The sequence below is a fragment of the Rubellimicrobium rubrum genome (assembly GCF_006152115.1).
In the GTDB taxonomy this organism is placed as follows: domain Bacteria; phylum Pseudomonadota; class Alphaproteobacteria; order Rhodobacterales; family Rhodobacteraceae; genus Rubellimicrobium; species Rubellimicrobium rubrum.
In genome coordinates this window covers 1-54989 of sequence record NZ_VDFU01000018.1, presented here as the reverse complement: position 1 = coordinate 54989, position 54989 = coordinate 1, and the positions used below count along the sequence as shown (strand labels likewise).

Below are 54989 nucleotides of genomic sequence, written 5' to 3'. Positions count from 1 at the left end.
GGCGGTTCTTCCAGACGTCCCAGGACGCGCCCAGAGTGACGGTCGCGCCGTTCTGGAATTCCAGGATCGCGTGGACGTCCGTCTGCGTCGTGACCTGGAGCACCTCGCCGTTGCGCGGGCCGTTCTGGATGGTCCGGGCCGGGAAGCCTGCCTTGGCCATGGCCGTCACCGACTTCACCGGCCCGATGAGCTGGACGAGGTTGGTGATGTAGTAGGGGCCCATGTCGAGGACCGGCCCGCCGCCCGGGGCATAGAAGAAGTCCGGGTTGGGGTGCCACTTCTCCATCCCGTGGCCCATGACGTGGGCCGTGCCGCCCAGCACCTTGCCCACGCGGCCTTCGTCGATGGCGGCGCGCGCCTGCTGGTGGGAGCCGCCGAGGAAGGTGTCCGGGGCCGAGCCCACGCGGAGGTTCTTGCTGGCCGCAAGCTCGCGCAGGCGCTCGCCCTCCTCAAGGGTGAGGACGATGGGCTTTTCCGAATAGGCGTGCTTGCCGGCCTCGAGAATCTGGCGGCTGACCTCGTAGTGGACGGCCGGAACGGTGAGGTTCACGATCACGTCGATGTCCGAGGCGGCGAGGAGTTCCTCGACCGTGTGGGCGCGGACGTTGAACTCAGCCGCGCGGCTGCGCGCGTTGTCCATGTTGATGTCCGCCACGGCCCGGAGGTCGAGGGCTTTGAAGGACGGGGCGAGCTTGAGATAGGCCGCGGAGATGTTGCCGCAGCCGATGATGCCGACGCCGAGCTTTGCCATGTTGTCAGTTCCTTACCAGGCTTGGACGGCTTCGAGCGAGCGGCGCGCGAAGCGGGCGTGGTCCGAGGGGTTGTCGTGCTCGATCACGAAATGGTCGATGCCCTGGGCGTCGAGTTCGGCCTTGATCGCGGGCCAGGTCTGGGTGCCGTGGCCCACATCGGCCCAGCCGTCCTCCTCGGCGTTCTCGCCCTGAGGCGCGATGTCCTTGACGTGGACGGCGCGGACGCGGCCCGAGAAGCGGCGCAGCGTCTCCACGGGGTCGAGGCCCGCGCGCGTGACCCAGCCCAGGTCGAGTTCGAGGTCGAGGCCAGACTCCACGATCAGGTCCATGGGCGTCGTGCCGCCCAGGTCGGCGAAGTCCCAGTCATGGTTGTGCCAGCCGACGGCAAAGCCTTCGTCGCGAATGGGCGCCAGGGCGGAGGCAAGGCGCTGCGCGATGCTGCGCCAGCTGTCGAGGTCGGTGCCGCGCAGGTCGGGCGCCATCCAGGGGATGAAGACCTTCTGGACGCCCAACGTGCGGGCGACCTCCAGCGTGCGGGCGGGGTCGCCTTCGACCATGTCTAGGCCGAAATGGCCGGAGGGCATCGACAGGCCGTTGCGGTCCAGGCCCGCCTTGAGCGCGTCGAGGTCGCCATACAGGCCGCCATAGCCCTCGACGGCCTTGTAGCCGGCCTGGGACAGCATCGCGAGCGTGTCGTCAATGGGCGGGAAGTTGCGCGAGCAGTAAAGCTGGTACGCGATCGTGGGCATGAGAGATCCTTCAGGAAGGGCGAGCCGTGGTCGCCGAATGGAGGTCGCGAAGGGTGAAGCGCGGCTGCTGCGCCGGGTCGTCCGGCGTGAAGGCCAGCCGCGAGGTCACGCCGGGGCCGAGATGGATGGCGTTGCGGTCCCACCGCCCGGGCACGCTGGCCTCGGCGGTGACGAAAAAGGCCATGGCACGCGCGGTCACGGCCAGGGTCCAGCGGTCCCCGTCGCGCGTGACCTGATGGTCGAGGCCGGGATTGGGCAGGTCGTAGGCCTTCCAAGGCAGAGGGGCGAAGATGTCCCCCGCGCGGGAGCCGTCCGACGCCTCCCAGCCGAAGGTCAGCACCTCCTGCTCGGCCAACGCGTCGGCGGGCACGAGGAACAGCCGCTCCGCGCTCTGGCCCAGGGTGCCGGTGGCACGGCCGATCTCGCGCGCGGCCCCGCTGAGGGCGGTGGCGTAAGCGGTCACGGTGATCTCGACCGGGTCAGGCCGGTCGCTGACGCCAACGAGCGCGATCCCCTCGGGCCCCGGCACGGCCGTCACCAGCACGGGCGCGAAGAAGCCGCGCGCCATGTGATGCAGCACCTTCCAGCCGCCGCCATGATCGAGCGACGACCAGGAGCAGACGGGCCAGGTGTCGTTGAGCTGCCAGTAGAGCGCGCCCTGGCAGTGGGGCTTCTTGGCCCGCCAGTCGGTCACGGCGGTCTTGATGGCGATGCCCTGCTGGACCTGCGACAGCCAGACGAAGTCCTCGAACCGCTCGGGCCAGCGGAAGTAGCGAAACAGCGTCGAGGCGATCCGCGGGTTCCCCCCGGGGCCCCCGTCCGGGGAGTTGTTGCGCTGGTGGGCCTCGAGCACCGGCGAGGCGATGTTCCAATCCTCGGGGCCCGCGAAGCGGCGGATCACCTCCATGGATGGGTAGGACTGGAACCCGAACTCGGAGCAGAAGCGCGGAGCGACATCGCGGTAGTGCTCGAAGGGCTTGCCTTCGTGCCAGACGCTCCAGAAATGCATGTCGCCCGAGCCGTCCTCGTGCCAGGCGTCGCGGAAGTTGAGATGCCCTGGCGAGGGTGAGGACGGCCACCAGTTGGCGGTGGGGTCGGTCTGCTTCAGCGCCGTCTCGATGGTGCGGTTCAGGCGGTCGTAGCTGACGAGGTAGCGGTCGCGGTCGTTCCTGGACTCGGGGAACCAGGTCAGCGCGCCGATCAGTTCGTTGTCGCCGCACCAGAGCGCGAGGCAGGCGTGGTGATGGATGCGAGCGACGTTCTCGCGCACCTCGGCGTCCACCTCGGCCAGGAAGTCGGGCGTGGAGGGGTACAGGTTGCAGGAGAACATGAAGTCCTGCCAGACCATCAGGCCCAGTTCGTCGCAGGCGTCGTAGAAGCTGTCCGGCTCGTAGCGGCCGCCGCCCCAGACGCGGATCATGTTCATGTGGACGTCGGCGGCGGACTGGAGGAGGTCGCGCGTGGCAGCCTCGGTGATCCGGCCACGGAGCGCGTCCGTGGGGATCCAGTTGGCCCCCTTGGCAAAGACGGGCCGGCCGTTGACGCGGAAGCCGAAGCTGAGCCCCGCTGCATCGGGCTCGGCCACCAGCTCCACCCGGCGCAGGCCGATGCGGCGGCGGACGACGTCGCCGCCGATCCGGACCTCCAGGTCGTGGAGGGTCTGGGGCCCCTGCCCCGCCGGCCACCAGAGCGAGGGGTTCTCCACGTCGAAGATCACGGCCACGCCGCCATCCTCGAGCACCCCTTCGGCGGTCTGTCCGGCGAAGGTGATGCGGAAGGGGCTGCCGTCGGCGTTCTCGGCCCAGGCGGTCACGGTCAGGGCGACGCGGCCCTCCTCGTGCTCCTGCGCAACGGCGACGCGTTCGATGCGGGGGGCGCCCGCCTCTTCGAGCCAGATGCCGCCGGCGATCCCGAACGGCACCAGCGCGATGTTCCAGTCCCAGCCCCAGTCGCAGGCGACCTTGCGGAGCATGTTGCCATGCGGGATCGGGTTGTTCTGATGGATGTAGGGCACCGGGAAAGGCTGCGCGGCAGCCCGGGCAGCGGCTTCGGCGGGGGCCGGGTGGAAGGTGATCGCGATCTCGTTCCGCCCCGGACGGGCGACGCCGCCCAGGTCCACGCGCCAGGTCCGGAAGGCATTGGCGGCGCGCAGCACCTCGGTCCCGTTCACCCGCACGGTCGCCACGGTGTCGAGCCCGTCGATGGCCAGCACGACCTCGGCCTCGGTCAGCTCGATCCAGCGGCGGATCGTCCATTCGCGGTCTGCGATCCAGCGGAGCCGAAGCTCGTTCCGGCCCCAGTAGGGCTCGGGGATCAGATGAGATTCGTGAAGGGCGGTGATGCCGTCGCCCGGCACGCGCATGGGGCAGGCATATTCGCCCGATGCGTCGGCCAGCGTCCAGGCCCCTGACAGGTCCTGGATCGCCGATTCTGGGATGGTCACAAACGTTCTTCCGTCTTGGCGTCGAACAGGGAGGCCTTGGCCGGGTCGAGCCCGATGGGCAAGCGATCGCCCGGCGCGAGCCGCGCCTGCCCGTCCATGCGGATGCGGAACGGCTTGCCCGCCAGGGTCGCCCAGACCAGCGTGTCGGCGCCCATGGGCTCCACGAGTTCCACCGCCACCTCGCCATGGATGGGTGCGGCGTTGATCATGGCGCCCGTGGCGACATGCTCGGGCCGGATGCCCAGGATGGCGGGCCGGTCGGCCACCTGCGGGGCGGCGAGCCGGTAGCCGTCCAGGGCGATGTCGAGATCGTTGGCGCGGAAGCGGCCCTTCTCGTAGTGGCCCTCGATGAAGTTCATCGCCGGGCTGCCGATGAAGTCGGCCACGTACTTGTTCTGCGGACGGTTGTAGATCTCGTCGGGGCTGCCCAGCTGCATGATCTGGCCGCCCTTCATGATCGCGATCCGGTCGGCCAGGGTCATGGCCTCGACCTGGTCGTGGGTCACGTAGATCATGGTGTTGGTGAGGTTGTGGTGCAGCCTCTTGATCTCGACCCGCAGGTCGGCACGGAGCTTGGCGTCGAGGTTGGACAGCGGCTCGTCGAACAGGAACACGTCCACGTCGCGCACCAGGGCGCGTCCGATGGCCACGCGCTGCCTTTGGCCGCCGGACAACTGGGCGGGCTTGCGGTCGAGAAGCGGCTCGATCTGCAGGATCTTGGCGGCGCGGGCGATCCGCTGGTCGATATCGGCCTTGGGAACGCGGGCGTTCTTGAGGCCGAAGCTCAGGTTCCCGCGCACCGTCATCTGCGGGTAAAGCGCGTAGGACTGGAACACCATGCCGATGCCGCGCTCGCTGGGCTCGAGCCAGGTGACGTTGCGGCCCTTGATGTGGATCTGGCCGTCGGTGGGCTCCAGGAGGCCGGCGATGCAGTTCAGCAGCGTGGACTTGCCGCAGCCCGAGGAGCCCAGGAGCACCAGGAACTCCCCGTCCCCGATGTCGAGGTTGAGGTTCTGGAGCACCTGGACGGCGCCGAACTGAAGGGACAGGTCCCGGATCGAGACCGATGAGTTGGGAGCGAGCATGATCAGCCTTTCACGGCGCCCGCGGCGATGCCGCGCACGAAGAGCTTGCCGGACGCGAAGTAGATGACGAGGGGAACAAGGCCGGTCAGCAGCGTCGCCGCCATGTTGACGTTGTATTCCTTCACGCCCTGCACCGAGTTGACGATGTTGTTGAGCTGCACCGTCATCGGGTAGCGCTCGTTGTTGCTGTAGATCACGCCGAACAGGAAGTCGTTCCAGATGCCGGTGACCTGCAGGATGACCGCGACCACGAAGATCGGCAGCGACATCGGCAGCATGATCCGGAAGAAGATGCCCCAGAAGCCCGCCCCGTCCACGCGGGCGGCCTTGAACAGCTCCTGCGGGACGCTCGTGAAGTAGTTGCGGAACAGGAGCGTCAGGATCGGCATCCCGAAGATCGTGTGGACCAGCACCAGCCCCCAGAGCGATCCGAAGAGCCCGATCTTTCCGAGCAGGATGGCGATCGGGTAGATCATCACCTGATAGGGGATGAAGGCGCCCAGGATCAGGATGGTGAAGAACACCTCGGATCCCTTGAATTTCCAGTTGGCCAGCGCGTAGCCGTTCACGCTCGCCACCGCGATGGAGATGAGCACCGAGGGCACGAGGATGAAGACCGAGTTCCAGAAGCCCCGGCTCAGGCCGTCGCAGTTGATGCCGGTGCAGGCCTCGGCCCAGGCCTTGACCCAGGGCTCGAAGGTGATCTCCATCGGCGGGGCGAAGATGTTGCCCGTCCGGATCTCGGGCATGCCCTTGAGCGAGGTCATCACCATGACCCAGAGGGGCAGCAGGTAATAGACCGACACCAGGATCAGCGTGCCATAGATGAAGATGTTGCTGCGGGAGAAGGCCCGGCGGGGCCGCGCGCCGCGCGGTCCTTCGAGCAGGCCCACGCCGCCCGTCCGTGTCTTGACCGCATCGATGGCGGCGATCGAGGCGAGATCCGCGGGATTAGACACGCTTCTTCCCTCCGTATTCGAGATAGGCCCAGGGGATCAGGATGATGATGACCGACAGGAGCATCATCGAGGAGGCCGCGAAGCCCTGGCCCAGGTTCTGGGCGCCGAACATCGAGTCCATCACGTATTTGGCGGGGACCTCGGACGAGCCGCCGGGCCCGCCGCCGGTCTGCGCCACCACGAGGTCGTAAAGCTTGATGATGCCCGAGGCGATCAGCACGAGGCAGGTCACGAAGACCGGCCGCATCATCGGTATGATGACGAACAGGTAGGTCTTCCAGGTGGGGATGCCCTCGACCCGCGAAGCTTTCCAAATGTCCTCGTCAATGCCGCGCAACCCCGCGAGCATGATGCACATCGACAGGCCGGTGCCGTGCCAGATGCCGGCGATCAGCAGCCCGAAGATGACGAGGTCGGGGTTGTAGAGCGGGTTGAACTCGAAGCTTTCCCAACCCAGCGAGCGGACGACGTTCTGGATGCCGTAGTCGGGGTTGAGCAGCCACTGCCAGACAAGGCCGGTCACGATGAAGGACAGCGCGAAGGGATAAAGGATGATCGTGCGGAACACGTCCTCGCCCCGGATCTTGCGGTCGAGGAGCGCGGCCAGGAGGAAGCCCAGCACCAGCGTCAGCACCATGGCGCAGATGCCGTAGATCGCGAGGTTTTGGATGGACACCAGCCATTTGGGCGTGGACCAGAGCCGTTCGTACTGGTCGAGGCCCACGAACTGGAGGCGGGGCAGCATCCCGGATCTGGTGAAGGAATAGACCACCGTCCACAGGGTGCAGCCGACGAAGATCACGAGCGCCGTCAGCACCATCGGGATTGCGGCGATCTTGGAAGCGAGGTTGCGGAACACCCGCAGGGGGCGACGCGCGGGCGCGCCGGTCGCGGGTCTGGGGACGGCGGTCTGGGCCTGGTCCGTCACGGCCATCTTGGGATCCTCCCGGTCGGTGGGGCCCGGCCCCAGGGACGTCCGGCCGGGGCGCGATGGCCCCGGCCGGCACGAGGTGCTCAGGTCACTCGGCGTTGGCGATGATCTCGGCGAAGCGCGCCTGCGCGTCGGTCGCGCTCATGTCGGTCGCCCAGAACTCGGTCATCAGGTCGTTGATCTGCTGCGACGTGTCCGGCGTGACCAGCATGTTGGTATCCGGCACGGTGTTGCCGGCGGCCAGGATCTCCAGACCTTTCTTCATGCAGTCGTTCGCGTCGGCGAGATCAACGTCGCCGCGCACGGGCAGCGAGCCCTTGGCGAGGTTGAAGCTGACCTGCACATCGGGCGAGACCAGGAGCGATGCCAGTTCCTTCTGCGCGGCCTCGACCTCGGGGTCGTCCTGCTTGGGGAAGTAGAAGGCGTCGCCGCCGGTCGAGATGATCTCGTTCACGCCAAGGCCGGGGAGGCAGGTGTAGTCCTGACCCGCGACCATGTTGGCCATGGCGAAGTCGCCCTGCGCCCAGTCGCCCATGATCTGGCCCGCGGCTTCGCCGGTGATCACGAGGTTGGTGGCCTGCTGCCATTCCTGCACGTTCGATCCGCGGGCGAGTTCGCGCGCCTGGGCCGCGGCTTCGAAGACGGCCGTGAACTCGGGGCCGTTGACGACCGATTCGTCATGGTCCTGGTAGACGGCGAGCCAGGGCTCCTTGCCGGCCAGCGCGATGGCCATCACCTGGAAGGCACCCGAGGACTGCCAGGGCTGGCCGCCCAACGCGAGCGGGATCTTGCCGGCGGCGCGGACCTCATCGGCGGTGTCCACGAACTCCTGCCAGGTGGTCGGCACGGTCAGGCCCAGGTCTGTATAGACCTTGTTGTTGAGCCACATCCACTGCCAGGAGTGGATGTTCACCGGGGCGCAGTAAACGCGGCCCTCGATGGTGCAGGCGTCCAGCAGCGACGGCGGGTTGACGAGATCTTTCCAGCCCTCGGCCTCGGCCACGTCGGTCAGATCGAGAAGAAGGCCGGCTTCCATCAGCTCTTCGGCCTGGCGGCCGTGGTTGAACTGGAAGGCGTCCATCGGGTCGCCGCCCAGGATGCGCGAGATCATGATCGGACGGGCGGTGTCGCCCCCGCCAGCGATGGCGTTGTCCACCCAAGTATGCGTGCCGGTGGCGTTGAGCGCTTCGGCGAACTTCGACACGGCGTTGGCTTCGCCGCCCGAGGTCCACCAATGGCTGACTTCGAGTTCGACGGCGCCCGCGGTGGTGCCGGCAACAGCGGCGCACAGGGCAGTCGCCCCCAGCAGGCTGGTGGTCAGTTTCACGTTTTTATCCTCCCGTGTGGAAAACGTCTCGTTTCCTATAACGATTTAGGAGTATGACGAATCAGACGCGGCTGACAAGCGGGATTCGCGCGCCGTGTGCTGGAGGAGAGAAAACGTGAGCGACATGGCGGCGGAGGACCCCCCTCCTCCCCAGGTGGAGGAGCGGCCCGAGAAGCCGACTCTCAAGACGATCGCGCGCCGCACCGGGCTGGCGGTCGCGACGGTGTCGCGTGCCCTGGCGGATGCCCCGGACCTGCGGACCGACACCAAGGCGCTGGTCCGCCGCGTCGCGGACGAGCTCGGCTATGTGCCCAACCGGGCGGGGCTGCGCCTTCGCACGGGGCGGACGCAGGTCATCAGCCTCGTCATGTCCACCGAGCACGACATGATGAACAACACGGCGCGGCTCATCTCCTCCTTGGCGGGAACGCTGCGCGAGACGCCCTTCCACCTGAACGTCAGCTACTTCTTCCCCGGAGAGGATGCGCTCCGGTCCATCCAGCACATCGTGGAGATGGGCCTCGCCGATGCGGTGATCTTCAACCAGACCCAGCCCGCCGACCCGCGCGTGGCCTGGCTCATGGCCCAGCGGTTCCCTTTCGCGACCCATGGGCGGACGCACTGGGCGGGCCAGCATGCCTGGGCGGATTTCGACAACAGGGCCTTCGGGGCCATCGCCGTCCACAAGCTGGCGCGGGCGGGGCGGCGGCGCATCGTGGTGATCGCCCCGCCGCTGAACCAGAACTACGCGCAGGACATGGTGGCGGGCGTCATGCAGGCCGGGGCCGAGACAGGAGCCGAGGTGCGCGTGCTGCCCGACGTGTCGAGCGACGCGGCCTCGGCCGTCGTTCAGGCTGGGATGGCGCTAGCGCTGGCCGAGGGGGTTGACGGCCTTGTCTGCGCTTCGACCAACTCGGCCATGGCCTCCGTCGCCGCTCTCGAGGCGCATGGCCTTCGGCTCGGCCGCGAGATCGACCTCGTGGCCAAGGAAGCTATTCCTTTCCTGACGCTCTTCCGGCGCGAGATCATCGCCATCCGGGAGGACGTGGCGCGGGCGGGCTCGGTGCTTGCGCGCGCCGCGATCCGCGCCATCCGCGAACCCGAGGCCTTGCCGCTTCAGGACCTCGAAGTACCCCAGGACGACCAAGACCACTGAAAGGACCACGATGACCAGCCAGATCAAGGGCCCGGCGATTTTTCTCGCGCAGTTCGCAGGCGACGAGGCGCCCTTCAACACGCTTCAGGGCATGGCCGGATGGGCCGCCTCGCTCGGCTACAAGGGGGTTCAGATCCCGACCTTCGACGGCCGCCTCTTCAACCTCGACCGCGCGGCCGAGAGCCAGGACTACTGCGACGAGGTCAAGGGCATCTGCGCCGAGGCGGGCGTGGAGATCACGGAGCTTTCGACCCACCTCCAGAGCCAGCTCGTGGCGGTGAACCCGGCCTACGACCTCGCCTTCGACGCCTTTGCGCCGGCGCATCTGCACAAGAACCCCAAGGGGCGGCAGGAATGGGCCGTGGACCAGGTCAGGAAGGGCGCCACCGCGTCCCGCCGCATGGGACTGAACCGGCATGTGGGCTTCACCGGCTCGCTCGCCTTCCCGTTCCTCTACCCCTGGCCCCAGCGGCCCGAGGGTCTGATCGAGGAAGCCTTCGCGGAGCTTGGGCGCCGCTGGCGGCCGATCCTCGATGTGTATGCCGAGAACGGCGTGTCCTACGGCTACGAGATCCATCCCGGCGAGGACGTCTTCGACGGCGCGACCTTCGAGATGTTCCTTGATGCCGTGGGCGGGCATGTCGCGGCGACCATCAACTACGACCCCAGCCACTTCGTGCTGCAGCAGCTCGACTACCTGGCCTTCATCGACATCTACCACGAGCGGATCAGCTCGTTCCACGTCAAGGACGCCGAGTTCAACCCGGACGGGCGGCAGGGCGTCTATTCGGGCTATCAGCCCTGGATCAACCGCGCGGGGCGCTTCCGGTCCCTGGGCGACGGGCAGGTGGACTTCAGCGGCATCTTCTCCAAGCTCACGCAGTACGGCTACGACGGCTGGGCTGTGCTGGAATGGGAATGCGCGATCAAGTCGCCCGAGCAGGGCGCGGCCGAGGGCGCGCCCTTCATCGCGTCGCACCTGATCGACCGGGCCGCCAAGGCCTTTGACGACTTCGCCGGGGCGGAGCGGGACGACGTCGCCATCAAGACGATGCTGGGACTTTGAACGGAGGGACGACCATGGCGCAACGACGCCTGAGACTGGGCATGGTGGGCGGGGGCCGCGGGGCCTTCATCGGGGCCGTCCACCGCATCGCGAGCCGCATCGACGACCGCTGGCACCTCGTGGCCGGGGCGCTGTCCTCGGATCCCGAGCGGGCGCGGCTGTCGGCCGAGGACCTGAACATCGCGCCCGACCGCGCTTATTCCGACTTCCGCGAGATGGCGCGGGCCGAAGCGGCGCGCGAGGACGGCATCGACGCGGTCAGCATCGTGACCCCGAACCACATGCACGCCGGGCCCGCCATCGCGTTCCTCGAGGCGGGCATCAACGTCATCTGCGACAAGCCGCTGGCCGCGACGCCCGAGCAGGCGCAGCAGATCGCGGCGGCCGTTCAAGCCTCCAAGGCCCGGTTCATCCTCACGCACAACTACACGGGCTATCCGCTGATGCGGCAGGCCCGGGAGATGATCGAGCGGGGCGACCTGGGCGAGATCCGGCTGATCCAGGCCGAATACGCGCAGGACTGGCTGACCGAGAGCGTGGAAACGGCGGGCGACAACAAGCAGGCCGCCTGGCGCACCAACCCCGAGATGGCGGGCGCGGGCGCGCTGGGGGACATCGGCACCCATGCCTTCAACCTCCTGAGCTTCGTGACGGGGCTGAAGGTCGAGGCGCTGCTCGCGGACCTGCAAAGCTTTGGCGCGGGGCGGCAGGTGGATGACAACGCCCATGTGCTCCTGCGCTTCGCGAACGGCGCGCGGGGCACGCTCTGGGCATCGCAGGTCGCCCCGGGCAACGAGAACGGCCTGCGGCTGCGGATCTACGGCACCAAGGCCGGGATCGAGTGGTCGCAGGAGAACCCGAACGTCATGACCTTTGCCCCCCTGGGCCAGCCCAAGCAGATCGTCACGCGGGGCGGCGCGGGGCTCGGGACGGGCGGCAACCGCTGGACCCGCATCCCCCCGGGGCACCCCGAAGGGTACCTCGAAGGGTTCGCGACGATCTACACGGATGCCGCCGACCTGATCCTGGGCACGGGGGACGGAGCGCTCCTCCCGACCATCGAGTCGGGGCTGGACGGCATGTGGTTCATCGGCGCCTGCCAGCGGTCGTCCCAGGCCGGGGGCGAGTGGGTCTCGCGCTAGGCCCCTGGGCCGGGCGGCGGAGGCCCGGCCCTCAGCTTCCGTCGCCCGCCTGGTCCGGAGCGCCGGGCCGGGGGGCATCCCCTCCCGAGCGGCCGGGAAGCGCGTCGCGCTTCTCGGTGCGGCAGGCCCAGGTCCGCATCGCCTCGAGCGCCTCCTCGGCCGTTTCCACGCAGCGGAACAGGTCGAGATCCTCGGCGGCGATGGTGCCCGACTCGGCCAAGGCCTCCCAGTCGATGATCCGCCCCCAGTAGTCCTTTCCGAACAGCAGGAACGGCACCTTGGCCATGCGGCCGGTCTGGATCAGGGTCAGCGCCTCGAACATCTCGTCGAGCGTCCCGAAGCCGCCCGGAAAGACGCAGACCGCCTCGGCCCGCATCAGGAAGTGCATCTTCCGGATCGCGAAGTAGTGGAAGTTGAAGCACAACTCGGGCGTGACATAGGCGTTGGGCGCCTGCTCGTGCGGGAGCACGATGTTGAGGCCGATGCTGCGCCCGCCCGCCTCCTGCGCGCCGCGGTTTCCCGCCTCCATCACGCCGGGACCGCCCCCGGTGACGATGACGGCCCGGCGTCCCCGGCTTTCGACCAGCGACGCCTCGGTCACCAGATAGGCAAAGCGCCGCGCCTCCTCGTAATACTTGGACAGGGAGGCCAGCATGGGCGTCCGGGCCTGGGCGGCATGGGCCGCGTCGGGGATGCGCGCGCCGCCGAACAGGACGACCGTGGTTTCCACCCCCGCCTCGTCCAGCATGAGCTGCGGCTTGAGAAGCTCCAGTTGCAGGCGCACGGCCCGCAGGTCCTCGCGCAGGAGGAAGTCGTCATCCGCGAAGGCCAGCCGGTAGGTGGCGGACTGGGTCTGCGGCGTGACCGGGACCTGGGCCACGGTCTCCTTGTCCTCGACGCTGTCGCGCATGGGATGGCGGAGAGGCGGCTCCTCCGTCAGGCCGGTGTCGGATACGGTGTCGGGCTCGGTAGCGGCGGGGGTGTCGTCGGTCATGGTCGTGTCCTGTGGTGATGGCCGGGGACATGGCACGGATCGGAGGAAAACCAAACCCGCCCCGGCATCGGCGCTGATTGCGCGCCAGCACCCCCGGCCCTATGACGCCCCGACGCCAAACCGGAGGTTCTGCCCATGTCCCACGCTGCCCTCGAAGCCGCCATCGAAGCCGCCTGGGAGGACCGCGCCTCCCTTACGCCCCAGACCCGGGGCGAGGCCCGCGATGCCGTGGAAGCCACGCTCGATGCGCTGGACAGCGGAACGCTCCGGCTGGCCGAGCGGGGCGCGGACGGGCAGTGGACCGTGAACCAGTGGGCCAAGAAGGCGGTGCTGCTGGGCTTCCGCCTGAACGACATGGTGCCGATGGAGGGGGGGCCGCAGGGCTCGGCCTGGTGGGACAAGGTGGATACCAAGTTCAAGGGCTGGGACGAGGCGCGCTGGCGCGAGGCGGGTTTCCGGGCCGTGCCGGGCGCGATCGTGCGGCGGTCGGCCTTTGTGGGCCGCGGCGCGATCCTGATGCCGTCCTTCGTGAACCTTGGCGCCTATGTCGGCGAAGGGACGATGGTGGACACCTGGGCCACCGTGGGCTCCTGCGCTCAGATCGGAGCCAACGTCCACCTGTCGGGCGGCGTGGGCATCGGCGGCGTGCTGGAGCCCATGCAGGCGGGCCCGACCATCATCGAGGACAACTGCTTCATCGGCGCGCGGTCCGAGGTGGTGGAGGGCTGCATCGTGCGCGAGGGGTCGGTCCTCGGCATGGGCGTGTTCATCGGCAAGTCCACCAAGATCGTGGACCGCGCCACCGGCGAGGTGACCTACGGCGAGGTGCCGCCCTATTCCGTGGTCGTGGCCGGGTCGATGCCGTCATCGGGCGGCATCAACCTGTACTGCGCGGTGATCGTGAAGCGCGTGGACGCCCAGACCCGGTCCAAGACCGGCATCAACGACCTCCTGCGGGACTGATCGCCCGTCAGGCCGCCAGCACCTGGGCCATGACCTGGCCCAGGTCACGCTCCTGGAACGGCTTCTGGAGCAGGGGCTGGCCCGCAAAGCCGGCCGGCACGCCCGCTGCGCCGTAGCCGGTCGCAAAGGCGAAGGGGATGCCGCGGCGGCGCAGTTCCTCGGCCACCGGGGTGGTCATCTCGCCTGCGAGGTTGACGTCCAGAAGCGCCGCATCGACGGATTCCGCGCCCAGAAGCTCGATGGCGCGGCTGACGCGGGCGGCGGGGCCGATCACCGTGGCGCCCATGTCGGTCAGGATGTCCTCGATCAGCATGGCGACGATCATCTCGTCCTCCACGACAAGGATCCGCTTGCCGGCAAATCCCCCATTCGCCCCTGCGGGTCCTTCTTCCGTCATCCGGCATCCTCCGTCGGCAATGGCGCGTCCACGCGGCACATAACACCTGTGGACAGATAGTCGATGACCACTTCGCCGCCAAGCTCGGCCGCGAGGCCCTGCTGGATCAGGCGCGAGCCGAAGCCCCGTCGCGCGGGCGGCGGCACCGGGGGGCCGTTCCGTTCGACCCAGGACAGGCGCAGGCGACGGCCTTGGGGCAGGTCCGCCACGGTCCAGGACAGATCGACCTGGCCCCCGGAGATCGACAGCGCGCCGTACTTGGCCGCGTTGGTGGCCAGCTCGTGCAGGGCCATGGCCACGGCCAGAGCCATCTGCGGGGGGAGCCAGACCCCCCGGCCCTCTAGGGCGATCCGGTCGGGGCCGCCGGCGAAGGGCTGGACCGCACGGCGGGCGATGTCGCACAACTGGGCGCCTTCCCAGCTTTCCTGGGTCAGCACGTCATGGGCGCGGGCCAGCGACAGGAGGCGCGCCTCAAAGGCGTTGCGCACGGTCGGGTCCACCTGCCCCAGGCGAAAGGACTGGATGGCCAGGGACTGCACGACGGCCAGGGTGTTCTTGACGCGGTGGTTGAGTTCGTTGACCAGAAGGGCCTGCTTCTCCTCCGCGCGCCGGCGCTCGCTGATGTCGAGGACGGACCCCACGTCGCCCAGATAGGCGCCGTCCGGGGCCAGGCGGGGGCTGGCCGTGTCGATGACCCAGGCATAGCTGCCATCCGCGCGGGCCAGGCGGTACTCCGTCTGGAACGGGCGGCGCGCGGCGCGGGCGGCGGTAACGATCGCCTCGGTTCGGGGGCGGTCATCGGGATGGATCGCCATCAGGACGTTCCGGTCCATGGCCTGGGACAGGTGGCTGCCCGTGAACTCCTGCCAGATGCGGTTGACATAGGTGCAGCGCCCGTCGGCGTCGCTGGTCCAGATCATCACCGGCGCGCTGTCGGCCATGGCGCGGAACCGGCCCTCGCTTTCGCGGAGCGATTCCTCGGCCTGCCGCTGGGCCGTGATATCGCGCGAGATCGCCAGGAGGCGCGCGGGCCGCCCGTCGTCGCCCACGATGGGGGACACCACCACGTCCCAGAACCGGGGGGTGCCTCGAACGGTCCGAGCCTCCTCGCGGAAGCGGCCGAGCCGCCCCTCCCGCGCATGGGCAAGGGCAGCTTCGACCTGCGGCTTGGCGTCGTCCGGCCAGATGTCGGGCCAGTAGCGCCCCTCCAGTAGGCTGAAGTCGTCCACCTGCATCACGCGCTGGCCCCCGGTGCTCATGAAGCGGAGCCGGCCATCGAGATCGAGGAGCTTGATGCAGTCATCCGAGATTTCGAGGATGTCTCGGGTGAGGGCCTCGTTGCTGCGGAGGGCCCGAAGGGCGCGCGACGCTTCCATGGCGGCGCAGGTGCGCTCGGCGACGTCACGGATCAATTCGACCTCGGCCTCGGACCAGACGCGGGGGCTGGCCGAATGGACGAACAGAACCGCCGCGAGCGTTCGGGCCCGCAGCACCGGGGCCGCCACATGGGCGCGCACACCCAGTTCCGCATGGGCGGCCCGTTCCCTGGGGCCGATCCGGGGATCGCCGTTGGCGTCGGCCACCGCCGCCGCCTCGCCGCGCCGAAGGGAGGTCGCGATCCAGGGGCCGAACGCATCGAGCCGATGCGCGCCCACGGCCGAGGCGACCCCGGCCGTCCAATCGCGGGTCACCGTCAGGACTTCGCCCGTGGCGTCGGCCCGCGCGAAGCCGCAGCGCAGGACGCCGAGATGCGGCCCAAGGCGGGCTGCGGCGGCCTCGGCGATGGCGTCCGAGTCGTCGAGCGCCCCCAGCACATCGCCCAGATCCGCCAGCCACGCCTTGCGGGACAGCATCTCGCGCCGGGGCGCGTCCGTGGCGTTCTGGACCGGTCCGTTCCCCAGATCCTGCGGGACAAGGGTGCACAGGACACCGCAGGGCCGGCCGGCCTCGTCGAGCACGGGCCCTGCGGACAGGATGGCCCGACCCCGCCGGGGGCCGAGATGGACCGTCGCGATCCGACCCTCGCCCGCCGAGGCGGCCCCGATCTGGGTCAGGAGCCCCTCGCCCAGGTCGCGCCAGACCTCGCTCGCGGGGGAGCCGGGGCGGACCTGCCGCGCCAGCAGCGCCTCGAAGGCTGCGTTGCCGAACCCGGTCAGATCGGCGCCCCAGCCGACCCACATGGGCACGGGCGCGGCCAGCGCGGCGCGGACCACGGCCCGGATCGCGGGATCTCCGTCGCCGGCAACGCCGGGCGGGAGCCCCTGCGGCTCCGACCCATGGAGCCCGGCGGCGGGGGACACGGCCGGTGACGGCATGACCCCGCCTCCCGAAGCGGAAAGACTGAGGTCGGCTCGGGTCATCCGGATCTGCGCATGGTTGCCATGACCAACCGACATAGTCCGGCCCGAGGCAGCAACAAACCTATACTATCGTCGTCCGATCCGGGGCTCCGTCCCCGCGCGGAGGCGGGCGATGTTGGGACTGTGCCGCCACAGCACCAACGCTGCCAGCCCGATGCCCAGGACCGCCACGGCTCCCCAGCCCAGCGACACCGCCCAGACCGGGGCCAGCACCGCCGCGACCAGCGCCGCAAGGGAGGAGATCCGGGTGATGAAGGCCGTGGCCAGCCAGGTCAGGCAGGCCGCAATCCCCACGGGCCAGGCTACTGCCAGCAGGACCCCCAGGAAGGTGGCCACGCCTTTGCCCCCCTGGAACCGGAGCCAGATGGGGAAGCAGTGGCCCAGGAACGCCGCGAAGCCCGCGACCTGCGCCGCGTCCTCGGCCGCGAGCGCCCGCGCCAGCAGAACCGCAACCGCGCCTTTGCCTCCATCGAGCAGCAGCGTCGCCGCCGCCGCGCCCTTGCTGCCGGTTCGCAGGACGTTGGTGGCGCCGATGTTGCCCGATCCGATGGCCCGCACGTCGCCCAAGCCTGCGGCGCGGGTGATCAGCACGCCGAAGGGCACGGAGCCCAAGAAATAGCCGAACACGGCCCAAAGCAGCAGCACGCCCAGGGGCGACACGAGATCCGGCATCATCCCTCCCACACGCGGTGGCCCGCGACCCAGGTGCCCCGGACACGCCCCTGCAGGCGGGCTCCGTCAAAGGGCGTGTTCTTGGACTTCGACCTCATCTTCCAGCGGTCGAGCACGAAGGGCGCATGGAGATCGAAAAGCACGAGATCCGCCGGAGCGCCCACCACCAACCGCCCGGTAGGCAGGCCCAGGCGGCGCGACGGGTTCAGCGATAGCGCCCGGAACAGTTGCGGCAGTCCGATCCGGCCGCCATGCACCAGACGCAGCGCGGCCGGGAGCAGCGTTTCCAGGCCCACGGCGCCCGGGGCGGCGGCCTCGAAGGGGAGGCGCTTGGATTCCTCGTCCTGCGGCGTGTGCATGGAGCAGAGCACGTCGATGAGGCCGGAGGCCAGCGCCTCCACGGCGGCCTCGCGGTCCTCCTCCTGCCGGAGCGGGGGGACGAGCTTGAAGAAGGTGCGGTAGTCGCCGACGTCGAAGTCGTTGAGCGTGAGATGATGGACCGACACGCCCGCCGTGACGTCGAGCCCCTGGGCCTTGGCCCGCGCCAGCGCCGGAAGGGCGGCGGCGGTCGTGACCTGATCCGCATGGAGCCGCGCGCCCGTCATCTCGGCCAGGGCGAGGTCGCGTTCCAGCCCCAGACGCTCGGCCATGGGGGAAACGGCGGGAAGGCCACGAAGGGAGGCGAACTTGCCCGAGGTCATCACCGCGCCGCGCGACAGGCCCGGGTCCTGCACATGGCTCACCACCAGCGCGCCCAGTCCCTTGGCATAGGTCAGGGCGCGGCCGAAGACGCGGGTGTCCTCGACCACGCGGTCGCCATCGGTGAAGGCGACCGCGCCCGCGTCCCGGAGGAAGGCGATCTCGGTCATCTCGCGCCCCTCACGGCCCTTGGTCAGGGCGGCCATGGGCAGGACGCGGACGGGGCTGTCCTGGGCGGCGCGGCGGGCCACGAACTCCAGGATCTCGGGCGTGTCGATGGCAGGAGCCGTGTCGGGGCGCGTTACGATGGTGGTCACGCCCCCGGCTGCCGCGGACAGTCCCGCGGTGCGGAAGCTTTCCTTGTGACGCTCTCCGGGCTCGGAGACCTTGACGCCCCAGTCCACGATGCCGGGGGCGAGGTGCCGTCCGCCTCCGTCCACCACCTCGGCAAATCGCTCGAGGCTTTCGGGCGCCGCAGGAAGACGTTCGGCGATGGCACCATCCCGCAGGACCAGCGCGCCTGGGGTTTCGGTCCCGGCCTCGGGGTCGATCAGGATGACGTTGTGGATCAGCGTCGTCATGCGGGGGATCCGCCCATGCCTGTCATCACTGCCGTCCCCTGCCGCCGCGTCCCCCTCCCCTATACCGCGCCGGGGTCGCCTCGCAAGGCGGGCGCGGCCGGACCCGCGCGACCGGCCCAAGCACGAGGGCGCGAGGAACGGAACCCGCGGCCAGCCAGAACATTATATGAACACAACGATGAGCGGAGCATCAGGATCATGGCCGACGCGAACACCAAGACCCACCCCGAGGGGAACGCCGAGAAGGACCCGCATGACTGGGTGACCGGCGACGAGCCGATGACGGGGGCGCAGGCGTCCTACCTCAAGACGCTCTGCGAGGAGACCGACGAGGAGTTCAACGAGAACCTGACCAAGGCCGAAGCTTCGGAGATGATCGACCGGCTTCGCGACAAGTCGCCCCGGCTGAAGCACGACTGAGCCGTCACGGGCGCGCGAACCGGCGCCCCCGAAGCGTCAGACCTCCTCGCCCAGCGCCGCCCGCCCCCGCGTGGCGCGCAGGTTCTGGGCCAGGAGGTCCATCGCGGCCATGCGGACCGCGACCCCCATCTCCACCTGCGTCTGGATGACCGAGCGGTTGATGTCGTCGGCGATGGTGCCGTCGATCTCCACGCCCCGGTTCATGGGGCCGGGGTGCATGACGATGGCGTCCGGGGCGGCGTGGCCCAGCTTTTCGGCGTCCAGCCCGTAACGGTGGAAGTACTCCCGCTCGGACGGGACAAAGCCGCCGTCCATCCGTTCGCGCTGGAGGCGGAGCATCATCACCACGTCCACGCCCTGAAGCCCTTCCTCCATGTCGTGAAACACCTCGCAGCCGAAGGCGTCGATGCCGGGCGGCATGAGCGTGGGCGGGGCCACGAGGCGGATGCGGTTCTCCATCTTGTGCAGCAGCAGGATGTTGGACCGGGCGACGCGGCTATGCGCGATGTCGCCGCAGATCGCGATGCTCAGGCGGTGGAGCCGCCCCTTGGCACGCCGGATGGTGAGCGCATCAAGGAGCGCCTGGGTCGGATGCTCGTGGCGCCCGTCCCCGGCGTTCAGGACCGCGCAGTTCTGAAGCTTCTGCGCCAGCAGGTCCACCGCGCCGGACATGGGGTGGCGCACCACCAGGAGGTCCGGGCGCATGGCGTTCAGCGTCAGCGCGGTGTCGATCAGCGTTTCGCCCTTCTTCACCGACGACGCGGCGATGCCCATGTTCATCACCTCGGCCCCGAGCTTCTTGCCCGCGATCTCGAAGGAGGACTGCGTGCGGGTCGAGGGCTCGAAGAACATGTTGACCTGCGTGAGACCCCGAAGCGCGTCCCCGCCGGGCAAGCCCTTGCGGTTCCGTTCGGCATAGGTGTCCGCGAGGTCGAGAAGGGTGGTGATCTCGACCGGATGCAGGGGCTCGATGCCGAGGAGGTGGGGTTGGTGGAAGGGCATGGGCGGGCCTCCTCGGGCTGGGTCGCCCGTCCTTTACGTCAGCCGGACCACGCCTGCCAGAGGAGCCGCGTGGCGAGCGCGACGGAGACGACGACCAGGAGCGGCCGGATCATCCGGGCGCCGATCCGCACGGCAAGGCGGGAGCCCACCTGTGCCCCCGCGAACTGCGCCGCGCCCATGCAGAGGCCGACGAGCCACCATGGGGAGGCGACAAAGGCGAAGACCAGCAGGGAGCCGAGGTTCGAGGCAAAGTTGAGGAGCTTGGTGTGCGCCGTGGCCTTGAGGAGGCCGTAGCCGCGCAATGACACGAAAGCCATCATGTAGAAGCTACCCGTCCCCGGCCCCAGCACGCCGTCATAGAAGGCGAGGCCCGGCACGGCGGTGGCGTTGAAGGCCGGCGACGCCATGCGCTCGGCCCGGTCCTCGTCGTCGAGGCCTTTTCGAAAGCCGAAGTAGAGCGCGACTCCGATGAGGAGGAGCGGGAGCGCGGCGCGGATCGCCTCGGCGGGCAGGTGGGATGCGAGGAGAGCGCCGCCGCCTGCCGCCAGCGCGGCCAGGAGCGCGGGGCCGGCCTGGGAGCGGGGCTCCACCTGCCCCGCGCGGGCATAATGCAGCGCGGCCGAGGCGGTGCCGAACATGCCCTGCAACTTGTTCGTCGCGAGTGCGGTAACCGGGGGCGCGCCGGCGAGCAGGATTGCAGGAAGCGCGAGCAGGCCACCGCCGCCCGCAATGGAGTCGATGACGCCCGCGACAAAGGCGGCGAGGACGAGGAGGAGCAGGACTTCGGGTCCGATGGGGAGCATCAGGCGAACTCGCTCCGCGCATAGCCCTGAAGGTAGAGAAGCGCGGTGAGGTCGCCGTGGTTCACCCGAAGGCGGCACTGCTCCTGCACGGCAGGCTTGGCGTGGAGCGCGACGCCCGCCCCCGCGAGGCGCAGCATCCCAAGGTCGTTGGCACCGTCGCCCACCGCCAGCACGTCCTGAGGGCCGATCCCGAGGCGCTGGGTCACCTCCTCCAGCGTCGCGACCTTGGCCTCGCGGCCCAAGATGGGCTCGGCCACCTCTCCGGTGAGATGGCCGTCCTGCGCCAGGAGCGTGTTGGCGCGGGCTTCGTGGAAGCCGAGATGGGCGGCGACCGGGCGGGCAAATCCGAGGAAGCCCCCGGAGACGAGGACCGAGTGCGCGCCATGCGCCTTCATGGTGGACAGGAGCGCGGCGCCCCCCGGCATGTAGGTGATGCGCTCGGCCAAGACCTGATCGATCACGGCCTCCGGCAGGTCCCGGAGCAGACCCACGCGTTCCCGCAGCGCCCCTTCGAAGCCGATCTCACCGTTCATCGCCCTCGCGGTGATGGCCGCGACACGCTCCCCTACCCCCGCCACGGCGGCGAGTTCGTCGATGCATTCCTGCTGGATCATGGTCGAATCCATGTCAGCCAGGAGCATCCGCTTGCGCCGGTTCACGGCGGGCTGGACGAGCAGGTCCACGTCCTGCGCCTGCAACGCCTCCCAGCGGGCCCACAGGTCGGCGGGCTCGTCGGCAATGTCGAATTCGGCGGCTTCAGCCTGGGACAGCCAACGGATGGCGCTGCCGGTCCAGGCGGCGCGCAGATCCTCGGCCAGCGATGCGGGCAGGCCGCCGGGCGCGGCGATCAGGGTAACGACTTGCATACGAAGTTTCCGATCGTAGTCGCGGCCCCCGGCACGGAGGTGCGTTTGCGGCGCCTTAGACCCATTTCGCGTCTTGCGGAACCCCGGCCCGCTTCCCTATGCCTTGTGGCGGGACACCCCTCCCCAACGAGGGGCTGCTGATCTGGAAGGATAGCCACATGGCGTCTGAACTGCCGCAGGCCACGCCTGCGAACCCGCGCTTTTCCTCGGGCCCCTGCGCCAAACCCCCCACCTGGAACCTCGATGCGCTGAAGAACGCCAGCCTTGGCCGGTCGCATCGCGCCGCCGAGGGCAAGGCGCGGCTGAAGCGCGCCATCGACCTCACGCGCGAGGTGCTGGCGGTGCCGGACACCCACCGCATCGGCATCGTGCCAGCGTCCGATACGGGCGCGGTCGAGATGGCGATGTGGACGATTCTGGGCGAGCGCCCCGTCGAGATGGTCGCCTGGGAGTCCTTCGGCGAGGGCTGGGTCACGGACGCCGTGAAGCAGCTCAAGCTGGATGCGCGGGTGCACCGGGCGGATTACGGGCAGATCGTGGATATGGCGGCGCTCGATTACGACCGGGACGTGGTGTTCACCTGGAATGGCACGACCTCGGGCGTGCGGGTGGCGTCGGGGGATGTGATCCCGGCGGGACGCGGCGGCCTCACGATCTGCGACGCGACCTCGGCGGCCTTTGCGCAGGACCTGCCCTGGGACAAGCTGGATGTGACGACCTTCTCCTGGCAGAAGGTGATGGGTGGCGAGGCGGCGCATGGCGTCCTGGTCCTCGGGCCTCGCGCGGTGGAGCGGCTGGAGTCGTTCACGCCGGACCGGCCGCTGCCCAAGATCTTCCGGCTCACGAGCAAGGGCAAGCTGATCGAGGGGATCTTCCAGGGCGAGACGATCAACACGCCGTCGATGCTTTGCGTCGAGGACTGGATCGTGTCGATGGAGTGGGGCAAGGCCCTCGGTGGCCTCCCGGCGCTGATCGCGCGGGCGGATGCGAACGCGCAGGCCGTGTGGGACTTCTGCGACAGCCGCGACTGGATCGCGAACCTGGCCGAGGACCCCGCGACCCGGTCGAACACCTCGGTCTGTCTCAGGTTCACCGACCCGCGCATCACGGACGGCGCGGCCTTTGCCAAGGCTGTCGCCAAGCGGCTGGAGCAGGCGGGCGCGGCTTGGGATGTGGGCGCCTATCGCGACGCCCCTCCGGGCCTGCGGGTCTGGTGCGGTGCGACCGTGGAACTGGCCGACGTGCAGGCGATGCTGCCCTGGCTCGACTGGGCGTTCCACGCCGAGATCGAGAAGCTGGCCCAAGCCGCCTGAGAGCGCCAGTGGCGGGCGGACGACCCCGCCCTACCCCATCGCGAACATCATCGGGCGGGCTTCAGCCCGCCAGCCCCGACACCCCATTCATGGAGCCCCTCATGGCCCCCCGCGTGCTCATCTCCGACGAACTCTCCCCGGCTGCCGTCCAGATCTTCAAGGATCGCGGCGTCGAGGTGGACTACCAACCCAAGCTCGGCAAGGACAAGGACGCGCTCCTTGCCGTGATCGGCAACTATGACGGCCTCGCCATCCGCTCGGCCACCAAGGCCACCGAAAAGCTGCTCGCCTCGGCCTCGAACCTCAAGGTGATCGGACGCGCGGGCATCGGCGTGGACAACGTGGATATCCCGGCGGCGTCCAAGAAGGGCATCATCGTGATGAACACGCCCTTCGGGAACTCCATCACCACCGCCGAGCATGCCATCGCCATGATGATGGCCGTCGCCCGCCAGATCCCCGAGGCGAACGCCAGCACCCACGCGGGCAAGTGGGAGAAGTCCCGCTTCATGGGCGTGGAGTTGACCGGCAAGACGCTGGGCGTGATCGGCGCGGGCAACATCGGCGGCATCGTCTGCGACCGGGCGCGCGGCCTCAAGATGAAGGTCATCGCCTTCGACCCCTTCCTGGGCGAGGAGCGGGCGAATCAACTGGGCGTCGAGAAGGTGGAGCTGGAGGACCTGCTGCGTCGCGCGGACTTCATCACCCTGCATGTGCCGCTGACCGACCAGACCCGCAACATCCTGTCGCGCGAGGCCATCGCCAAGCTGAAGCCCGGCGTGCGGATCGTCAACTGCGCGCGCGGCGGTCTCGTGGACGAGGAGGCGCTGGCCGAGGCGCTGAAGTCCGGCCATGTCGCGGGCGCGGCCTTCGACGTCTTTGCCGTGGAGCCCGCGACGGACTCGCCGCTCTTCGGCCTGCCCAACGTCGTGGTGACGCCGCACCTTGGCGCCTCGACCACCGAGGCGCAGGAGAACGTGGCGCTTCAGGTGGCCGAGCAGATGTCGGACTACCTGCTGACCGGCGCGGTGACGAACGCGCTCAACATGCCGTCCGTGACCGCCGATGAGGCCCGCGTCATGGGCCCCTGGATCAAGCTCGCGGGGCATCTGGGCAACTTCGTGGGCCAGATGACCGACGAGCCGATCAAGGCGATCAACGTGCTGTATGACGGGATCACCTCGACCATGAACCTTGCCGCGCTGAACTGCGCGGTGATCGCGGGGATCATGCGGCGGGCGAACCCGGACGTGAACCTCGTGTCGGCCCCCGTGATCGCGCGGGAACGGGGCATCCAGATCTCCACCACCCGTCAGGACCAGTCGGGCATGTTCGAGGGTTATATCAAGGTGACCGTGGTCACCGAGGCCCGCGAGCGGTCGGTCGCCGGGACCGTCTTCTCGGACGGCAAGCCGCGCTTCATCCAGATCAAGGGCATCACCGTGGACGCTGAGATCGGGGCGAACATGGTCTACACCACCAACGAGGACGTGCCGGGCATCATCGGGACGCTGGGCCAGACCATGGGCCAGAACGGCGTCAACATCGCGAACTTCACCCTGGGCCGCTCGGCCCGCGGGGGCGAGGCCATCGCAATCCTTTACGTGGACGACCCGGTGCCGGAGCCCGTGCTAGACAAGCTTCGCGGTACGGGCATGTTCCAGCAGGTCAAGGCGCTCGCCTTCGACATGGCCTGAGGCGTCGCGGGGGGATCCCGGCCGGGGTTCCCCCTTTTCGTCAGTAGCCGGTCATCTCCAGGTAGCCCACGCCCGCGTGGGAGCCGGTGACCGTCACGGGCCCCTCCCAGTAGGGGACCGAGGTCGCCATCCAGGCCTGCGGGTTGATCGCCCGCACGGTCACGTCGAGGTTCCGGTCGGGCAGGGTCACGCGCCACTCCACCGGCACCTCGCGCTCGGCCACCGTCGCGTCATCTTGGGGCTCGGCGGCGAAGGCCCCGTTGGGGAAGGGGGTTGGCGTGCCGTCGGGCTCGATCCAGGTCGCGGCGGTGAAGGGCTCGCCCTCGTCGGCGCGCAGGCGGAAGCCCATGAGCTTCTCGCCCGACTCGAAGGACAGCGAGAACCAATCCCACCCCACTTGCCGGTCCGCCAGCGGCTGCGAGGACCATTCGCGGTCGAGCCAGGCGTTGCCGGTGACCGGGACGTCGCCCGAAGGAAGGTGCAGGACCCCCTCCAGGGCGAAGAAGGGCTGTGAGTAGTAGTGGCTGGCCTGCCCGTCCTCGGACTTCACGCTGTAGCCCTGATCGCCCTGGAGCACGATGGGCCCTTGCGCGGTGAGCGTGACGTCGTAACCGAAGTCCGGCCCCTGGGCGCTTAGGGTGGCCGTTTCGAGGTCGTCGCCCGCGAGCCGCCATTCGTCGATCCAGGCCTCGAAGGGGTCCGCGACCACCCCCGCCTGCCCGGTGCCGCCCCGCGCGAGGCGTTCGGTGACGAAGTGCCCCTCGGGCGTGGTGACGGCGGCGTGGCCCATCCAGACCTGCGCTTCCTCCGACCCGCCGGGGGCGAGGGCGCTGCGGAACAGGGTCCATTGGAGGCCGTAGGGCGTCCCGTCCTCGGCCTGCAGGTTGGCGGTGACATACCACCATTCGATGCGGAAAGCCGGATGCGCGCCATGGTCGGCCGGGAAGGCGAACTCGGTCCCCGGCTGCGGAAGGGCATAGCCCTCGATGCTGGTGCCAAGGCCCGCGAAGCCCTGCGCCTGCGCGGCGAGCGGCCAAAGGGCCAGCAGAAGCGCCCTAGCGTTCATCCGAAAAGACCTTGAGCAGGATCGAAGGCGGCACCCGGGCGAGGCGCAGGGCGGGCCAGGCTGCCGCCAGCGCGGCGGCCAGGAGCGCGAGGGCAAACAGGCGCAGCCAGTCCAGCGGGAAGAGGAACATGGGAAGCTTCCAGCCAAAGGCCTCCACGTTCACGACCGCCAGCAGCACCCAGGCCAGCGCGAGCCCGAGGGGCAGCGCCGCGAGCGCCGTCAGCGCCGACAGGCCCACGGCCCGCACGAGTTCCAGCCGCCCCAAGGTCGCGCGGCGGGTGCCCAGCGCCCAGACGGGGGCCAGCTGCGGCAGGCGGATGCTGGCCAGCGTGAGGAGCGACATCAGCAGCGCAAAGCCCGCGACCGCCAGCGTCAGGACATTAAGCGCGCCCGTCACCGTGAAGGTCCGTTCGAAGATGCCGAGCGAGATGGCCTTGAGGTTCGCCTGGTTCACCACCCGCTCTGGGTCGAGGCCGAGATCGCTTACCAGCCGCTCGGACAGGGCCGGCACCTCCTCGGGGGGGACGCGCAGGCCGAAGCTGAGCGGGACGACCTCGGGGAAGGTGTCGCGGAACAGCCGCTCGGTCAGGATCGCCTGCCCGACGGGGTTCCCGTAGTCGCCGTAGATGCCGAGGATGGGGAGGGTGAGCGCCTCGGTGACGGCCAGGGGATCGCCCACCGACAGGCCCGCGCGGCGGGCCAGCTGCTCGTTGACGAGGACCCCCTCCCCTGCCGCCAGCCGGTCCCAAGGGTCGGGCGCGGCGTTCAGGAAGCGCCAGTTCTCGCGGTAGGTCGGGTCGTCGCGCAGGATCTGCACCTCGGATGGCAGGCCCGAGAGGGTCCGTTCCACCGAGGCAATGGGGAGGGCGCGCACCCCTTCAGGCAGGGTGGCCAACATCGCTTCGGCCTGCTCGGGGGTCGAGACGCCGACGTAAAGCTCGGGCGCGAGGCGCTGGTCGAGGAAGTCCACAAAGGTCTGGCGGAAGCTCGAGACCATCGTGGAAACGCCGACGTTCGCCGCCATGGCGAGGAGGAGCGCCATCAGGGCCAGCGACAGCCCGGGCAGCTCGGCCCGGCTGTCGGCCCAGATCCACTGTGGCAGCGGCTGCCGCGCGAAGCGTTGGCCCAAGGCCAGTACCCGGTCGAGAAGGAGCGGTAAGAGCAGCGCCCCTCCGATCATCAGGCAGCCCAGCGTCGCGAAGCCCGCGACGAGACCCCGCCCCCAGAGCCCGATAGCCAGGGCGGCGAGCAGCAGGGCGACCCCGGCGATCCCCTGACGCAGCGCGCGGCGCGCGGCCCAGCGGGCCCCGGCGCGGCGGGTGCTCCCGGCCAGGAGCGGCGTCGTGGCCAGCCTGCGAAAGGCGCTGGCGGCGGCAGCGGCCGTCCCCGCGAGCGCGATGGTCATGCCCGACAGCGCCCAGAGCGGACGGAAGCGAAGCGTGCCCGCCACCTCGGCCCCATAAAGGCCTCGCAGGGTGCCCGCCACGTCCGGCAGCAGCGCCGCAGCGATCAGGTAGCCCATGGCCAGCCCCAGCGCGCCCGCGACCAAGGCCAGCAGCGCGAGTTCCAGCGCCATCAGACCGATCAGGACAGTCAGCGGCATTCCCATGGCGCGCAGGGTGCGAACGGTCGCGCGCCGCTGCTCGAAGGCGAGGCCCACCGCGCCGTGGACAATGAACAGCCCGACCGCGAAGCTCAGGAGGCCGAAGGCGGTGAGGTTGAGGTGGAAGGAGTCCGTCAACGCGCCCACATCCGTGTCGTCTTGGGGCACCACGAGGCGCAGGGCGGGCGCGACCTCGGCCAGCGGAGCCTGCCGCAAGGGCTGGTCAGGGGCGAGGATCAGGCTCGTGAAGCCCTGCACCCCCAGGATGCGCTGGGCGGTGCGGATGTCGGTGAGAACGGCGCCGGGGGCGGCGTCCTCGGAGGCGATGAGCGTCGCGCCGGTGTCGGGCAGGTCGGCTAGCACCTCCTCGCGCCCCAGCAGCGCGCCGCTCTCGGACAGGAAGGCCTGGAGGTCGGCGGTGTCGGCCTCCTCGACGGGGCCGGTATCGACCGGGGTGGTCAGGGGGTCGATGCCGAGGAGGCGCGCGTCGCCCAGCCGCCCTTCGACGACGGGGCTCGCCAGCCAGCCCGCGCGGCGCAGGGCGACCCAGGTGGCCTGGTCGATCACGCCCCCCTCGGGCGGGAGGAGGCGCGACAGGCGGCCCTCGCCGAGGGTGTCGGCGGCTTCGGCGTAGGAGGCGCGGGCCTCGGCGTTGATGGCCTGCACGCCGGACCAGAGCGCGGTTGCGAGCGCGAGGCCCGCGACCAGGGTGAAGAGTTGGAGCAGGTGACGCCGCCAATGGGACAGGAGCGCCTGAAGGCCCGCTCCGATCACGCGACCCGCCCCCCGCGCAGGTGGACGCGGGTGTCCATCCGCTCGGCCACCTGCTCCGAATGGGTGACGGTCAGGAGCGCGGCCCCCGTCTCGGCCACCAGTTGCATCATGAGGTCGAGCACCGCCCCCGACGACGCCTCGTCGAGGTTGCCCGTGGGCTCGTCGGCCAGCACGAGGATCGGGCGGGCAGCCAGGGTCCGGGCAATGGCGACGCGCTGCTGCTGCCCGCCCGACAGCTCCTCGGGGTATTTGTGCAGATGGGGCGCGAGGCACAGCCGCTCCGCCAGTTCCTGCTCCCAGGCCGGGTCGCGGTTGCCCTTGAGCCGGGCCTGGAAGGCGATGTTCGCGCCCGCGTCAAGGGAGGGGACGAGGTTGAATTGCTGGAACACCACCCCCACCGACTCGCGGCGGAGCTGGGCGCGGCCCCGGTCGTCCAGCGTGGTGACCTCGGTGTCGCCTAGCCGGATCGAGCCGCCGTCGGGCCGGTCCAGGCCGCCGATGAGATGCAGGAGCGTGCTCTTGCCGCTGCCAGACTCTCCGGTCAGGGCCAGGGTGCAGCCACGGGACAGGTCGAGGTCGGCCCCCCGCAGCACCGGGACGGGCCCGTCGGGGCCCATGAAGCTCTTCTCGACGCCCCGGACGGTCAGGAGCGCAGGCACCTCGGTCAAGCCGAGGCGGGAGCCAAGGCCCGGGCCCGCCCCTTCAGGGCTGCGAAGCATGTCGCGAGCATGAGTCCTGCGGCCGAAACGATCCAGAACACGCCCTCCTCTCCGGTCACGGCGAGGATAGGCCGCAGCACGATGGGGCCAAGGGTGCTGCCCAGCAGCGCCATGGTCAGGATCGCCGCAGTCATGCGGGCGTCCTCGCCCAGGATGCCGATGGCCCAGACATAGTAGGCCGGGAAGATCAGGCCGATGAAGGCCCCTGCGACGACATAGCCGACCGCCGGAGCGCCAAGCACGGCGACAGCCATGGCGAGCCCCGCCCCCCCGGCCCCGATCACGAAAAGACGATCTGACGGAATCCGATGTGCCAGCCAGTAGAGCGAGACCCGCGACAGCAGGTAGGCCACGAAGAACCCCGAGGTGAGCTGCGCCGCCGCCTGGGCCGAGAGGCCCACCCCGATCAGCGCCGAGGCCCCGAAGCCGATCGAGATCCCCTCCACCAGACCGTTCGCGAAGATGAACAGGGTGACGAGAAGCCTGCGCTGGCTCAGGTCGGGAAGGCCGCGTGCGGCGGGGGCCTCGTCCGGCTCGGCCAGGGTCAGCGCGAAGAGCGCCAGCGCCGTGGTGCCCAGGAAGACCGCGCCGGGCCGCCCCCCGGCCAGCAGGAACGCCAGCGGCGACAGGATCGCGCCCAGGCCGTAGACCGCGTTCACGAGGCCCACCATGCCGGGCCCCCGCTCGCCGAACCCCGCCAGGAACCGGCGGTTGACCGAGGTGGTGAGCAGCCCGAACCCGAAGCCCGTGACCACGGCGGCGGCCAGCGTCAGCCCCCAGGTTCCCGCCACCGACAGGAGCATGGCGCCCAGCCCCAAGGCCAGGAGCCCCGTCCGCGAGCCCAGGCCCGGAATCCCGAAGACGCCCGAAAGGACTGCAAGGAAGGCCCCCGCCCCGTTCGCGGACAGGAGCAGGCCCCCCTCGCCCTCGCCCAGGCCGAACCGTTCGGACCAGATGGGAAGGGCCACGCCATAAAGCGCGGGAAGCGTGCCCGCGACGAAGAAGGCCAGCGCCCCCGACAGGAACAGGCGCGAGCCGAAGCCCGGGGCGGAGGTCACGGGTTGGGCGATGGAGGTCAAGATCGGAGCGTCCTCGAGGGGGAGTGCGGCCGGGTTCTGGCGCATCGGCGGCGGGAGTTCCAGAGAACCCGCGATGGCCCGAAGCGTTCCGGGGCCGTCCCCGCGCGGAACGCAGCGCAGCCCCCCGCGTTTGGAAGAGGCCCCTGCAGGGGGCAAGGCCCGCCCCGGCGTGGCCGCGGAACCCGGCGAGGAGGACGGCAACATGGTAGGTTCGCACAACAAGAGCGGTCAGGGGCAGCTTCCCGGCCGGCAGACCGAGGTGCCCAACGCGGGCGAGGATTTCCCGGCGGAGCACGACCTGAAGCGGGCCAAGGACCTGCCCGAGAGCGTCCGCGCCCGTCTTCAGGAGACCGACATCCAGGAGGATGCGCGGGGCCTTCGCGACACCGGCGACCTGAGCGCCCCCATGGGCGACAACCAGGAGGCCCGGACAAGGGGCACGCACCAGGAGGACTAAGCCACGAACCCTGAGCGCGGCCCGGCTCAGAACCCCTTCGCGGAGGCCGCCGGAAGGGCCGCGAACCAGTCGGCATAGGGCGTCGTCCGGGCCATCCGGCGATTGAGGTCCGGCGCGCCGTCCGTCCACCAGACCGGCCCGCGTTCCCCCAGGGCGCGCTTGGCCGCGTCCACGCGGGCGCGGGCCTTTTCAAGGGCTTCGGGGTCACCCATGGCGTCCCGGACCGCACGGCGGGCCGCCATCAGGTCACGAACCAGCGCCTCGCGACGGTCCGGGTCGAGCGAAGGGTCCGACATCCGCCAGAGCCGCCCCCGGACCACGAAGTAGCGGCCGTCCGGGGTGACGGGATACCTCATGTCCAGTCGAGAACGACCTTGCCACTTTGGCCCGACAGCATGGCCTCGAAGCCCTGGCGGTAGTCGGCGGCCTTGAAGCGGTGGGTGATGACCTTCCGCACGTCGAGGCCGTTTTCGAGCATGGCGATCATCTTGTACCAGGTCTCGAAGATCTCACGGCCATAGACCCCCTTGATGGTGAGGGCCTTGAGGACGATGCGGCTCCAGTCCACCGGGCTCTTTCCGGGCGGGATGCCCAGAAGCGCGATGCGCCCGCCCATGACGAGAGACTCGACCATCTGGTCGAGCGCGGCCTGAGAGCCCGACATTTCCAGCCCCACGTCGAAGCCCTGGACCATGTGGAGGCGGGACATCACGTCCTTCAGGTCCTCGGTCGCGACGTTCACCGGCGTCACGTCCGCCACCTGCGCGGCGAGGTCGAGCCGCAGGGGGTTCACGTCGGTGATGACGACATGCCGCGCGCCCACGTGGCGGGCCACCGCCGCCGCCATGATGCCGATGGGCCCCGCGCCGGTGATCAGGACATCCTCGCCGATCAGATCGAAGCTGAGCGCTGTGTGGACGGCGTTGCCCAAGGGGTCGAGGATCGCCCCGATCTCGTCGTCGATGGTGTCGGGAAGGGGGACCGCGTTGAAGGCCGGAAGGCGGAGGTATTCCGCGAAGGAGCCGGGCTCGTTGACGCCGATGCCGCGCGTCTCGGGGTCGAGATGGAAGCGGCCCGACCGGCTCTGGCGCGAGGTCTTGCCGATCAGGTGCCCCTCTCCGCTGACGCGCTGGCCGACATGGAGGTCGGTCACGTCGCGGCCCAGCGCCACGATCTCTCCGGCGAACTCGTGGCCGGTGACAAGCGGGGTGGGCACGGTGCGGGCGGCCCAAGCGTCCCAGTTCCAGATATGGATGTCGGTGCCGCAGATGCCGGTCTTATGGACCTTGATCAGCACGTCGTCGGGTCCGATCTCGGGCTCGGAGACGTCCCGGAGGTCGAGACCCTCGCCCGGGCCTTCCTTGACCAGCGCCTTCATATGATGACTCCCGTCTCGCGTCCGGCCTTGGCAAAGGCATGCAGCGCCTGATCAAGGTCACGGATGGTCAGGTCGGCGCTCATCTGCGTGCGGATGCGCGCGCGACCCTGCGGCACGACCGGGTAGAAGAAGCCCGTCGCCAGCACCCCATGGTCGAGGAGCCGGCGCGCCATCTCCTGCGCGAGGCGGGCGTCATGCAGCATGACAGGCACGATGGGATGCTCGCCGGGCAGGAGGTCGAAGCCCAGCGCCTTGAGGCCCTGCCGCCAGCGCCGCGCGTTGGTCGCAAGCTGCTCCCGGCGACCCTCGCCTTCCTCGCCCTCCACGAGGTCGAGCGCCGCCAGCGCCGCGCCGGTGATGGCGGGCGGCAGGGCGTTGGAAAAGAGGTAGGGCCGTGCCCGCTGGCGCAGGAGGTCGATGACCGGCTGCGGCCCGGCGACGAAGCCGCCCAGCGCCCCGCCCAGCGCCTTGCCGAACGTGCCGGTGATGATGTCGGCCTGGACACCGGCACGGGACGGGGTGCCCCTCCCCGCCTCGCCCACGAAGCCCGTCGCGTGGCAATCGTCCACCATGAGGAGCGCGCCGTAGCGGTCCGCCAGGTCGCGCATCGCCGCGAGGTCGGCAAAGAACCCGTCCATGCTGAACACGCCATCGACAGCGACCAGGATGTGCCGGGCCCCGCCCTCGCGCGCGGCGCGAAGCTGGCGTTCGAGGTCGTCCATGTCGTTGTTGGCAAAGCGGAAGCGGCGCGCCTTGGACAGCCGGATGCCGTCGATGATCGACGCATGGTTCAGGCTGTCCGACACCACCGCGTCCGCGTCGGTCAGCAGCGGCTCGAACAGCGCGCCGTTCGCGTCAAAGGCGGCGGCGAAGAGGATGGCGTCGTCGAGGCCAAGATACTGGGCCACCCGCGCTTCCAGCGCCTTGTGGAGGTCCTGCGTGCCGCAGATGAACCGGACGGAGGCCAGGCCGTAGCCACGATCCTCCATGGCCTGCGCGGCGGCGGCCTTGAGCGTGGGATGGTCGGCCAGCCCGAGATAGTTGTTCGAGCACAGGTTCAGCACCTCGCGCCCGTCCACCGTCACCCGCGCCCGCTGGGGCGAGGCGATCACCGCCTCGGTCTTCCAGAGCCCCTCGGCGCGGATGCCGTCGAGCCGGGACCGGATCTCGTCTAGAAAGTCGCTCATGCACCACACTCCTTGCTGGGCCTAACTAGGCGGGCGCCCCGCGCGAACCAAGGTCCTTCCCGAACCAAGGGCCATGCGGGTCGCGCCCGGACGTCTCCCCAGCTTGGCCCCGACCTTGGCCCTTTCAATCGGGCCCGTTTGCGCCTATGTGCCCGGAATCCCCCCGGGCCGCCCAGGGGGACGGGCCTTGCTGGACGACATCCCGGCTTGCGCCGTCACACGAACCCTACAGGAGATCCTCCGATGTCGATCACCGCCGAAGACAAGGCCCGCATCCTCACCGATTTCGCCACCAAGCCCGGCGACACCGGTTCGCCCGAGGTGCAGGTCGCGATCCTGAGCTCGCGCATCGCCACGCTGACCGAGCACTTCAAGACGCACAAGAAGGACAACCACGGCCGCCGTGGCCTTCTGATGATGGTGGCCCAGCGCCGCCGCCTCCTTGACTACCTCAAGGGCAAGGACGAAGGCCGCTACCAGTCCCTGATCGAGCGTCTGGGCCTGCGCCGCTAAGAGTTCACGAGCCGCGCCCCCCGAAACCAAACGCGGGGGGCGCGGTTTCCTTTTCCAAGGGGTGCCGGCCGGGCTCGACCGCCGCCTCGCAGACACAGAGCCAGGGGCAATGCGGCCCCTCCGAAAACCCGCCCCCTCGGACGAGAGAATGAATGGGGGCAAGAGGCGCGAAGGCGCGCCGGAAGGACATGCGATGTTCAACGAATTCAAGAAATCGATCCAGTGGGGCAGCGAGACGCTCACGCTGGAAACGGGCAAGGTCGCCCGCCAGGCCGATGGCAGCGTCATCGCCACGCTGGGCGAGACCTCGGTCATGGCCAACGTGACCTTCGCCAAGGCGGCGAAGCCGGGCCAGGACTTCTTCCCCCTGACCGTGCACTACCAGGAAAAGTTCTACGCCGCCGGCAAGATCCCGGGCGGCTACTTCAAGCGCGAGGCGCGCCCCTCCGAAAAGGAGACGCTGACGTCGCGCCTGATCGACCGTCCGATCCGGCCGCTCTTCGTCGAGGGCTTCCGCAACGAGGTGCTCGTGATGTGCACCGTGCTGAGCCATGATCTCGTGAACGAGCCCGACGTGGTGGCGATGATCGCGGCCTCGGCGGCGCTGACGCTGTCGGGCGCGCCCTTCCGTGGGCCCATCGGCGCCGCGCGCGTGGGCTTCGTGAACGGCCAATACGTGCTCAACCCGTCCGTGGACGACATGCAGGCCCTGCGCTCGAACCCCGAGCAGCGCCTCGACCTCGTGGTGGCCGGCACCAAGGACGCGGTCATGATGGTCGAGTCCGAAGCCTACGAGCTTTCGGAAGAAGAGATGCTGGGCGCGGTGGTCTTTGCCCACCAGCAGATCCAGCCGGTGATCGACCTGATCATCGATCTCGCCGAAGAGGCCGCCAAGGAGCCCTTCGACTTCGAGCCGGTGGACTATTCGGCGCTTTCGGCCCGCGTGAAGTCCCTGGGCGAGGCGCGCATGCGCGAAGCGTTCGCTATTCGCATCAAGCAGGACCGCGTTGCCGCCATCGACGCCGCCATCGACGAGATCAAGGCGGGCCTGACCGACGAGGAGCGGGCCGACCCGAACCTCTGGCCGGCGCTCAAGGCCCTCGAGTCGAGCGTCCTGCGCGGCGACATCGTGAAGAACGGCCGTCGCATCGACGGGCGCTCGCTGGACGTGGTCCGGCCCATCGTGTCCGAAACCGGGCTCCTGCCCCGGACCCATGGCTCGGCGCTGTTCACGCGCGGCGAGACGCAGGCCCTTGTCGTGACCACATTGGGCACGGGCGACGACGAGCAGTTCGTGGACGCGCTGCACGGCAACTCCAAGCAGAACTTCCTGCTGCACTACAACTTCCCCCCCTACTCGGTGGGCGAAGTGGGCCGCGTGGGCTCTCCGGGCCGCCGCGAGATCGGGCACGGCAAGCTCGCTTGGCGGGCGCTGCAGGCGGTCCTGCCGCCGGCGACCGAGTTCCCCTACACCATCCGCCTGGTTTCCGAGATCACCGAGTCCAACGGCTCCTCCTCGATGGCCTCGGTTTGCGGCGGGTCGCTGTCGATGATGGACGCGGGCGTGCCCCTCAAGGCGCCGGTCGCGGGCGTGGCCATGGGCCTCGTGATGGAGGACGACGGCTCCTGGGCCGTGCTGACCGACATCCTGGGTGACGAAGACCACCTCGGCGACATGGATTTCAAGGTCGCGGGCACCGAAGCGGGGATCACCTCGCTCCAGATGGACATCAAGATCGCGGGCATCACGCCCGAGATCATGGGCAAGGCGCTGGAGCAGGCCAAGGCTGGCCGGCTGCACATCCTGAGCGAGATGTCCAAGGCCCTCACCTCGGCCAACAGCTTCTCGGAGTACGCCCCGCGCATCGAGACCATGACCATCCCGACCGACAAGATCCGGGAAGTCATCGGCTCGGGCGGCAAGGTCATCCGCGAGATCGTGGAAACCTCGGGCGCCAAGGTGGACATCAGCGACGACGGCACGATCAAGATCGCGTCTTCGAACGGCGATGCCATCAAGAAGGCCTATGACATGATCTATTCGATCGTGGCGGAGCCCGAAGAAGGCGGCGTCTACAAGGGCACGGTCGTCAAGATCGTGGACTTCGGCGCCTTCGTGAACTTCTTCGGCAAGCGCGACGGCCTCGTGCATGTCAGCCAGATCGAGAACCGCCGCCTGAACCATCCGTCGGATGCGCTCAAGGAAGGCCAGGAGGTCTGGGTCAAGCTCCTGGGTTTTGACGATCGCGGCAAGGTCCGCCTGTCCATGAAGGTCGTGGACCAGGAGACCGGCAAGGAAATGGCCAAGGAAGAGGCGCCGGTCGCCGAGTGATCGGGCCAAACCTTCAATGACGGATCAACCCCGGCCATGTGCCGGGGTTTTTCATGTCAGGAGACCCTTTCGGCGGGCGAACTCCAGGGCACGCAGGCAAGGCTCGGTCCGCCCCGAGATGGCCTGGGCCTTGGCCCGCGATTTGCGCGCATAGCTCTGGCCCGTCTTGGCCGCCGCGCTGCCGCGCGCCAGTTTCGCCTCGAACTCCTGCCTGGAGCGGGTGAAGTAGTGATTCATCTGGAGATGTCGGCAAGACAGGACAGCTGGGTCCTTCCGACCCCGGTAGTCCGTCCTCACGCCCTGGTCGTTCACCGTCTCGTCGCCATGGCTGCGCGTGCGGGCGCGGTGGACGCTCAGGGCCGTCACTTCGCAAGGATCGAGCACCAACTTGAAGTTCAGCTCGACCGACAGGTCGGCGCAGCGGTCGCGGTAGCCTTCGACGATGGTGCGGGTCGGGGTCTCGTTGCCGCAGAAGCCGAAATGCACCCAGGGCAGCGACACGTTCGGGTGCCCACCGGTCGCCTGCAGCGCGGCCTCGATGCTGTCGGCCTCCACCGGGACCAGAAACTCGTCGATGTCGAGAAAGGTCATGCGCGCGAACGCGCCACCGAAGCACTGCAGGGCATGGGCATAGGCGAGGATCTGGGGATGGAGCGGCCGGCCCGTGTCCTGGTCGGCCCCCGCAAGCCGCCAGGGCAGCAGCGTCAGCCGGTCCGGCCCCAGCGTGTCATGCAGGACTCTGGCGCCGTCATCAGTGCTGCCGTTATCATAGACGATGAAGCGCCTCACCCCGCCCGCCAGATGGAAGAGCGCCCATTCCCGCAGATAGGGTCCCTCGTTGCGTATGATCGCCACCACCGCGAGTCCCCCGCGCCCCGGCTCGGGCTCGGGCGGGACGACGATCAGATCGCGGATCGGGCGCGGCGTGCTCCAGGGCAGGCGCATCAGTCCAGAACTCCGTCGCGGTCGTAGCCCAGGCCCAGCAGCGCCGAGACCGGGGATGCACAGGACAGCCGGACACCCTCGCGGCCTGCGACCTCGCGCGCTAGGGCGAATCCCGCAAGGATGCGCGGCATCCCCTTCACGAGGCCCGACGGCGCAGCCTTCCCGGCTTCCTCGTAGAAACGCGGCTGGGCGTCGGCATTGCCGAGGTCGATCCCGGCCAGCAGGATCGCGGCGGGGCCCGCGGCCAGCGCCACTTGAAGGGCGGTGAAGGCCACCGTGCCGGTGATGATCACCCCCCGGTCGGGGTCGCGCGACAGGGCCGCCCCGTTTGCGCCACGCGCAAGGATGCCATCGAGAGCCGGATCGTCGAGATCGCGGCGGGCCGCGCCCAAGGGGCGGCGCAGGTTGTCGATCAGCGCGACGCGCCGACCGCGGAGCAGGTCCGCGTTGTGTTCGGCCAGCGCCCGCATCGCGGCGGCCGACAGCATCAACGGCACCTCGCGCGGAAGGCTGGCCAGCATCGGGGCATGGCGCATGACAAACCGTTCGTCCTCTACCGCGACGGCAAGGGGCGGCAGCCGCGCGGCAAGGCTCGCAGCCCCGTTCAGGAGGATGGTGGCACCACTCTCCAAGCGTTCGGGGTGCTGACGGGCGAGGGAAGGGCCGGAGCCGACGATCGCGATCCGGGCCATGCCGGGCGGCACGATGTCGGCAAAGCGCGACAGGGTCAGCAGGTCCCTGCCCCGCCACCGCACGCGGCCCGAGAGGCGGTCGATGGCCAGGCCCGGCCAAAGATCGCCCCGATGCGCCCGGCCCGGCCCGAGCAGCAGGGCGGCCAGCCGGACAAGGTGGCGAACGGGACGGCGGTCGGACATGAGAGTGGCCATGATAGGGCTGGCTGCGGACCCGGGCACCTTAGCCATGATGCCTGGGCGATGGCCAGACGCCCCCGATGTGACCTTGGGAACACAGGCTCTCGGGGCGACGGTCCGGGCGATTGCCGATCAGGGCCTCAGACTGTAGCCTTCCGCCCACCGGCGGTCCGCGCTTGCGAAACTGCCTGTTTACCCTTTCGAAACCGCAGCATGCCAAAGGGGAGTCACGCTGATGCTGACCCGCCGCCGTTTCATTGCGTCCTCGGCGCTGGTCCTTGCCGCCGGCCAGGTCGCCGCGCAGGAACTCGTCTCGGCCGCGGCGCCGCTGATCGAGGATCCCGGTCCCCTGCGGCTCGACATCGGACCGCAGGCCGTTCAGGCGTCCATGTCGCTGCCGCCCGCCTTCGACGGGGACTTCGAGATTCCCGACCGTTACCGCGCCCGCGTGGTTCAGGTAGCCCCCGGCCTCGTGCCCAACGACATCCACATCGTCCCGCAAAGCTACCACCTCTACTTCATCCTCCCCGGGGGCTACGCCATCCGCTATGGCGTGGCCGTGGGAACGGAAGGGCTGGACTGGCACGGGCAGGCCGTGATCGGGCGCAAGGTCGAATGGCCCTCCTGGCGGCCTACCGACGAGATGATCGAGCGGCACCCCGAACGCTACGAGAAATACGCCGACGGGATGCCTGGGGGCCCGGACAACCCGCTGGGGGCGAGGGCGCTCTACTTCTTCCAGGGCGACCGGGACACAGCCATCCGGATCCACGGCACGCTCGACCCGAGCTCGATCGGGCATCAGGCGTCGAACGGCTGCTTCCGCATGTACAACAGCCACGTCATCGACCTATTCAACCGCGTGCCGCTCGGATCCCGGGCCTACGCCTACTGAGGGTCGCGCATCGGCAACGGTCCTGCGAAATTCGCAATCTGCCCGCATGACGTAACGATCTTTGGCCTTGCCCTGGGGTAGAACGACCCCGAGCAGAAAACAAAAGACAACAGGCCATCATGACGACTCGTCGAAGCTTTCTCGTCGCTGCGGCGGCGAGCCTTCTTGCCGCGCCCGCCCTCGCGCAGCAGGTCGTGCGTATCCCGAACGACTGGCTGCCCACCGAGGTGGAGATCAAGCCGGGCGTCCCGGTCGGAGAGATCCACGTGGACGTGCCGGGCACCTGGCTTTACCTCACGGTGGCCGACGGACTGGCCCGGCGCTACAAGATCGCGGTCGGCGCGCCGGGGCGCAACTTCAACGGCGTGGCCCATGTGGCGCGCAAGGCCGAATGGCCGGCCTGGCGTCCGACGGCCGAGATGATCGCCTATGAACCCCAGGTTTACGGCAAATTTAGCACCGGCCTGCCCGGTGGGCACGCGATGAACCCCCTGGGGGCGCGGGCGCTGTATCTGTATCAGGATGGGCGCGACACGATGTTCCGCATCCATGGCACTCCGCAGCCCTGGACGATGGGGCAAAGCTTCTCCTCGGGCTGCCCGCGTCTCATCAACGAACACATGATCGACCTTTACGACCGGGTGCCGGTCGGCACGCGGGTCGTCTCCCTCGCCGAGGCGTGACGGGGCCCTGACCGGACCCCGCCTGGCCCCTCAGGCCGGAAGCTTGACCTTGCGCAGGTAGGGCAGCACCGTCTCGAAGTCGCCGAACTTGGCGCGGGCGTCGTCGTTCGACACCGCGACGGGGATGATCACGTCATCGCCGGGCTGCCAGTCGGCGGGCGTGGCGATTCCGTTCTTGGCGGCCGCCTGCAGCGCGTCCACGGCGCGCAGGATCTCGGAGAAGTTGCGGCCCACGCTCATCGGGTAGGTCATCGACAGCTTCAGCTTCTTGTCGGGCCCGATGATGAAGACGCTGCGCACCGTCGCGGTGTCGTTGGGGGTGCGTCCCTCGGGCAGGTAGGCCTCGGCCGGGAGCATGTCGAAGGCCTTGGAGACGGCGAGGTCGTGGTCCGCCGCGATGGGAAAGGTCGGCTCGGCGCTGCCGGCGATCTTGATGTCCTGCTTCCAGCGGACGTGCTCCTCGACCCCGTCCACGGAAATGCCCAGCACCTTCACGCCGCGCTTCTTCCATTCCGCGTCCAGACGGGCCACGGCCCCGAACTCGGTGGTGCAGACGGGGGTGAAGTCCTTGGGATGGCTGAAGATCACCGCCCAGGAGTCGCCCACCCAGTCATGCAGGTGGATCGTGCCCTGATCGGTCTCGACCGCCAGGTTCGGGATGGTGTCGTTGATACGCAGGCCCATGTCGTGGCTCCCCAAGGTCATGTCGCGGCCCGGCTTGGCCGGATGCACGTCGCGTCAATATAGTCAGAGGGAGCCAAGCGCGCCACGGGTGCGGGGAGAACGAAATGATCGAAAAGAAGCGGTTTTACATCGGTGGCTCCTGGGTGGAGTCGCGGGACGGGCGCGAGCATGCCGTCATCGACCCCTCGACCGAGGAAGCGGCGGTCACGATCACCCTGGCCGGGCCGCAGGACGTGGACGCCGCCGTGGCGAGCGCCAAGGCCGCCCTGCCCGGCTGGTCGATGACCGACCCGCAGGAACGCCGCACCCTCGTGGAGCGCATCCTGGCCGAATACCACCGGCGCGAGAGGGACTTCGCCGAGGCGATCAGCCTGGAGATGGGCGCGCCCATCGACTTTGCGCTGGCCGAGCAGGCCCCGTCCTTTTCCTGGCACGTCGAGAACTTCCTGACCGCCTTCGACCACATCGAATGGCTGAAGCCGCTCGGCCCCCATGCGCCGCAGACGCGCATCGCCCTGGAGCCCATCGGCGTCGTGGGCCTCATCACGCCCTGGAACTGGCCCGCGAACCAGATCGCGCTCAAGGTCATCCCGGCGTTGCTGGCGGGCTGCACCTCGGTCCTCAAGCCGTCCGAGCAGGCCCCGCTGTCGGCCGTGGTGGTGGCCGAGATGCTGCACGAGGCGGGAGTGCCGCCCGGCGTCTTCAACATGATCCAAGGCGATGGCGCGAGTGCCGGGACGCGGCTCAGCACGCATCCGGACGTGGAGATGATCTCCTTCACGGGCTCCACCCGAGCCGGGCGGGCGATCACGGTCGCTGCCGCCGACACCTTCAAGCGCGTCACGCTGGAACTGGGCGGCAAGGGGGCGAACCTCGTCTTTGCCGATGCCGACGAGCGCGCGGTGGAGCGGGGCGTGCGGCACGTCATGCAGAACACCGGCCAAAGCTGCAACGCGCCCACCCGCATGCTGGTCGAAAGGCCGGTCTACGAGCGGGCCATCGAGACCGCCCGCGCCGTGGCCGAGGCGACAATGGTCAGCCCCGCATCCGAGAAGGGCCGCCACATCGGCCCGGTGGTGAACGCGCGCCAATGGGAGCATGTCCAGGGCCTGATCCAGAAGGGGATCGAGGAAGGGGCGCGGCTCGTCGCCGGGGGGCCGGGGCGGCCCGAGCACCTGAACCGGGGCTTCTTCGTGCGGCCCACGGTCTTTGCCGACGTCACGCCCGGCATGAGCATCGAAAGGACCGAGATCTTCGGCCCCGTCCTGTCCATGATGCCCTTCGACACCGAGGAAGAGGCGCTGCGGATCGCGAACGACACCGATTACGGGCTGACCAACTATGTCCAGACCGGCGACGAGGAGCGGCGGCACCGCTTGGCCCGGCAACTCAGGGCCGGGATGATCGAGATGAACGGCACGTCGCGCGGACGCGGCGCGCCCTTCGGCGGCACCAAGGCTTCGGGACGCGCCCGCGAGGGTGGCGTCTGGGGCATCGAGGAGTTCCTGGAGGTCAAGGCCATCTCGGGCTGGTAGGTGGCACGTCGCAGGGAACCGACCGGGCCTCCTCGCATTCCCGCACAGAGATCGTTCGCTTGGGTGGGCTTGGGGCCAGCCGCCCCGTCGCCCTATGTCGGCGCATCGGAAACGCGGAGGATGCGATGACGGACAAGATCAACGGGCTGCACCACGTCACGATGCTCGCGTCGGGCGCGTCGGCCAACAACGCCTTCTACACCGAGGCCCTGGGCCTGCGGCGGGTGAAGACCACGGTGAACTTCGATGCGCCGGACGTCTACCACCTGTATTTCGGCGACGAACTGGGACGGCCCGGCACGGTGATGACCTCGTTCCCCTTTCCCAATGCCGCGCGCGGCCGGAGGGGCACGGGCGAGGCGTCGCTCACCGCCTTTGCCGTCCCGGTCGGAAGCTTGCCGGCCTGGGAGGAGCGGCTGGCCCCCTTGGGCCCGACGACCCGCGAGATCGTGCTGGGCGACGAGCGGCTGCTGATCGAGGGGCCCGACGGCGAAAGCCTGGCCCTTGTGGAGGTCGCCCAGGACGCGCGCACCCCCTGGACCGAGAACGGCGTCGGCGTCGAGATGGGCATCCGGGGCTTCCATTCCGTGACGCTCACGTTGCAGGACATCGGCGCCACCGCCGACCTCCTGCGCCTGATGGGCTACCGGGAGGAGGGGCGCGAGGGTCCGGTCACGCGGATGCGGCTCGCGCAGGGCAACGGCGCGCAGATCGTGGACCTGCACGAGGATCCGACCGTCCGGCCCGCGCTCCAGAGCGCCGGATCGGTCCACCACATCGCCTTCTCGGTTGCGGACAAGGCCACCCAGGCCGAGGTGAGGCGAGAGTTGGCTGCGGCAGGCTTCCAGGCCACGCCCTCGATCGACCGCGACTACTTCTGGGCCATCTACTTCCGCAGCCCCGGCGGCGTGCTGTTCGAGATCGCCACCGACGAGCCCGGCTTCACCCGCGACGAGGCCGCCGAGGTCCTGGGGACCGCGCTCAAGCTTCCCCAGCAGCACGCGCATCTGCACGACCGGCTGGTCCAGCACCTGGAGCCGCTGGAGGGCCTGTCGTGATCGCAGCCCGCAGCGAGGGGCAGGCGGGCGGCCCCCTCCTGCTCACCTTCCACGGCACGGGGGGTGACGAGGGGCAGTTCCACGGCCTCGGGCCCCGGCTCCTGCCGGGGGCGCATGTCGTCTCGCCGCGCGGCGAGGTGAACGAGCAGGGCATGCTCCGCTTCTTCCGCCGCTCGGCCGAGGGCATCTACGATATGGAGGACCTGGCGCGCCGCACCGTCGCCATGGCCGACTTCGTCGCAGGCGAGATCGCGCGCACCGGGGCAAGCCGGGTCGTGGGCCTGGGCTATTCGAACGGGGCGAACATCCTGGCCTCGGTCCTGGCCGCGCGGCCGGATCTGTTCACGGAGGCGGTGCTGCTGCACCCGCTCATCCCCTTCACGCCCCCGGACGCGCCGGGGCTGGAGGGGCGGCGGGTGCTGATCACCGCCGGGCAGCGCGATCCGATCTGCCCGCCGCAGCTGACCATGCGGCTGTCGGACTGGCTCGAAACCCAGGGCGCGCTCGTCACTCTGCACTGGCACGCCGACGGGCACGGGATCGACCCGTCCGAATGGCAGGCCATGCAGGAATTCCTGGCCTAGCGCGACTCCCAGAAGACCCCGGCGGGCGGGATCAGGATGGTGCCGGCCCAGGGCAGAGGTTCGGGCGCGTAGTTGAAGACGAAGCGGTGGCGGGCCGTGTCGCGGACCCGCAGCCCGTCCGGCAGGTCCAGGGTCTCGATTCCAGCCTCGGCGCACAGACCCCGGACGATGCCGTCGAAGGTCGCGTCATCGGGCCACCCCGCAAGGTAGCGCACGCGGCCGTTCCCCAGGATCGCGGGCCGCCCATCCAGGGTGCGCCACGCAACCGGCGCGTCCCCTTCCAGATGCTCGAACCAGTGGAGGAAGCGCCCTCCGTTCTCCAGCGGCACCTCGGCCCCCGGCGGCAGGCTTTCGGCCAGCGTCACCCGGGCATCAAGGCCGGGAAGGTCGGGGCCGAGGGGCACGCGGATCGCCAGCTCCTCCGTCTTGGTGTCGGTACGCGGCCCGACCAGGGCTAGCCCTTCGTAGCGCGCCAGCGCCTCGCGGAGCGGGTCCGACAGCCGCATGAGGCCGGGTGCGAGGACGAGCTTGTAGGCCGACAGGTCCGCCGCATCGGGCGGCAGGATGTCCACCGACAGCCCCGCGCGCCGCAGCGCCCGGTAGGCGGCAAAGGCCAGGCGCCAGAAGTCGAAGTCGCGGCCCTGCGGCTGCACCTCCCAGGCCCAGGCGCTTTCGTAGTCGAACACGAGCGCGACCGGCGCGGGCGCGAGGTCGATCTCGGGCATCCGCTCCAGTTCCTGCGCGACCTCGGCGGCCTCAAGGAGGCCCGGCGCGGGCTCCGAGTCGGGGCGCAGGAGGCCCGCATGCATCTGTTCCTGCGCGAAGGGGGCCTGCCGCCAGCGGAAGTAGCTGACGACCTCGGCTCCATGGGCAAAGGCCTCCCATGTCCAGAGGCGGACCATGCCGGGGAGGGGGGCGGGGTTCCAGGGCGCCCAGTTCACGGGGCCCGGCTGCTGCTCCATGACCCACCAGCGGCCCCGGCCCACGGCACGGTACAGGTCGTGGTGGAAGGCCTGGTTGTCCGGGTCGCCCTGGCGAAGGAATGTCTGCTTGCGCTCGGGTTCGTTCTCGATCCGGTCGGACAGGAAGCCGATGGGGTAGCTGTCCCAGCTTGCCGCATCGAGGTCCGCGCCCACCGCGAAATGGTCGAAATCGGTGACCCGGCCCATGTAGTTGTGCAGGATCGGCGCGTCGGAGTGCCTTCGGATCTCCTCGACCTGCACGCGGTTGAACTCCACCACCATCTCCGAGGCGAAGCGGCGGAAGGCGAGCGACAGCGACGGGTTGGGCTCGGTCACGGTCCCGTTCGGCAGGTCCACCTGCGACCAGTCCGTGACCTCCATGGACCAGAACACGTTGCCCCAGGCGCGGTTCAGCGCGTCGGTGCTCTGGTAGCGCTGCGCGAGCCAGTCGCGGAACGCGGCGCGCGCGGCGTCGGAGTAACTGTGGACCGTGTCGTGGCAGGCGTATTCGTTGTCGGTCTGCCAGGCAGCCACATGGGGGTCGCGCCCGTAGCGCTCGGCCATCAGCCGCACGATCCGGCGGCACTCCTCGCGGTAGCCCGCGTGGCTGAAGTCGTAATGCCGGCGCGAGCCGAACTTGCGGGGGCTCCCGTGGCGGTCCACGGGCAGCATGTCGGGGTGCTTCTCGACCATCCAGATCGGCGGCGTGGCCGTGGGTGTGCCCAGGACGACCTTCAGCCCCGCCGCGCCCAGGGTCGCGATGGCGCGGTCGAGCCAGTGCCAGTCGAAGCGGCCCGGCGCGGGCTCCATCCGCGACCAGGCGAACTCTCCGATGCGGACCCACCGGATGCCCGCCTCGGCCATGCGCCGCGCGTCCTCGGCCCAGACGGCTTCGTCCCAGTGCTCGGGGTAGTAGCAGACGCCGAGCGATCGTTTCAAAGGATCACCTTGGGCTCCGGGATGCCCTTGTGGCCGGTCTCGATGGCAAAGGTCCGTCCGATCTCGGGCATGGCGGCCAGATCCGACTGCGGGATGCCGGCGGCGGCGGTGGTGACGAACAGGGTCGACATTCCTTCACCCCCAAAGGCCGGGCAGGTGCTCTGCTTGGCGGGGACGGCGAACTCCTCCAGCGGCTGGCCGTCGCGCCCGTAGCCCGCGACCTTGCCCGAACCCCAGAAGGCGATCCAGACATTGCCCTCGGCGTCGAAGACCGCCCCGTCCGGGTTCAGGTCCGTGCCCCGGAAGTCGAGGAACATCTCCCGCTCGCCGGTCGGAAAGCCGTCGGCCTCGGCCAACCGCTGGCACCAGACGATCTGGGTTTCCGTGTCGGTGTACACGACGTGGGTGCCCGAGGGATCGAAGCAGATCGCGTTGGGGATCTGCACCTTGGGCACGAGCTGGCGCACCTCGCCCCGGTAGTAGCGCCAGATCGCGCCCGCCTCGGGCTCTGCCTTGAGGCCCATGGTCCCGATCCAGAAGCCGCCCCAGGGATCGGCGCGCCCGTCGTTGGACCGAACGGCGGGGTTGGCCTCGTCGAGGCCCGCGACCGTCTCGGACCGCCCGCTGTCCAGGTGAAAGCGCACCAGAGCGCCCTTCTGGGCCACAAGGATCGTGTCGCGGTCGATCCATCCGGCGGCCGAGGACAGCTCGGTCAGCCGGTGCCGCCGTTCGCCCGCGAACAGCATCCGACCCAGGATGTCGAACCACAGAAGCTCCCCCCGCTCGGGGTGCCAGAGAGCCCCCTCGCCCAGAAGGCAGACCGTCTGGTCGTGGACCCGTGCCGTCGTCATGCTGCCCCCCTGGCGGCGTCGAAGGCCGCGACGATGTGCCTGGCGCGCTCGCTCACCTCGTCCGCCGACAAGCCGGGCGTGTAGAGCGCAGTGCCGATGCCAAAGCCGTCCGCGCTGGCCTTGATCCAGGCCGCGAAGTTGTCGGCGCTGGCCCCGCCCACGCCATAGACCAGCGTGCCTTTGGGCAGAACCGCCCGGATCGCCTTGAGCCCGTCAGGGCCGAGAAGGCTGCCCGGAAAGATCTTGAGGCCCGTGGCCCCGGCCTTGAGGGCGGCGAAGCATTCCGTGGGCGTCATCACGCCCGGCCAGCTTTCCATTCCGGCGGCGACGGTTGCCCGGATGACCTCCGGGTCGCAGTTGGGCGAGACGACGATCTGACCACCGACCTCGCGCACCCGGCCCACATCCTCGGCGGTCAGCACCGTCCCGGCCCCGACCTTGGCGCGGTCGCCCAGAGTCTGAACCATCTGGCCGATGGAGACGAAGGGATCGGGCGAGTTCAGCGGCACCTCGATGGTGGTGATCCCAGCGGCCACGAGCGCCTCTCCGATGGGGACGGCTTCGGGCGGGGTGATCCCGCGCAGGATGGCGATGATGGGGCGGCTCATTGGCTTCTCCTCCAGGCTTCGGTGAGGCCCGCGAGCGTGGCCTGCGTGGCGTCGGCCTCCTCGGGCGCGACGCCTTGGGCTTGCAGCGCGGCGCGCCAAGTGTCCATGAGGTCGCCCGCGCCCATCAGCGCCACGCGGGCCCCCAGCCACCAGCCCCGCGCGCCCGCAAGGTCGGCGCCGATCAGCAGGCCCGAGAGCCGCGCCTTGGCGGCGGATGGCTGGAGGCCCTTGAGCAGCGACTCGGCCCGGATCGCGAACAGCCGGTTCATCAGCGCCTCGGGCCGGGCCAGCCCCTCGGCCACGCCGCCCAGGAAGGCCTCGTCGTCCCACTGCTCGGTCGCCACGCTGTGGCGCAGGACGGTGTGGCCGGACAGCGCGGCGAAGACCTCTCCGGTCAGGGAAGTGCGGAAGGCCACGATTTCCCCGGCGCTGACGCTGATCCACTTGGGATGCGTGCCGGGGAGCAGGAGCGTTCCGTCCCAGCCGGGGTTGAGCGCGAGGAAGCCCGCGACCTTGGTCTCCTCGCCGCGCATGACGTCGGCGGGGTCGTTCTGGCACAGGCCGGGAATGATGCCAAAGGACAGGCCCGGCGTGGTCGTGGGGGCCATGGTGAGCCCGGTCGGCAGCGGGTGGCCGGGCACGCGGGCGTAGGGGGCCTCAGTCCAGCCCTGACGCGCGCCGACCATGCCGCAGGCCACGACGCGCCGGGGTCCGTCGCCCCAGCCGCCGATCAGGTCAAGGAGCGCGGGCTCGAACTCCGCGGGCGCGAGCTTGCCCATGCCCTTGTCCGAGGCGGCCTCGTCCAGCACGGTCCCTTGGGCCGTCATCGCCCAGGCCCGGACGTTCGATGTGCCCCAGTCGACTGCGATCCAGTCGGGCGTTTCCGTCATCCTGCGCCTGCCCTTCCTTTGGCCCCGGTCGGAGGGGCAAGGCCCGTCCCCGGTCCGGGGCAACTTTGGGCGGCCAGCCCGGAAAGGCAAGGCCCCCGGCCATCGCGACCCGTGATGGACGCGTCCACAAGGACGCCGGTTGACAGGACCGGGCGGCGGTCGCAGGGAAGCGGGATGACCCAGCGTTCGGCTCTCCTCACCCCCGTCCTCCTGTCCGGTTGCCTCGTGGTGCTGATGGGCTTCGCCATCCGCGCCTCCTTCGGGGTGTTCCAGCTTCCCATCGCGACGGAGTTCGGCTGGCCCCGGGCCGAGTTCAGCCTCGCCATCGCGATCCAGAATCTCGCCTGGGGGTTCGGCGCCCCCCTTTTCGGGGCGCTGGCCGAAAAGATCGGCGACCGCCGGGCGATCGTGCTGGGCGCGCTGGCCTATGCGGCGGGCCTTGTGCTGTCGGCCGGGGCGACGCTGCCGATCCAGCATCAGCTTTACGAGGTGCTGGTGGGTTTGGGCATCGCCGGGACGGGCTTTGGCGTGGTGCTGGCCGTTGTAGGGCGGGCCTCCTCGGCCGAGAACCGCTCCATGTCGCTGGCCATCGTCACCGCGGCCGGATCCGCCGGTCAGGTGATCGGGCCGCCGGTGGCCGAGGGGCTGCTGGCGCTGATGCCTTGGCAAGGCGTGTTCCTGACCTTTGCCGGGCTGATCCTGGCGGTGCTGCTGGTCCTCCCCTGGATGCGCTCGCCCGCGCCTGCCTCCAAGGCCGAGCTGCAGGAGAGCATGGGCAAGGTCGTCGCAGGGGCGCTGCGGGACCCGAGCTTCGGGCTGATCTTCCTGGGCTTCTTTTCCTGCGGCTACCAGCTCGCCTTCGTCACCGCGCATTTCCCGGCCTTCGTGACCGAGATGTGCGGACCGATCATGCCCGGCGGCGTGCTGCACTCCCTCGGGATCACGACGACGAGCGCGCTGGGCGCGGTCGCGATCTCGATCATCGGGCTGGGGAACATCGCCGGAACGCTCGCGGCGGGCTGGGCGGGCAAGCGCTACACCAAGAAATACCTGCTGGCCGGGGTCTACACCGGGCGGACCATCGCGGCGGCCTGGTTCATCCTGACGCCGATGACGCCCACGACCGTCCTGGTCTTCTCGGCGGTGATGGGGAGCCTGTGGCTCGCCACCGTGCCGCTGACCTCAGGCCTCGTCGCGCATCTTTATGGCCTGCGCTACATGGGCACGCTGTATGGCATCGTGTTTCTGAGCCACCAGATCGGCGCCTTCGTGGGCGTCTGGCTGGGCGGGCGGCTCTATGACGCCTTTGGCAGCTACGACGCCGTGTGGTGGATCGGGGTCGCAGTGGGAGCCTTCAGCGCCATCGTCCACCTGCCGATCCGCGAGATCGCGCGCCCAGCGGCGGCGGTCCCGGCGGAATAGATCAGGCCCGCGCCGCTCTCCAGGCGGTCAGGATATGGCGGCTCACCATCAGGTCGAGATGGGCCCCGCCGCCGTTCTTGAACAGCGTGATCTCATTGTCCGAGCCGCGCCGCATCGCGTCCATCTCGTAGAAGTCCGCGACGACCGCGTCTGGGGCGATGGCACCCGAGGTGATGGGGATGTGGAACTCCCCCGTTTCTCCGGCCGTCTTGCGCGAGTCGCAGAACAGCCGGGCGCGGGCCAGCGCCCGGTCGTCGGCCTCGCGCATGTCGGGGCGGTAGGCGCCGATCAGGTCGAGGTGCTGGCCCGGTTGCAGCCAATCGCCTCGGATCAGCGGCTCGGTGGACATGGTGGCGCTCGTGACAATGTCGGCCCCGCGCATGGCTGCCTCGAGGTCCGTCGCGACTTCCAGGCCGGGATGCGCGGCGGCCAGCCGCTCGGCTCCGGCGGGGCTGCGGTTCCAGACGGTGAAGCGCGCGTCGGGAAAGCCCGCGCGGTAGGCGTCGATCAGCGTGCCCGCGACCGTCCCCGCGCCCACGATCAGGATTTTGCGCGACTCTGGCCGGGCGAGCCTGAGCGCACCGAGGAGCGAGTCGCCCGCCGTCTTCCACTTGGTCACGAGGGCGAAGTCGATGACAGCCTCAAGGGTGCCGGCCTCGTCGGACATGAGGTTCACCGCGCCGCCGATGGTCGGCTTGCCTTGCGCGGCGTTGCTTGGGAACACCGTGGCCGCCTTGACCGCGATCCCGAGCCCGTCGATCCAGGCCGAGCGGTTGAGCAGCGTGTCGCCCCCGCGCCGCAGGATCACGTCCTCCAGAAGCGGGCGGCCCCGCCGGTGCCCCTCCTCGATGGCGCGGGCGACGGACAGCCAGTCGAGCGCGGCCTCACCCTCCTCAAAGGTGACGGTGTCAAAGCTCATGCGGCCTCTCCGGCGGTCAGCAGCCCCTCGGCCACGAGGCGGTCGGCAAAGGCGTCCGGCCCCTCGAAAAGGTGCGTGTGCCAGCCCCGCGCGGCGGCGGCCTCGATGTTCTCGGGGCGGTCGTCGGTGAACAGCAGCGCGCCGGGGGCGACCCCGCTTTCCCGCTCCAGGGTCTCGTAGATGGCGGGCTCGGGCTTGGCCTGCCGGAGGTGGCCCGAGACGAAGGCCCGGTCGAACTCCGAGAGGAACGGATAGTGCCGCAGCGCTTCGGCAAAGGTTTCGCGTCCGAAGTTGCTGAGTGCGAAGACCGGCACGCCCTTGGCCCGCAGTGCGCGCAGCAGGCGGACGGAGCGCGGGATCTCGGGGCTTGCCATCTCGATCCAGCGGCCGTGCCAGTGGTTGATCTCCTCGGCCCAGTCGGGATGTTCGCGGGCGAGCGCCGAAACCTCGTCCTCCCAGACCGCGCCCAGGTCCACGCGTTCGTTCATGGCGTGGATCGCCACGGCCTTGAAGAAGGCGCGGCGGCGCGGCTCGCCCACCACGCGGTCGTAGAACCGCTCGGGGTTCCATTCGATCAGCACGTTTCCGATGTCGAAGACGACGGCCTCAAGCCTCGCCATGCGCTGCCCCCCGCTCGATGGGCGCGACGCGGCCGGTCCGCGTCTCGCGCCAGAGCACATAGAGCCCCGCCCCGAGGATGAGCGCAATCCCCGTCCAGGCCACGGCGTCGGGCCATGTCCCGAAGACCAGCACGCCCCAGACGACCGCCATGGGCATGGCCGAGTATTCGAAGGGCGCGACCAGCGCCGCCTCGCAGGTGCGGTAAGCCTGCGAGATCATCAGCCCGCCCAGGGACACCGCGACCCCGGTGGCCAGGAAGAAGGGCCAGTCCGGGACCTCGGGCCAAGTCCAGGCCCGCAGGAGGAAGGCCAGCGACGCGTTGTCGGAGCCGCCGAAGCGGCCATCGCCCACCGTCAGGCCCATGAGGCAGGAGACGGCGATGAAGCCCGCCTGCGTCCAGAAGCTCATGCCCAGCGCGCCTTCGGTCGGGGCCATGCGGCGGGTCAAGATCTGCGTGCCGGCGTAGGCCAGCGCCGAGGCGAGGACAAGAAGCGCCGCAGGCTGGATCGCCCCTGCGCCGGGGCGCACCATGACCACGACGCCCAGGAGCCCCACCCCCACCGCGGCCCAGCGTCGCGGGCCCACCCGTTCGCCCAGGAGGGGAACGGACAGCGCCGTGAGGAGCAGCGGCGCCACGAAGAAGATCGCCACCCCGTCCGCCAGCGGCAGCGACGCGAGGCCTACGAAGTAGGTCAGGTTGCTGAGCAGCACGCAGGACACGCGGGCGAGGTGCCAGCCCGGATGGCGCGTGCGGACCCCGGCCCAGAGCGCGCCCGGCCCATGCGCCACGGCGGCAAGGATCAGCACCACGACCATCCCGATGAGCGCGCGGGTCAGCACCACCTGATGGAGCGGGTAGCCCCCCGACAGCGCCTTGATCGCCATGTCATTGACCGACAGGACGAGGCTGCCCCCAAGGGCGAGCGAGATGCCCCGAAGGGCGGTGCGCGAGTCCGACATGCGCGGCAGGCTGGCTGCCCCGGGGCCCCGGCGTCTGGTCCGCGACCGACGCGCCGGGGTGCCGTTGCGCCCCCTGCCCCGGCGTCAGCGTGCCCGCAACGCGCGGTCCAGCGCATCAAGGAAGCGGCTCCGGTCCGCGTTGGAGAAGGCCCGCCCGCCGCCCTGCCGGAACGGGTCCGCTGCCCGCAGGTCCGCGGCGAGGTCGCGTGCCGCAAGCGCCGGGCCGATGTTGCGCGTGGTCAGCGCCTCGCCATTCGGCTTCACGACCTGCCCCCCGGCCTCGATCACGCGGGCGGCCAGCGGCAGGTCCGTGGTGATGGCCACGTCGCCGGGCTGCACGCGGCCAGCGATCCACATGTCGGCCACGTCCGCGCCCGCGGACACCACGACGACCTCGGCCCCCGGATAGGCCGAGGGCCGGATGCCGCCATTCGAGACCATGACGACCTTGGCCCCATGGCGCAGGCCGACGCGCAGGGCCTCGGCCTTGACCGGGCAGGCGTCGGCATCCACGAAAAGCGTCGCCATCATCCGCCCCCGATCAGCACGCCCGCCGCGAAGACGAGCGCGCCCCCCAGCACCACCTGGAACGCCGCGCGCAGGAACGGCGTCTGCATGTAGCGGTTCTGGATCCAGACGATGGCCCAAAGCTCCACGAACACCACGAGGATAGCGACCGTGGTGGCCGTCCAGAAGTCCGGGATGAGGTAGGGCAGCGCATGGCCCATCCCGCCCAGGGTGGTCATCACCCCGGTGGACACCCCCCGCTTCCACGCCGAGCCCCGGCCCGAGATCACGCCGTCGTCCGAGGCGACCTCGGTGAAGCCCATGGAGATGCCCGCGCCGATCGAGGCCGCCGCCCCCACGAGGAAGGTCGTCCAAGGGTCGCGGGTCGCGAAGGCCGTGGCAAAGATCGGCGCGAGAGTGGAAACCGAGCCGTCCATCAGCCCCGCAAGGCCCGGCTGCACCCAGGTCAGCACGAACTGCCGGTGCGCGCTCTGGTCCTCGGATTCGCGGGCCTGCGCGGTCAGGTGCTCCTCGGCCAGGGCGTCGGCCCGCTGGACATGGCCCGCCTCGGCGGCGGCGAGCGCCCCGAGGAGGTCACGGGTCCGCGCGTCGGTGGCCCGCTTCGCGGCGGCGGCATAGAAGCTGCCCGCGGCCTCCTCCATCTGGTGCGCGATCGCCCGGATGCGGTCGAGCCCGAGGTCGGGATCGAGCCAGACGGGGCTGCGGGCGTAGCTTCCGGCCACGTGCTCGCGCCGCAGGAGCGGGATCACCTCGCCGAAGCGGGCGCGATGGAGTTCGATCAGGCGGTGTCGGTGGCCGTCCTCCTCGGCGGCCATGCCTTCGAAGACAGCGGCCGACGCGGGAAAGTCGGCCCGCAGCCTCTCCGCGAAGGTGCGGTAGATGCGGCCGTCGTCCTCCTCGTTGGAGATGGCGAGGGCAAGGATCTCCTGTTCGGAGAGGTCGTCGAAGTGGCGGCGGGATGAGAATCGGCTCAGCATGGCCAGATTTTTAGAACGGTTCTAATATCTGGCAAGGCCCGGTTCCTTGGCAATACTCAGTCGAGCCGCCGGATCAGCAACTGGTTCGCCGCGCCGCGCTTGGTTTCGAAGATCTTGAGGTCCTGCACGAGGTCCGACAGCTTCTTGCGCCCGTAGGTCCGGGTGTCGAAGTCGGGGTTGGCTGCAGTGATGTACTGGCCCAGTGGGCCCAGGGCGTACCATTCCTCCTCCTGGTCGATGGCATCCATGGCCCGCAGGATGATGTCGCGTGCCTCCGTGAGCGGAGCCTTGGGCCGGCTGGGCGAAGCCGGGGGCGGCGCCTCGGCGGGTGCGGGCTTCTCGCCGGGGGGCGTGGGCTTGGGCGCGGGCGCCGTGCCGCCCAGGTTTTCGATGAAGATGAAGCGTTTGCAGACGCGCCGGAACGCTTCGGGCGTCTTTTGCTGGCCGATGCCATAGACATCGAGCCCCTGTTCGCGGATGCGGGACGCGAGGCGCGTGAAGTCGCTGTCCGAGGACACCAGCACGAAGGCGTCGAAGCGGCCCGTATGCATCAGGTCCATGGCATCGATGACGAGCGAGATGTCCGAGGAGTTCTTGCCCACCGTGTAGGCGGGCGAATGCAGCGGCACGAGCCCGTGCTCGGCCTGGACCTTGTTCCAGCCCGCCATCTGCTGGGAGGAGAAGTCGCCGTAGCAGCGGCGGACGCTGGCCTCGCCAATGGCGGCAATCTCCTCGAAGATGGAGCCGGCGTAGCGGGGCGAGGTGTTGTCCGCATCGATGAGCACGGCAAGAAGCGGGCGGTCGTGGTCGGGCATGGGAGCCTCCTGGAGTTGGGCGCGACACTGCCCCAGGCGGGTGGCAGGGGAAAGGGCGAGGGCCCTCGCCAGAGGGACGACCCACGCTAGCCTTGCAAGGAAACACCGGAAGGATCGCTTCGTTGCAGGGATTCGACACGCTCCAGGCTTCGCTGAACCGGGCCGTGGCGCTGAACCGCCCCGGCCAGACCTGGCCGCATGTGGTCGTGGTCCTGCCCTCGCTGTCGCTGGGCGAGGCGGTGCTCGCTCATTACGGGTCCCGCCTGCCCGCATTGGAGCATCGTTACCTCGCGGCCTTCTTCATGCTGCACCGACTGCCGAACTGCGAGGTGATCTATGTCAGCACCCTCGCGCCCTCGGAGGAGGTGATGGAGTACTGCGCGTCCCTTCTGCCCCCGGGGAGTGACGCCCTGGCGCGGTTCCACTGCTTCGCCCTGGGCGACACCTCCATGCGCGGGGTGGCCGAGAAGCTGCTCGACCGCCCGGACGTGATCGCTGCCATCCGCGACCGGATCGGGGGCCGCCCGGCCTTCCTAGAGCCCTGGAACGTCACGGAGGCCGAGGCGCGGCTCGCTCTTGAACTTGGGGTGCCGGTGAATGGCTCGGACCCCGGGCTCTGGCCCCTGGGCTTCAAGGGCGCGGGCCGCCGATTGATGCGCGAGGCGGGCGTGCCCCTGCCTGCCGGGCGCGAGGAGCTTGTGGGCGTGGAGGACACGCTGGACGCCATTCTGTCGATGCGAGCGGAGGACCCGGCCCTTCGGCGCGTCATCATCAAGCACGACGACAGCGCCGCGGGGGACGGCAACCGTGTCGTGGATCTTTCGGACAGCCCCACCGACGATGCCCTGCGTGGACGACTCGAAGCCTTCGGCCCGGCTTATTGGGAGGAGATGGCCAAGGGCGGCATCGTGGAGGAGATGGTCGCGGGCGAGCGCTTCACCTCGCCGTCCGTTCAGGTCGATATCCTTCCCGACGGGGTCGTGGAGGTCCTGGCCACCCACGAGCAGGAGTTGGGCGGCGAGGACGGGCAGGTCTATGTCGGCTGCCGCTTTCCGGCCGACCCCGCCTATGCGCCCGAACTGGCCCAGCATGGGTGGCGCGTGGGCGAGGCGCTGGCCAAGGCGGGCGCGCTGGGCCGCTTCGCGCTCGACTTCGCGGCGGTGGAGAGTGGGGGCGAATGGCGGGTGGTCGCCCTGGAGATCAACCTGCGGAAAGGCGGGACCACGCACCCCTATGCCTGCCTGCGCAACCTCGTCCCCGGCCGCTACGACGAGGAGGCCGGGGTCTGGCAGGCGGATGCCGGTGGAACCCGCGCCTATGTGGCGAACGACAACGTCATGGACCCGGCCTGGGTCGGCCTCCCGCCCGCCGAGGTCATCGGACGCGTGCGCGAGGCCGGGCTCCAGTTCGACCCCGTGCAGGGCACGGGTGTCGTCCTCCTCATGCTGTCAGGCCTGTCGATCGACGGCCGCTTCGCCGCCGTGGCGATCGGGCGGGACGAGGCCGAGGCACAACGGCTCAAGGACGCCGTGCCCCGGGCCTTGGGAGCGTCTTAGTACACCACGACGCCGCGGATGCTTTCGCCGCGTTTCATGAGATCGAAGCCGTCGTTGATGCGGTCGAGGGGCATGGTGTGGGTGATCATGGGGTCGATGGCGATCTTGCCCTCCATGTACCAGTCCACCATCTTCGGGACATCCGTGCGGCCGCGCGCGCCGCCGAAGGCCGTGCCTTTCCAGGTGCGCCCGGTGACGAG

The 54989-nt window shown here is 69.7% G+C and carries 52 protein-coding genes and 1 pseudogene (1 of these 53 running past the window's edge); 17 read left to right on the top strand and 36 right to left on the bottom strand.

What is annotated here, in order from left to right:
• The 7 genes from FHG66_RS14510 to FHG66_RS14480 all read right to left on the bottom strand — a co-directional run.
• On the bottom strand, nucleotides 1–751 hold the 5' portion of the coding sequence (locus tag FHG66_RS14510) for a Gfo/Idh/MocA family protein (protein ID WP_139077783.1). 380 nt of this gene lie to the left of the window's left edge; the window shows 751 of its 1131 coding nt (coding positions 1–751); the start codon lies at nucleotides 749–751; the stop codon falls past the left edge of the window.
• A gap of 12 nt (nucleotides 752–763) precedes the next feature.
• Complete coding sequence (locus FHG66_RS14505) at nucleotides 764–1501, bottom strand: sugar phosphate isomerase/epimerase family protein (RefSeq protein WP_139077782.1); 738 nt, start codon at nucleotides 1499–1501, stop codon at nucleotides 764–766.
• Nucleotides 1502–1511: 10 nt separating this feature from the next.
• Nucleotides 1512–3944, bottom strand: coding sequence for a beta-mannosidase (locus tag FHG66_RS14500; RefSeq protein ID WP_246082617.1), 2433 nt, complete (start codon nucleotides 3942–3944; stop codon nucleotides 1512–1514).
• Complete coding sequence (locus FHG66_RS14495) at nucleotides 3941–5029, bottom strand: ABC transporter ATP-binding protein (protein WP_139077781.1); 1089 nt, start codon at nucleotides 5027–5029, stop codon at nucleotides 3941–3943. The genes FHG66_RS14500 and FHG66_RS14495 overlap by 4 nt, the downstream gene beginning before the upstream one ends.
• 2 nt (nucleotides 5030–5031) lie before the next feature.
• The gene (locus FHG66_RS14490) at nucleotides 5032–5952 is read right to left on the bottom strand and encodes a carbohydrate ABC transporter permease (RefSeq protein ID WP_425471744.1); all 921 of its coding nucleotides are present in this window, start codon (nucleotides 5950–5952) and stop codon (nucleotides 5032–5034) included.
• 28 nt (nucleotides 5953–5980) lie between these two features.
• Nucleotides 5981–6922: a carbohydrate ABC transporter permease gene (locus tag FHG66_RS14485; RefSeq protein ID WP_139077779.1), complete on the bottom strand. Its 942-nt coding sequence runs from the start codon at nucleotides 6920–6922 to the stop codon at nucleotides 5981–5983.
• 85 nt (nucleotides 6923–7007) lie between these two features.
• Nucleotides 7008–8246 (bottom strand): ABC transporter substrate-binding protein, encoded by a 1239-nt coding sequence (locus FHG66_RS14480; RefSeq protein ID WP_139077778.1) that lies wholly within the window; start codon nucleotides 8244–8246, stop codon nucleotides 7008–7010.
• A 124-nt stretch (nucleotides 8247–8370) separates the two neighbouring features.
• On the opposite strand from FHG66_RS14480, the gene FHG66_RS14475 reads away from it, so the two are divergent.
• The 3 genes from FHG66_RS14475 to FHG66_RS14465 are packed head-to-tail and all read left to right on the top strand — an operon-like array spanning nucleotide 8371 to nucleotide 11610.
• Nucleotides 8371–9402, top strand: coding sequence for a LacI family transcriptional regulator (locus FHG66_RS14475; protein WP_139077821.1), 1032 nt, complete (start codon nucleotides 8371–8373; stop codon nucleotides 9400–9402).
• A gap of 10 nt (nucleotides 9403–9412) precedes the next feature.
• Nucleotides 9413–10468, top strand: coding sequence for a sugar phosphate isomerase/epimerase family protein (locus FHG66_RS14470; protein WP_139077777.1), 1056 nt, complete (start codon nucleotides 9413–9415; stop codon nucleotides 10466–10468).
• Between the two features lie 14 nt (nucleotides 10469–10482).
• Complete coding sequence (locus tag FHG66_RS14465; protein ID WP_246082616.1) at nucleotides 10483–11610, top strand: Gfo/Idh/MocA family protein; 1128 nt, start codon at nucleotides 10483–10485, stop codon at nucleotides 11608–11610.
• Nucleotides 11611–11641: 31 nt separating this feature from the next.
• Here the strand turns inward: FHG66_RS14465 and FHG66_RS14460 are convergent, their stop codons facing one another.
• Entirely contained in the window at nucleotides 11642–12520 is an 879-nt protein-coding gene (locus FHG66_RS14460) for an LOG family protein (RefSeq protein ID WP_246082619.1), read from the bottom strand.
• Between the two features lie 219 nt (nucleotides 12521–12739).
• Here FHG66_RS14460 and dapD point away from each other — a divergent pair, with 219 nt between their 5' ends.
• The gene (gene dapD / locus FHG66_RS14455) at nucleotides 12740–13567 is read left to right on the top strand and encodes a 2,3,4,5-tetrahydropyridine-2,6-dicarboxylate N-succinyltransferase (protein WP_139077775.1); all 828 of its coding nucleotides are present in this window, start codon (nucleotides 12740–12742) and stop codon (nucleotides 13565–13567) included.
• A gap of 7 nt (nucleotides 13568–13574) precedes the next feature.
• Here dapD and FHG66_RS14450 read toward each other — a convergent pair whose 3' ends face one another.
• The 4 genes from FHG66_RS14450 to pyrC form a co-directional block, all read right to left on the bottom strand.
• Nucleotides 13575–13964 carry a response regulator gene (locus tag FHG66_RS14450; RefSeq protein ID WP_139077774.1) on the bottom strand — a complete coding sequence of 130 codons (390 nt, stop codon included), beginning with the start codon at nucleotides 13962–13964 and terminating at the stop codon, nucleotides 13575–13577.
• Nucleotides 13961–16279: a PAS domain S-box protein gene (locus FHG66_RS14445; protein WP_139077773.1), complete on the bottom strand. Its 2319-nt coding sequence runs from the start codon at nucleotides 16277–16279 to the stop codon at nucleotides 13961–13963. Before FHG66_RS14445 ends, FHG66_RS14450 begins: the two co-directional genes overlap by 4 nt.
• 111 nt (nucleotides 16280–16390) lie before the next feature.
• Nucleotides 16391–16996, bottom strand: coding sequence for a glycerol-3-phosphate 1-O-acyltransferase PlsY (plsY, locus tag FHG66_RS14440; RefSeq protein ID WP_425471743.1), 606 nt, complete (start codon nucleotides 16994–16996; stop codon nucleotides 16391–16393).
• Entirely contained in the window at nucleotides 16996–18276 is a 1281-nt protein-coding gene (gene pyrC / locus FHG66_RS14435) for a dihydroorotase (RefSeq protein ID WP_139077771.1), read from the bottom strand. The genes plsY and pyrC overlap by 1 nt, the downstream gene beginning before the upstream one ends.
• Before the next feature lie 198 nt (nucleotides 18277–18474).
• Between pyrC and FHG66_RS14430 the strand changes: the two genes are divergently transcribed.
• Nucleotides 18475–18696, top strand: coding sequence for a DUF3072 domain-containing protein (locus FHG66_RS14430; RefSeq protein ID WP_139077770.1), 222 nt, complete (start codon nucleotides 18475–18477; stop codon nucleotides 18694–18696).
• Between the two features lie 36 nt (nucleotides 18697–18732).
• On the opposite strand, the gene FHG66_RS14425 is transcribed toward FHG66_RS14430, so the two are convergent.
• From FHG66_RS14425 to serB, 3 genes are read right to left on the bottom strand one after another with little or no spacing between them, the layout of a single operon-like run.
• Entirely contained in the window at nucleotides 18733–19698 is a 966-nt protein-coding gene (locus FHG66_RS14425) for an aspartate carbamoyltransferase catalytic subunit (protein ID WP_139077769.1), read from the bottom strand.
• A gap of 38 nt (nucleotides 19699–19736) precedes the next feature.
• Nucleotides 19737–20501 (bottom strand): TSUP family transporter, encoded by a 765-nt coding sequence (locus FHG66_RS14420; protein WP_139077768.1) that lies wholly within the window; start codon nucleotides 20499–20501, stop codon nucleotides 19737–19739.
• Nucleotides 20501–21367, bottom strand: a complete 867-nt coding sequence (gene serB, locus FHG66_RS14415; protein WP_139077767.1) for a phosphoserine phosphatase SerB — start codon at nucleotides 21365–21367, stop codon at nucleotides 20501–20503. Before serB ends, FHG66_RS14420 begins: the two co-directional genes overlap by 1 nt.
• A 158-nt stretch (nucleotides 21368–21525) precedes the next feature.
• On the opposite strand from serB, the gene FHG66_RS14410 reads away from it, so the two are divergent.
• Both FHG66_RS14410 and serA read left to right on the top strand, forming a co-directional pair.
• The gene (locus FHG66_RS14410; protein ID WP_139077766.1) at nucleotides 21526–22680 is read left to right on the top strand and encodes a phosphoserine transaminase; all 1155 of its coding nucleotides are present in this window, start codon (nucleotides 21526–21528) and stop codon (nucleotides 22678–22680) included.
• Between the two features lie 101 nt (nucleotides 22681–22781).
• A complete protein-coding gene (gene serA / locus FHG66_RS14405) occupies nucleotides 22782–24377 on the top strand; it encodes a phosphoglycerate dehydrogenase (RefSeq protein ID WP_139077765.1) in 1596 nt (531 codons plus the stop codon).
• Nucleotides 24378–24417: 40 nt separating this feature from the next.
• Here the strand turns inward: serA and FHG66_RS14400 are convergent, their stop codons facing one another.
• The 4 genes from FHG66_RS14400 to FHG66_RS14385 are packed head-to-tail and all read right to left on the bottom strand — an operon-like array spanning nucleotide 24418 to nucleotide 29618.
• On the bottom strand, nucleotides 24418–25443 hold the full coding sequence (locus tag FHG66_RS14400) for a lipocalin-like domain-containing protein (protein ID WP_139077764.1): 1026 nt from the start codon (nucleotides 25441–25443) through the stop codon (nucleotides 24418–24420).
• Nucleotides 25433–27820, bottom strand: a complete 2388-nt coding sequence (locus FHG66_RS14395) for an FtsX-like permease family protein (protein WP_139077763.1) — start codon at nucleotides 27818–27820, stop codon at nucleotides 25433–25435. Before FHG66_RS14395 ends, FHG66_RS14400 begins: the two co-directional genes overlap by 11 nt.
• Nucleotides 27817–28437 carry an ABC transporter ATP-binding protein gene (locus FHG66_RS14390; RefSeq protein ID WP_246082618.1) on the bottom strand — a complete coding sequence of 207 codons (621 nt, stop codon included), beginning with the start codon at nucleotides 28435–28437 and terminating at the stop codon, nucleotides 27817–27819. The genes FHG66_RS14395 and FHG66_RS14390 overlap by 4 nt, the downstream gene beginning before the upstream one ends.
• Nucleotides 28438–28484: 47 nt before the next feature.
• The gene (locus tag FHG66_RS14385) at nucleotides 28485–29618 is read right to left on the bottom strand and encodes an MFS transporter (RefSeq protein ID WP_139077761.1); all 1134 of its coding nucleotides are present in this window, start codon (nucleotides 29616–29618) and stop codon (nucleotides 28485–28487) included.
• A gap of 73 nt (nucleotides 29619–29691) precedes the next feature.
• On the opposite strand from FHG66_RS14385, the gene FHG66_RS14380 reads away from it, so the two are divergent.
• Nucleotides 29692–30075 (top strand): hypothetical protein, encoded by a 384-nt coding sequence (locus tag FHG66_RS14380; RefSeq protein WP_176556265.1) that lies wholly within the window; start codon nucleotides 29692–29694, stop codon nucleotides 30073–30075.
• A 26-nt stretch (nucleotides 30076–30101) separates the two neighbouring features.
• Here FHG66_RS14380 and FHG66_RS14375 read toward each other — a convergent pair whose 3' ends face one another.
• Genes FHG66_RS14375 through kbl form a run of 3 tightly spaced genes read right to left on the bottom strand, consistent with a single transcriptional unit; the run spans nucleotide 30102 to nucleotide 32640 of the window.
• Entirely contained in the window at nucleotides 30102–30431 is a 330-nt protein-coding gene (locus FHG66_RS14375; RefSeq protein ID WP_139077759.1) for a hypothetical protein, read from the bottom strand.
• A complete protein-coding gene (gene tdh, locus FHG66_RS14370) occupies nucleotides 30428–31453 on the bottom strand; it encodes an L-threonine 3-dehydrogenase (protein WP_139077758.1) in 1026 nt (341 codons plus the stop codon). The genes FHG66_RS14375 and tdh overlap by 4 nt, the downstream gene beginning before the upstream one ends.
• On the bottom strand, nucleotides 31450–32640 hold the full coding sequence (kbl, locus tag FHG66_RS14365; protein WP_139077757.1) for a glycine C-acetyltransferase: 1191 nt from the start codon (nucleotides 32638–32640) through the stop codon (nucleotides 31450–31452). The genes tdh and kbl overlap by 4 nt, the downstream gene beginning before the upstream one ends.
• Before the next feature lie 243 nt (nucleotides 32641–32883).
• On the opposite strand from kbl, the gene rpsO reads away from it, so the two are divergent.
• Together rpsO and pnp are read left to right on the top strand one after the other, a co-directional pair.
• The gene (gene rpsO / locus FHG66_RS14360; protein ID WP_139077756.1) at nucleotides 32884–33153 is read left to right on the top strand and encodes a 30S ribosomal protein S15; all 270 of its coding nucleotides are present in this window, start codon (nucleotides 32884–32886) and stop codon (nucleotides 33151–33153) included.
• Nucleotides 33154–33346: 193 nt separating this feature from the next.
• Nucleotides 33347–35485: a polyribonucleotide nucleotidyltransferase gene (gene pnp / locus FHG66_RS14355; RefSeq protein ID WP_139077755.1), complete on the top strand. Its 2139-nt coding sequence runs from the start codon at nucleotides 33347–33349 to the stop codon at nucleotides 35483–35485.
• A gap of 51 nt (nucleotides 35486–35536) precedes the next feature.
• Here pnp and FHG66_RS14350 read toward each other — a convergent pair whose 3' ends face one another.
• Both FHG66_RS14350 and FHG66_RS14345 read right to left on the bottom strand, forming a co-directional pair.
• The gene (locus FHG66_RS14350) at nucleotides 35537–36430 is read right to left on the bottom strand and encodes a glycosyltransferase family 92 protein (RefSeq protein ID WP_139077754.1); all 894 of its coding nucleotides are present in this window, start codon (nucleotides 36428–36430) and stop codon (nucleotides 35537–35539) included.
• On the bottom strand, nucleotides 36430–37305 hold the full coding sequence (locus tag FHG66_RS14345) for a glycosyl transferase (protein WP_246082615.1): 876 nt from the start codon (nucleotides 37303–37305) through the stop codon (nucleotides 36430–36432). The genes FHG66_RS14350 and FHG66_RS14345 overlap by 1 nt, the downstream gene beginning before the upstream one ends.
• Nucleotides 37306–37537: 232 nt before the next feature.
• On the opposite strand from FHG66_RS14345, the gene FHG66_RS14340 reads away from it, so the two are divergent.
• Nucleotides 37538–38197, top strand: a complete 660-nt coding sequence (locus FHG66_RS14340) for a L,D-transpeptidase (RefSeq protein WP_139077752.1) — start codon at nucleotides 37538–37540, stop codon at nucleotides 38195–38197.
• A gap of 119 nt (nucleotides 38198–38316) precedes the next feature.
• A complete protein-coding gene (locus tag FHG66_RS14335; RefSeq protein ID WP_176556264.1) occupies nucleotides 38317–38880 on the top strand; it encodes a L,D-transpeptidase in 564 nt (187 codons plus the stop codon).
• A gap of 30 nt (nucleotides 38881–38910) precedes the next feature.
• On the opposite strand, the gene FHG66_RS14330 is transcribed toward FHG66_RS14335, so the two are convergent.
• The gene (locus FHG66_RS14330; protein WP_139077750.1) at nucleotides 38911–39564 is read right to left on the bottom strand and encodes a peroxiredoxin; all 654 of its coding nucleotides are present in this window, start codon (nucleotides 39562–39564) and stop codon (nucleotides 38911–38913) included.
• Nucleotides 39565–39668: 104 nt separating this feature from the next.
• On the opposite strand from FHG66_RS14330, the gene FHG66_RS14325 reads away from it, so the two are divergent.
• From FHG66_RS14325 to FHG66_RS14315, 3 genes are all read left to right on the top strand, one after another.
• On the top strand, nucleotides 39669–41099 hold the full coding sequence (locus FHG66_RS14325) for an aldehyde dehydrogenase family protein (RefSeq protein ID WP_139077749.1): 1431 nt from the start codon (nucleotides 39669–39671) through the stop codon (nucleotides 41097–41099).
• A gap of 125 nt (nucleotides 41100–41224) precedes the next feature.
• Entirely contained in the window at nucleotides 41225–42157 is a 933-nt protein-coding gene (locus FHG66_RS14320; RefSeq protein WP_139077748.1) for a VOC family protein, read from the top strand.
• A complete protein-coding gene (locus FHG66_RS14315; protein ID WP_139077747.1) occupies nucleotides 42154–42741 on the top strand; it encodes an alpha/beta hydrolase in 588 nt (195 codons plus the stop codon). The genes FHG66_RS14320 and FHG66_RS14315 overlap by 4 nt, the downstream gene beginning before the upstream one ends.
• On the opposite strand, the gene FHG66_RS14310 is transcribed toward FHG66_RS14315, so the two are convergent.
• Genes FHG66_RS14310 through FHG66_RS14295 form a run of 4 tightly spaced genes read right to left on the bottom strand, consistent with a single transcriptional unit; the run spans nucleotide 42738 to nucleotide 46991 of the window.
• On the bottom strand, nucleotides 42738–44642 hold the full coding sequence (locus tag FHG66_RS14310) for a beta-galactosidase (protein ID WP_139077746.1): 1905 nt from the start codon (nucleotides 44640–44642) through the stop codon (nucleotides 42738–42740). The two genes, FHG66_RS14315 and FHG66_RS14310, sit on opposite strands and share 4 nt — an antisense overlap.
• The gene (locus FHG66_RS14305) at nucleotides 44639–45493 is read right to left on the bottom strand and encodes an SMP-30/gluconolactonase/LRE family protein (RefSeq protein WP_139077745.1); all 855 of its coding nucleotides are present in this window, start codon (nucleotides 45491–45493) and stop codon (nucleotides 44639–44641) included. The genes FHG66_RS14310 and FHG66_RS14305 overlap by 4 nt, the downstream gene beginning before the upstream one ends.
• Complete coding sequence (locus tag FHG66_RS14300; protein ID WP_139077744.1) at nucleotides 45490–46101, bottom strand: 2-dehydro-3-deoxy-6-phosphogalactonate aldolase; 612 nt, start codon at nucleotides 46099–46101, stop codon at nucleotides 45490–45492. The genes FHG66_RS14305 and FHG66_RS14300 overlap by 4 nt, the downstream gene beginning before the upstream one ends.
• Entirely contained in the window at nucleotides 46098–46991 is an 894-nt protein-coding gene (locus FHG66_RS14295) for a 2-dehydro-3-deoxygalactonokinase (RefSeq protein WP_139077743.1), read from the bottom strand. Before FHG66_RS14295 ends, FHG66_RS14300 begins: the two co-directional genes overlap by 4 nt.
• Nucleotides 46992–47165: 174 nt before the next feature.
• Between FHG66_RS14295 and FHG66_RS14290 the strand changes: the two genes are divergently transcribed.
• Entirely contained in the window at nucleotides 47166–48413 is a 1248-nt protein-coding gene (locus FHG66_RS14290; protein WP_139077742.1) for an MFS transporter, read from the top strand.
• 1 nt (nucleotide 48414) lies between these two features.
• Here the strand turns inward: FHG66_RS14290 and FHG66_RS14285 are convergent, their stop codons facing one another.
• The 6 genes from FHG66_RS14285 to FHG66_RS14260 form a co-directional block, all read right to left on the bottom strand.
• The gene (locus tag FHG66_RS14285; protein ID WP_139077741.1) at nucleotides 48415–49332 is read right to left on the bottom strand and encodes an ornithine cyclodeaminase family protein; all 918 of its coding nucleotides are present in this window, start codon (nucleotides 49330–49332) and stop codon (nucleotides 48415–48417) included.
• Nucleotides 49329–49952: an HAD family hydrolase gene (locus FHG66_RS14280; RefSeq protein ID WP_139077740.1), complete on the bottom strand. Its 624-nt coding sequence runs from the start codon at nucleotides 49950–49952 to the stop codon at nucleotides 49329–49331. The genes FHG66_RS14285 and FHG66_RS14280 overlap by 4 nt, the downstream gene beginning before the upstream one ends.
• The gene (locus FHG66_RS14275; RefSeq protein ID WP_139077739.1) at nucleotides 49939–50913 is read right to left on the bottom strand and encodes a DMT family transporter; all 975 of its coding nucleotides are present in this window, start codon (nucleotides 50911–50913) and stop codon (nucleotides 49939–49941) included. Before FHG66_RS14275 ends, FHG66_RS14280 begins: the two co-directional genes overlap by 14 nt.
• An 84-nt stretch (nucleotides 50914–50997) precedes the next feature.
• The gene (locus tag FHG66_RS14270; RefSeq protein ID WP_139077738.1) at nucleotides 50998–51441 is read right to left on the bottom strand and encodes a YaiI/YqxD family protein; all 444 of its coding nucleotides are present in this window, start codon (nucleotides 51439–51441) and stop codon (nucleotides 50998–51000) included.
• Complete coding sequence (mbfA, locus tag FHG66_RS14265; protein ID WP_139077737.1) at nucleotides 51441–52418, bottom strand: iron exporter MbfA; 978 nt, start codon at nucleotides 52416–52418, stop codon at nucleotides 51441–51443. Before mbfA ends, FHG66_RS14270 begins: the two co-directional genes overlap by 1 nt.
• A 56-nt stretch (nucleotides 52419–52474) precedes the next feature.
• Nucleotides 52475–53233: an NYN domain-containing protein gene (locus FHG66_RS14260; protein ID WP_139077736.1), complete on the bottom strand. Its 759-nt coding sequence runs from the start codon at nucleotides 53231–53233 to the stop codon at nucleotides 52475–52477.
• A gap of 122 nt (nucleotides 53234–53355) precedes the next feature.
• Here FHG66_RS14260 and FHG66_RS14255 point away from each other — a divergent pair, with 122 nt between their 5' ends.
• Nucleotides 53356–54789 (top strand): peptide ligase PGM1-related protein, encoded by a 1434-nt coding sequence (locus FHG66_RS14255; RefSeq protein ID WP_139077735.1) that lies wholly within the window; start codon nucleotides 53356–53358, stop codon nucleotides 54787–54789.
• On the opposite strand, the pseudogene FHG66_RS14250 reads toward FHG66_RS14255, so the two are convergent.
• A pseudogene (locus FHG66_RS14250) lies at nucleotides 54786–54989 on the bottom strand (S-(hydroxymethyl)glutathione dehydrogenase); the annotation flags it as partial. The gene FHG66_RS14255 and the pseudogene FHG66_RS14250 sit on opposite strands and share 4 nt — an antisense overlap.

Excerpts from the sequence above, each read along its gene's own strand:
- FHG66_RS14505 (WP_139077782.1), bottom strand. The coding sequence starts at position 1,501 with ATGCCCACGATCGCGTACCAGCTTTACTGCTCGCGCAACTTCCCGCCC.
- FHG66_RS14495 (WP_139077781.1), bottom strand. The coding sequence starts at position 5,029 with ATGCTCGCTCCCAACTCATCGGTCTCGATCCGGGACCTGTCCCTTCAG.
- FHG66_RS14485 (WP_139077779.1), bottom strand. The coding sequence starts at position 6,922 with ATGGCCGTGACGGACCAGGCCCAGACCGCCGTCCCCAGACCCGCGACC.
- FHG66_RS14475 (WP_139077821.1), top strand. The coding sequence starts at position 8,371 with ATGGCGGCGGAGGACCCCCCTCCTCCCCAGGTGGAGGAGCGGCCCGAG.
- FHG66_RS14470 (WP_139077777.1), top strand. The coding sequence starts at position 9,413 with ATGACCAGCCAGATCAAGGGCCCGGCGATTTTTCTCGCGCAGTTCGCA.
- FHG66_RS14465 (WP_246082616.1), top strand. The coding sequence starts at position 10,483 with ATGGCGCAACGACGCCTGAGACTGGGCATGGTGGGCGGGGGCCGCGGG.
- FHG66_RS14460 (WP_246082619.1), bottom strand. The coding sequence starts at position 12,520 with ATGCGCGACAGCGTCGAGGACAAGGAGACCGTGGCCCAGGTCCCGGTC.
- dapD (WP_139077775.1), top strand. The coding sequence starts at position 12,740 with ATGTCCCACGCTGCCCTCGAAGCCGCCATCGAAGCCGCCTGGGAGGAC.
- FHG66_RS14450 (WP_139077774.1), bottom strand. The coding sequence starts at position 13,964 with ATGACGGAAGAAGGACCCGCAGGGGCGAATGGGGGATTTGCCGGCAAG.
- FHG66_RS14445 (WP_139077773.1), bottom strand. The coding sequence starts at position 16,279 with ATGCCGTCACCGGCCGTGTCCCCCGCCGCCGGGCTCCATGGGTCGGAG.
- plsY (WP_425471743.1), bottom strand. The coding sequence starts at position 16,996 with ATGCCGGATCTCGTGTCGCCCCTGGGCGTGCTGCTGCTTTGGGCCGTG.
- pyrC (WP_139077771.1), bottom strand. The coding sequence starts at position 18,276 with ATGACGACGCTGATCCACAACGTCATCCTGATCGACCCCGAGGCCGGG.
- FHG66_RS14430 (WP_139077770.1), top strand. The coding sequence starts at position 18,475 with ATGGCCGACGCGAACACCAAGACCCACCCCGAGGGGAACGCCGAGAAG.
- FHG66_RS14425 (WP_139077769.1), bottom strand. The coding sequence starts at position 19,698 with ATGCCCTTCCACCAACCCCACCTCCTCGGCATCGAGCCCCTGCATCCG.
- FHG66_RS14420 (WP_139077768.1), bottom strand. The coding sequence starts at position 20,501 with ATGCTCCCCATCGGACCCGAAGTCCTGCTCCTCCTCGTCCTCGCCGCC.
- serB (WP_139077767.1), bottom strand. The coding sequence starts at position 21,367 with ATGCAAGTCGTTACCCTGATCGCCGCGCCCGGCGGCCTGCCCGCATCG.
- FHG66_RS14410 (WP_139077766.1), top strand. The coding sequence starts at position 21,526 with ATGGCGTCTGAACTGCCGCAGGCCACGCCTGCGAACCCGCGCTTTTCC.
- serA (WP_139077765.1), top strand. The coding sequence starts at position 22,782 with ATGGCCCCCCGCGTGCTCATCTCCGACGAACTCTCCCCGGCTGCCGTC.
- FHG66_RS14400 (WP_139077764.1), bottom strand. The coding sequence starts at position 25,443 with ATGAACGCTAGGGCGCTTCTGCTGGCCCTTTGGCCGCTCGCCGCGCAG.
- FHG66_RS14390 (WP_246082618.1), bottom strand. The coding sequence starts at position 28,437 with ATGGGCCCCGACGGGCCCGTCCCGGTGCTGCGGGGGGCCGACCTCGAC.
- FHG66_RS14380 (WP_176556265.1), top strand. The coding sequence starts at position 29,692 with ATGGCCCGAAGCGTTCCGGGGCCGTCCCCGCGCGGAACGCAGCGCAGC.
- FHG66_RS14375 (WP_139077759.1), bottom strand. The coding sequence starts at position 30,431 with ATGAGGTATCCCGTCACCCCGGACGGCCGCTACTTCGTGGTCCGGGGG.
- tdh (WP_139077758.1), bottom strand. The coding sequence starts at position 31,453 with ATGAAGGCGCTGGTCAAGGAAGGCCCGGGCGAGGGTCTCGACCTCCGG.
- kbl (WP_139077757.1), bottom strand. The coding sequence starts at position 32,640 with ATGAGCGACTTTCTAGACGAGATCCGGTCCCGGCTCGACGGCATCCGC.
- rpsO (WP_139077756.1), top strand. The coding sequence starts at position 32,884 with ATGTCGATCACCGCCGAAGACAAGGCCCGCATCCTCACCGATTTCGCC.
- pnp (WP_139077755.1), top strand. The coding sequence starts at position 33,347 with ATGTTCAACGAATTCAAGAAATCGATCCAGTGGGGCAGCGAGACGCTC.
- FHG66_RS14350 (WP_139077754.1), bottom strand. The coding sequence starts at position 36,430 with ATGCGCCTGCCCTGGAGCACGCCGCGCCCGATCCGCGATCTGATCGTC.
- FHG66_RS14345 (WP_246082615.1), bottom strand. The coding sequence starts at position 37,305 with ATGTCCGACCGCCGTCCCGTTCGCCACCTTGTCCGGCTGGCCGCCCTG.
- FHG66_RS14340 (WP_139077752.1), top strand. The coding sequence starts at position 37,538 with ATGCTGACCCGCCGCCGTTTCATTGCGTCCTCGGCGCTGGTCCTTGCC.
- FHG66_RS14335 (WP_176556264.1), top strand. The coding sequence starts at position 38,317 with ATGACGACTCGTCGAAGCTTTCTCGTCGCTGCGGCGGCGAGCCTTCTT.
- FHG66_RS14330 (WP_139077750.1), bottom strand. The coding sequence starts at position 39,564 with ATGGGCCTGCGTATCAACGACACCATCCCGAACCTGGCGGTCGAGACC.
- FHG66_RS14325 (WP_139077749.1), top strand. The coding sequence starts at position 39,669 with ATGATCGAAAAGAAGCGGTTTTACATCGGTGGCTCCTGGGTGGAGTCG.
- FHG66_RS14320 (WP_139077748.1), top strand. The coding sequence starts at position 41,225 with ATGACGGACAAGATCAACGGGCTGCACCACGTCACGATGCTCGCGTCG.
- FHG66_RS14305 (WP_139077745.1), bottom strand. The coding sequence starts at position 45,493 with ATGACGACGGCACGGGTCCACGACCAGACGGTCTGCCTTCTGGGCGAG.
- FHG66_RS14300 (WP_139077744.1), bottom strand. The coding sequence starts at position 46,101 with ATGAGCCGCCCCATCATCGCCATCCTGCGCGGGATCACCCCGCCCGAA.
- FHG66_RS14295 (WP_139077743.1), bottom strand. The coding sequence starts at position 46,991 with ATGACGGAAACGCCCGACTGGATCGCAGTCGACTGGGGCACATCGAAC.
- FHG66_RS14290 (WP_139077742.1), top strand. The coding sequence starts at position 47,166 with ATGACCCAGCGTTCGGCTCTCCTCACCCCCGTCCTCCTGTCCGGTTGC.
- FHG66_RS14285 (WP_139077741.1), bottom strand. The coding sequence starts at position 49,332 with ATGAGCTTTGACACCGTCACCTTTGAGGAGGGTGAGGCCGCGCTCGAC.
- FHG66_RS14280 (WP_139077740.1), bottom strand. The coding sequence starts at position 49,952 with ATGGCGAGGCTTGAGGCCGTCGTCTTCGACATCGGAAACGTGCTGATC.
- FHG66_RS14275 (WP_139077739.1), bottom strand. The coding sequence starts at position 50,913 with ATGTCGGACTCGCGCACCGCCCTTCGGGGCATCTCGCTCGCCCTTGGG.
- FHG66_RS14270 (WP_139077738.1), bottom strand. The coding sequence starts at position 51,441 with ATGGCGACGCTTTTCGTGGATGCCGACGCCTGCCCGGTCAAGGCCGAG.
- mbfA (WP_139077737.1), bottom strand. The coding sequence starts at position 52,418 with ATGCTGAGCCGATTCTCATCCCGCCGCCACTTCGACGACCTCTCCGAA.
- FHG66_RS14260 (WP_139077736.1), bottom strand. The coding sequence starts at position 53,233 with ATGCCCGACCACGACCGCCCGCTTCTTGCCGTGCTCATCGATGCGGAC.